Origin of the sequence: Klebsiella africana, from assembly GCF_020526085.1 — a bacterium.
GTDB classification, from domain to species: domain Bacteria; phylum Pseudomonadota; class Gammaproteobacteria; order Enterobacterales; family Enterobacteriaceae; genus Klebsiella; species Klebsiella africana.
Window position 1 is genome coordinate 791419 of sequence record NZ_CP084874.1, and the last position, 55978, is coordinate 847396.

At 58.0% G+C, this 55978-nt stretch carries 59 protein-coding genes and 1 tRNA gene (2 of these 60 running past the window's edge); 28 read left to right on the plus strand and 32 right to left on the minus strand.

Translation table 11 applies throughout. The features are described from left to right. From ubiH to LGL98_RS03930, 6 genes are all read left to right on the plus strand, one after another. Positions 1–530, plus strand: partial view of a 2-octaprenyl-6-methoxyphenyl hydroxylase gene (gene ubiH / locus LGL98_RS03905; protein WP_136029115.1) — the 3' portion only. It extends 649 nt beyond the left edge of the window; the window shows 530 of its 1179 coding nt (coding positions 650–1179); the start codon falls outside the window, past its left edge; the stop codon is at positions 528–530. 10 nt (positions 531–540) lie between these two features. Beyond that, complete coding sequence (gene ubiI / locus LGL98_RS03910; protein ID WP_136029117.1) at positions 541–1743, plus strand: FAD-dependent 2-octaprenylphenol hydroxylase; 1203 nt, start codon at positions 541–543, stop codon at positions 1741–1743. A 422-nt stretch (positions 1744–2165) separates the two neighbouring features. After that, positions 2166–3260 carry a glycine cleavage system aminomethyltransferase GcvT gene (gcvT, locus tag LGL98_RS03915; RefSeq protein WP_136029120.1) on the plus strand — a complete coding sequence of 365 codons (1095 nt, stop codon included), beginning with the start codon at positions 2166–2168 and terminating at the stop codon, positions 3258–3260. Positions 3261–3284: 24 nt separating this feature from the next. Next, positions 3285–3674 carry a glycine cleavage system protein GcvH gene (gene gcvH, locus LGL98_RS03920; RefSeq protein WP_002916479.1) on the plus strand — a complete coding sequence of 130 codons (390 nt, stop codon included), beginning with the start codon at positions 3285–3287 and terminating at the stop codon, positions 3672–3674. Between the two features lie 205 nt (positions 3675–3879). Continuing rightward, entirely contained in the window at positions 3880–6753 is a 2874-nt protein-coding gene (gcvP, locus tag LGL98_RS03925; RefSeq protein WP_136029122.1) for an aminomethyl-transferring glycine dehydrogenase, read from the plus strand. Positions 6754–6814: 61 nt separating this feature from the next. Then, on the plus strand, positions 6815–7558 hold the full coding sequence (locus LGL98_RS03930; protein WP_136029123.1) for an SDR family oxidoreductase: 744 nt from the start codon (positions 6815–6817) through the stop codon (positions 7556–7558). Positions 7559–7764: 206 nt separating this feature from the next. On the opposite strand, the gene LGL98_RS03935 is transcribed toward LGL98_RS03930, so the two are convergent. From LGL98_RS03935 to LGL98_RS03960, 6 genes are all read right to left on the minus strand, one after another. Next, positions 7765–8268 carry a protein disulfide oxidoreductase gene (locus LGL98_RS03935; protein WP_136029126.1) on the minus strand — a complete coding sequence of 168 codons (504 nt, stop codon included), beginning with the start codon at positions 8266–8268 and terminating at the stop codon, positions 7765–7767. After that, complete coding sequence (locus tag LGL98_RS03940; RefSeq protein ID WP_136029128.1) at positions 8258–8869, minus strand: DsbA family protein; 612 nt, start codon at positions 8867–8869, stop codon at positions 8258–8260. Before LGL98_RS03940 ends, LGL98_RS03935 begins: the two co-directional genes overlap by 11 nt. A 1-nt stretch (position 8870) precedes the next feature. Continuing rightward, positions 8871–10880, minus strand: a complete 2010-nt coding sequence (locus LGL98_RS03945; RefSeq protein ID WP_136029130.1) for a protein-disulfide reductase DsbD family protein — start codon at positions 10878–10880, stop codon at positions 8871–8873. Between the two features lie 49 nt (positions 10881–10929). Continuing rightward, entirely contained in the window at positions 10930–11289 is a 360-nt protein-coding gene (locus tag LGL98_RS03950; RefSeq protein WP_136029133.1) for a copper resistance protein, read from the minus strand. Between the two features lie 124 nt (positions 11290–11413). Further along, on the minus strand, positions 11414–12847 hold the full coding sequence (gene bglA / locus LGL98_RS03955; RefSeq protein ID WP_136029134.1) for a 6-phospho-beta-glucosidase BglA: 1434 nt from the start codon (positions 12845–12847) through the stop codon (positions 11414–11416). Positions 12848–12965: 118 nt separating this feature from the next. Then, a complete protein-coding gene (locus LGL98_RS03960; protein ID WP_136029428.1) occupies positions 12966–13694 on the minus strand; it encodes a MurR/RpiR family transcriptional regulator in 729 nt (242 codons plus the stop codon). 50 nt (positions 13695–13744) lie between these two features. Here LGL98_RS03960 and yqfB point away from each other — a divergent pair, with 50 nt between their 5' ends. Together yqfB and trhA are read left to right on the plus strand one after the other, a co-directional pair. Then, positions 13745–14056, plus strand: a complete 312-nt coding sequence (yqfB, locus tag LGL98_RS03965; RefSeq protein WP_136029136.1) for a N(4)-acetylcytidine aminohydrolase — start codon at positions 13745–13747, stop codon at positions 14054–14056. A 163-nt stretch (positions 14057–14219) separates the two neighbouring features. Further along, positions 14220–14879: a PAQR family membrane homeostasis protein TrhA gene (gene trhA, locus LGL98_RS03970; protein WP_061153356.1), complete on the plus strand. Its 660-nt coding sequence runs from the start codon at positions 14220–14222 to the stop codon at positions 14877–14879. 239 nt (positions 14880–15118) lie between these two features. On the opposite strand, the gene ygfZ is transcribed toward trhA, so the two are convergent. After that, positions 15119–16102: a tRNA-modifying protein YgfZ gene (gene ygfZ / locus LGL98_RS03975; protein WP_136029139.1), complete on the minus strand. Its 984-nt coding sequence runs from the start codon at positions 16100–16102 to the stop codon at positions 15119–15121. 245 nt (positions 16103–16347) lie between these two features. On the opposite strand from ygfZ, the gene sdhE reads away from it, so the two are divergent. Next, positions 16348–16614, plus strand: coding sequence for an FAD assembly factor SdhE (sdhE, locus tag LGL98_RS03980; protein ID WP_002916312.1), 267 nt, complete (start codon positions 16348–16350; stop codon positions 16612–16614). Further along, positions 16595–17005, plus strand: coding sequence for a protein YgfX (locus tag LGL98_RS03985; protein ID WP_002916310.1), 411 nt, complete (start codon positions 16595–16597; stop codon positions 17003–17005). The genes sdhE and LGL98_RS03985 overlap by 20 nt, the downstream gene beginning before the upstream one ends. Before the next feature lie 6 nt (positions 17006–17011). On the opposite strand, the gene fldB is transcribed toward LGL98_RS03985, so the two are convergent. Next, positions 17012–17533: a flavodoxin FldB gene (gene fldB, locus LGL98_RS03990; protein ID WP_004144730.1), complete on the minus strand. Its 522-nt coding sequence runs from the start codon at positions 17531–17533 to the stop codon at positions 17012–17014. Between the two features lie 100 nt (positions 17534–17633). Between fldB and xerD the strand changes: the two genes are divergently transcribed. The 5 genes from xerD (at position 17634) to lysS (ending at position 23716) form a co-directional block, all read left to right on the plus strand. After that, on the plus strand, positions 17634–18530 hold the full coding sequence (gene xerD / locus LGL98_RS03995; RefSeq protein ID WP_004144729.1) for a site-specific tyrosine recombinase XerD: 897 nt from the start codon (positions 17634–17636) through the stop codon (positions 18528–18530). Positions 18531–18552: 22 nt separating this feature from the next. Next, complete coding sequence (gene dsbC / locus LGL98_RS04000) at positions 18553–19266, plus strand: bifunctional protein-disulfide isomerase/oxidoreductase DsbC (RefSeq protein ID WP_136029141.1); 714 nt, start codon at positions 18553–18555, stop codon at positions 19264–19266. A 5-nt stretch (positions 19267–19271) separates the two neighbouring features. Then, positions 19272–21005, plus strand: a complete 1734-nt coding sequence (gene recJ, locus LGL98_RS04005) for a single-stranded-DNA-specific exonuclease RecJ (RefSeq protein ID WP_136029143.1) — start codon at positions 19272–19274, stop codon at positions 21003–21005. Between the two features lie 85 nt (positions 21006–21090). Beyond that, positions 21091–22189 (plus strand): peptide chain release factor 2 gene (prfB, locus tag LGL98_RS04010; RefSeq protein ID WP_095858446.1). Its coding sequence is split into 2 segments (ribosomal slippage): positions 21091–21165 and positions 21167–22189, totalling 1098 coding nucleotides; the frame shifts between segments, so codons are not numbered across the junction. Between the two features lie 9 nt (positions 22190–22198). Further along, positions 22199–23716, plus strand: coding sequence for a lysine--tRNA ligase (gene lysS, locus LGL98_RS04015; RefSeq protein WP_136029145.1), 1518 nt, complete (start codon positions 22199–22201; stop codon positions 23714–23716). 248 nt (positions 23717–23964) lie between these two features. Here lysS and idi read toward each other — a convergent pair whose 3' ends face one another. Next, positions 23965–24519 carry an isopentenyl-diphosphate Delta-isomerase gene (gene idi / locus LGL98_RS04020; RefSeq protein ID WP_136029147.1) on the minus strand — a complete coding sequence of 185 codons (555 nt, stop codon included), beginning with the start codon at positions 24517–24519 and terminating at the stop codon, positions 23965–23967. Between the two features lie 316 nt (positions 24520–24835). Here idi and actS point away from each other — a divergent pair, with 316 nt between their 5' ends. After that, on the plus strand, positions 24836–25549 hold the full coding sequence (actS, locus tag LGL98_RS04025; protein WP_136029149.1) for an amidase activator ActS: 714 nt from the start codon (positions 24836–24838) through the stop codon (positions 25547–25549). 80 nt (positions 25550–25629) lie between these two features. Further along, a tRNA-Gly gene (locus LGL98_RS04030) sits at positions 25630–25703 on the plus strand. 167 nt (positions 25704–25870) lie between these two features. On the opposite strand, the gene LGL98_RS04035 is transcribed toward LGL98_RS04030, so the two are convergent. Further along, complete coding sequence (locus LGL98_RS04035; RefSeq protein ID WP_136029430.1) at positions 25871–27259, minus strand: MFS transporter; 1389 nt, start codon at positions 27257–27259, stop codon at positions 25871–25873. 129 nt (positions 27260–27388) lie between these two features. Between LGL98_RS04035 and LGL98_RS04040 the strand changes: the two genes are divergently transcribed. Then, the gene (locus LGL98_RS04040) at positions 27389–28306 is read left to right on the plus strand and encodes a LysR family transcriptional regulator (RefSeq protein ID WP_136029151.1); all 918 of its coding nucleotides are present in this window, start codon (positions 27389–27391) and stop codon (positions 28304–28306) included. A 247-nt stretch (positions 28307–28553) separates the two neighbouring features. Here LGL98_RS04040 and LGL98_RS04045 read toward each other — a convergent pair whose 3' ends face one another. The 4 genes from LGL98_RS04045 to LGL98_RS04060 are packed head-to-tail and all read right to left on the minus strand — an operon-like array spanning position 28554 to position 31302. Beyond that, positions 28554–29357 (minus strand): carboxymuconolactone decarboxylase family protein, encoded by an 804-nt coding sequence (locus LGL98_RS04045; RefSeq protein ID WP_136029153.1) that lies wholly within the window; start codon positions 29355–29357, stop codon positions 28554–28556. Between the two features lie 32 nt (positions 29358–29389). After that, on the minus strand, positions 29390–30409 hold the full coding sequence (locus LGL98_RS04050) for an aldo/keto reductase (RefSeq protein WP_136029155.1): 1020 nt from the start codon (positions 30407–30409) through the stop codon (positions 29390–29392). A gap of 18 nt (positions 30410–30427) precedes the next feature. After that, positions 30428–30985, minus strand: a complete 558-nt coding sequence (locus LGL98_RS04055) for an NAD(P)H-dependent oxidoreductase (RefSeq protein ID WP_136029157.1) — start codon at positions 30983–30985, stop codon at positions 30428–30430. Positions 30986–30993: 8 nt separating this feature from the next. Next, positions 30994–31302 (minus strand): superoxide dismutase, encoded by a 309-nt coding sequence (locus LGL98_RS04060; protein ID WP_136029159.1) that lies wholly within the window; start codon positions 31300–31302, stop codon positions 30994–30996. A gap of 138 nt (positions 31303–31440) precedes the next feature. On the opposite strand from LGL98_RS04060, the gene LGL98_RS04065 reads away from it, so the two are divergent. Together LGL98_RS04065 and LGL98_RS04070 are read left to right on the plus strand one after the other, a co-directional pair. Then, positions 31441–32340: a LysR family transcriptional regulator gene (locus tag LGL98_RS04065; RefSeq protein WP_136029161.1), complete on the plus strand. Its 900-nt coding sequence runs from the start codon at positions 31441–31443 to the stop codon at positions 32338–32340. Between the two features lie 171 nt (positions 32341–32511). Then, on the plus strand, positions 32512–32787 hold the full coding sequence (locus LGL98_RS04070) for a hypothetical protein (RefSeq protein ID WP_136029163.1): 276 nt from the start codon (positions 32512–32514) through the stop codon (positions 32785–32787). Positions 32788–32790: 3 nt separating this feature from the next. Here the strand turns inward: LGL98_RS04070 and LGL98_RS04075 are convergent, their stop codons facing one another. Together LGL98_RS04075 and LGL98_RS04080 are read right to left on the minus strand one after the other, a co-directional pair. Beyond that, entirely contained in the window at positions 32791–33363 is a 573-nt protein-coding gene (locus LGL98_RS04075; RefSeq protein WP_136029165.1) for a DUF1349 domain-containing protein, read from the minus strand. An 18-nt stretch (positions 33364–33381) separates the two neighbouring features. Further along, the gene (locus tag LGL98_RS04080; protein ID WP_136029166.1) at positions 33382–33675 is read right to left on the minus strand and encodes a YciI family protein; all 294 of its coding nucleotides are present in this window, start codon (positions 33673–33675) and stop codon (positions 33382–33384) included. Between the two features lie 215 nt (positions 33676–33890). Between LGL98_RS04080 and LGL98_RS04085 the strand changes: the two genes are divergently transcribed. From LGL98_RS04085 to LGL98_RS04105, 5 genes are all read left to right on the plus strand, one after another. Beyond that, complete coding sequence (locus tag LGL98_RS04085) at positions 33891–34220, plus strand: metalloregulator ArsR/SmtB family transcription factor (protein WP_136029168.1); 330 nt, start codon at positions 33891–33893, stop codon at positions 34218–34220. Between the two features lie 52 nt (positions 34221–34272). Next, the gene (locus LGL98_RS04090; protein ID WP_136029432.1) at positions 34273–35559 is read left to right on the plus strand and encodes an arsenic transporter; all 1287 of its coding nucleotides are present in this window, start codon (positions 34273–34275) and stop codon (positions 35557–35559) included. 15 nt (positions 35560–35574) lie between these two features. Further along, positions 35575–35997 carry a glutaredoxin-dependent arsenate reductase gene (gene arsC, locus LGL98_RS04095; protein WP_136029169.1) on the plus strand — a complete coding sequence of 141 codons (423 nt, stop codon included), beginning with the start codon at positions 35575–35577 and terminating at the stop codon, positions 35995–35997. Positions 35998–36493: 496 nt separating this feature from the next. Continuing rightward, entirely contained in the window at positions 36494–38047 is a 1554-nt protein-coding gene (locus LGL98_RS04100) for a peptide MFS transporter (RefSeq protein ID WP_136029173.1), read from the plus strand. A 184-nt stretch (positions 38048–38231) separates the two neighbouring features. Next, a complete protein-coding gene (locus LGL98_RS04105) occupies positions 38232–38531 on the plus strand; it encodes a DUF1889 family protein (RefSeq protein WP_002916274.1) in 300 nt (99 codons plus the stop codon). A gap of 262 nt (positions 38532–38793) precedes the next feature. On the opposite strand, the gene LGL98_RS04110 is transcribed toward LGL98_RS04105, so the two are convergent. Genes LGL98_RS04110 through LGL98_RS04125 form a run of 4 tightly spaced genes read right to left on the minus strand, consistent with a single transcriptional unit; the run spans position 38794 to position 43493 of the window. Further along, on the minus strand, positions 38794–40242 hold the full coding sequence (locus LGL98_RS04110; RefSeq protein ID WP_023286854.1) for an MdtP family multidrug efflux transporter outer membrane subunit: 1449 nt from the start codon (positions 40240–40242) through the stop codon (positions 38794–38796). After that, positions 40239–42176: a multidrug efflux transporter permease subunit MdtO gene (mdtO, locus tag LGL98_RS04115; protein ID WP_136029175.1), complete on the minus strand. Its 1938-nt coding sequence runs from the start codon at positions 42174–42176 to the stop codon at positions 40239–40241. Before mdtO ends, LGL98_RS04110 begins: the two co-directional genes overlap by 4 nt. Before the next feature lie 12 nt (positions 42177–42188). Continuing rightward, positions 42189–43214 carry a multidrug transporter subunit MdtN gene (gene mdtN, locus LGL98_RS04120; RefSeq protein WP_136029177.1) on the minus strand — a complete coding sequence of 342 codons (1026 nt, stop codon included), beginning with the start codon at positions 43212–43214 and terminating at the stop codon, positions 42189–42191. Between the two features lie 6 nt (positions 43215–43220). After that, on the minus strand, positions 43221–43493 hold the full coding sequence (locus tag LGL98_RS04125; protein WP_002916204.1) for a YtcA family lipoprotein: 273 nt from the start codon (positions 43491–43493) through the stop codon (positions 43221–43223). A 205-nt stretch (positions 43494–43698) separates the two neighbouring features. Here LGL98_RS04125 and yjdI point away from each other — a divergent pair, with 205 nt between their 5' ends. Then, positions 43699–43929, plus strand: a complete 231-nt coding sequence (yjdI, locus tag LGL98_RS04130; protein ID WP_136029179.1) for a 4Fe-4S mono-cluster protein YjdI — start codon at positions 43699–43701, stop codon at positions 43927–43929. An 11-nt stretch (positions 43930–43940) separates the two neighbouring features. After that, complete coding sequence (locus tag LGL98_RS04135) at positions 43941–44213, plus strand: GNAT family N-acetyltransferase (protein ID WP_002916201.1); 273 nt, start codon at positions 43941–43943, stop codon at positions 44211–44213. Between the two features lie 42 nt (positions 44214–44255). On the opposite strand, the gene LGL98_RS04140 is transcribed toward LGL98_RS04135, so the two are convergent. The 12 genes from LGL98_RS04140 to LGL98_RS04190 form a co-directional block, all read right to left on the minus strand. Continuing rightward, a complete protein-coding gene (locus LGL98_RS04140) occupies positions 44256–45668 on the minus strand; it encodes an EAL domain-containing protein (RefSeq protein WP_136029182.1) in 1413 nt (470 codons plus the stop codon). After that, the gene (locus tag LGL98_RS04145; RefSeq protein ID WP_004151788.1) at positions 45665–46570 is read right to left on the minus strand and encodes a fimbrial protein; all 906 of its coding nucleotides are present in this window, start codon (positions 46568–46570) and stop codon (positions 45665–45667) included. Before LGL98_RS04145 ends, LGL98_RS04140 begins: the two co-directional genes overlap by 4 nt. Positions 46571–46587: 17 nt before the next feature. Next, positions 46588–47073, minus strand: coding sequence for a type 1 fimbrial minor subunit FimG (fimG, locus tag LGL98_RS04150; RefSeq protein WP_073901412.1), 486 nt, complete (start codon positions 47071–47073; stop codon positions 46588–46590). 27 nt (positions 47074–47100) lie between these two features. Beyond that, positions 47101–47628, minus strand: a complete 528-nt coding sequence (gene fimF / locus LGL98_RS04155; protein WP_073901323.1) for a type 1 fimbrial adaptor subunit FimF — start codon at positions 47626–47628, stop codon at positions 47101–47103. Between the two features lie 10 nt (positions 47629–47638). Next, complete coding sequence (locus LGL98_RS04160) at positions 47639–50251, minus strand: fimbrial biogenesis usher protein (protein ID WP_136029184.1); 2613 nt, start codon at positions 50249–50251, stop codon at positions 47639–47641. 81 nt (positions 50252–50332) lie between these two features. After that, a complete protein-coding gene (locus LGL98_RS04165) occupies positions 50333–51019 on the minus strand; it encodes a fimbria/pilus periplasmic chaperone (RefSeq protein ID WP_004144024.1) in 687 nt (228 codons plus the stop codon). A gap of 67 nt (positions 51020–51086) precedes the next feature. Further along, on the minus strand, positions 51087–51623 hold the full coding sequence (gene fimI / locus LGL98_RS04170) for a type 1 fimbrial minor subunit FimI (protein WP_032442498.1): 537 nt from the start codon (positions 51621–51623) through the stop codon (positions 51087–51089). Positions 51624–51693: 70 nt separating this feature from the next. Further along, positions 51694–52242, minus strand: a complete 549-nt coding sequence (fimA, locus tag LGL98_RS04175; protein ID WP_136029186.1) for a type 1 fimbrial major subunit FimA — start codon at positions 52240–52242, stop codon at positions 51694–51696. A 491-nt stretch (positions 52243–52733) separates the two neighbouring features. Next, positions 52734–53330, minus strand: a complete 597-nt coding sequence (fimE, locus tag LGL98_RS04180) for a type 1 fimbria switch DNA invertase FimE (RefSeq protein WP_029670432.1) — start codon at positions 53328–53330, stop codon at positions 52734–52736. A 465-nt stretch (positions 53331–53795) separates the two neighbouring features. Continuing rightward, the gene (gene fimB / locus LGL98_RS04185) at positions 53796–54401 is read right to left on the minus strand and encodes a type 1 fimbria switch DNA invertase FimB (RefSeq protein WP_004151951.1); all 606 of its coding nucleotides are present in this window, start codon (positions 54399–54401) and stop codon (positions 53796–53798) included. A gap of 150 nt (positions 54402–54551) precedes the next feature. Further along, on the minus strand, positions 54552–54800 hold the full coding sequence (locus tag LGL98_RS26245; protein ID WP_004144011.1) for a hypothetical protein: 249 nt from the start codon (positions 54798–54800) through the stop codon (positions 54552–54554). A gap of 402 nt (positions 54801–55202) precedes the next feature. Next, on the minus strand, positions 55203–55448 hold the full coding sequence (locus tag LGL98_RS04190) for a hypothetical protein (protein WP_136029188.1): 246 nt from the start codon (positions 55446–55448) through the stop codon (positions 55203–55205). Between the two features lie 390 nt (positions 55449–55838). Between LGL98_RS04190 and LGL98_RS04195 the strand changes: the two genes are divergently transcribed. Further along, positions 55839–55978, plus strand: partial view of a nickel/cobalt transporter gene (locus LGL98_RS04195; RefSeq protein WP_136029190.1) — the beginning only. 817 nt of this gene lie beyond the right edge of the window; 140 of the gene's 957 nt are visible here — the first part of the coding sequence; it begins with the start codon at positions 55839–55841; its stop codon lies beyond the right edge, outside the window.

The window sequence follows — 55978 nt, forward strand, 5'->3', positions numbered from 1 at the left end:
AAGGGCGTTGTTCGCTGGTGTGGTGTCACCCGCAGTCGCGGCGCGATGAGGTGCTGAGCTGGTCTGACGAACGTTTTTGTCAGGCGTTACAGCAGGCGTTCGGCTGGCGGCTGGGACGTATTACCTACGCCGGGAAGCGCAGTGTCTATCCGCTGGCCCTCACCACCGCCAGCCGCGCGGTGTCGCACCGCCTGGCGCTGGTCGGCAATGCGGCGCAGACGCTGCACCCGATCGCCGGGCAGGGCTTTAATCTCGGCCTGCGCGATGTGATGAGCCTGGCGGAGCTGCTCGCTGACGCCCATCTCAGCGGCGAAGATGTCGGCCATTATTCACTGCTGTGTCGCTATCAGGCGCGCAGGGCAGGGGATAAAGCCGCCACCATCGGCGTGACCGATGGGCTGGTGCATCTGTTTGCCAACCGTTGGGCGCCGCTGGTGGCGGGGCGCAACGTCGGTCTGATGGCGATGGAATTATTTACCCCGGCGCGCGATGCGCTGGCGCAGCGTACCCTCGGTTGGGTTCCCCGTTAAGGAGTAGAACGTGCAAAGTGTTGATGTTGCCATTGTTGGCGGTGGAATGGTGGGGCTGGCGGTAGCCTGCGGTCTACAGGGTAGCGGCCTGCGCGTCGCGGTGCTGGAGAAAGCAGAGCCGCAACCGCTGGCCGCCGATGCGCCGCCGGCGCTGCGCGTTTCGGCGATTAATGCCGCCAGCGAAAAGCTGCTGACGAAGCTGGACGTCTGGCGCGAGATCGTTGCCCAGCGCGCCAGCTGCTATCACGGTATGGAAGTGTGGGATAAAGACAGCTTTGGCCGCATTAGCTTCGATGACCAGAGCATGGGCTTTAGCCACCTTGGCTATATCATCGAAAATGCCGTAGTGCATTATGCATTGTGGCAGAAGGCGCAACGCTGCGCTGACGTCACCCTTCTGGCGCCGGCGGAACTTCAGCAGGTGGCGTGGGGCGAGAATGAAGCCTTTCTCAGCCTGCAGGACGGCAGCATGCTCACCGCCCGGCTGGTGATCGGCGCCGATGGCGCCAATTCGTGGCTGCGCAATAAAGCCGATATTCCATTGACCTTCTGGGATTACCATCATCATGCGCTGGTGGCGACCATCCGTACCGCTGAGCCGCACCAGGCGGTGGCCCGCCAGGCGTTCCATGGCGAGGGTATTCTGGCCTTCCTGCCGCTCAGCGATCCACATCTGTGCTCGATCGTCTGGTCGCTGTCGCCGGCGGAAGCGCAGCGGATGCAGCAGGCTGATGAAACCACCTTCAGCCAGGCGCTGAATATCGCCTTCGATAATCGCCTTGGTCTCTGCCAACTGGCAAGCGAACGTGAAGTCTTCCCGCTGACCGGCCGCTATGCCCGTCAGTTTGCCGCCCACCGGCTGGCGCTGGTCGGCGATGCCGCGCATACCATTCACCCGCTGGCCGGGCAGGGGGTCAACCTCGGTTTTATGGATGCCGCCGAGCTTATCGATGAGCTGAAGCGCCTGCACGCCCAGGGCAAAGATATCGGCCAGCACCTTTATCTGCGCCGCTACGAGCGCAGCCGCAAGCACAGTGCGGCGCTGATGCTGGCGGGTATGCAGGGCTTCCGCGAAATGTTCTCCGGTAGCCATCCGGCGAAGAAATTCCTCCGCGATATGGGGCTCAAACTGGCTGATACGCTGCCGGGCGTGAAACCGCAGCTGATTCGCCAGGCGATGGGCCTGAACGATCTCCCCGCCTGGTTACGTTAACCGCGTCACACTTCTTTCACCCGGCCTGCGCGCCGGGTTTTTCCCCTCATTTGAAATATTCTAATTTCACCTCTTTTTTCGCATTAGATTTATTAATGCGTCCTTTTTTTTGTTAAAGAAATTAGGACCATGAAATCGAATAAAACACCATCATAACCTAATTGCTGCGTCTTTAATGTTAATTTTATGTGGCATAAATCGCTTTTTTCCAGTCAATAACTCTGTAGGCTTTTTGGTGGATTTTAGTCATAAGCTAATGTGATGCCCTGAATGAGCTTATGGTTTAGTGCCGGGTTCGGTGGTAAGTTCAGGCAAAAGAGAACGTTTGCGTCGGCGTCCGTCAGCGATGCCGCCGCCGAATTTCGTGGCACAAAATTGCCGCCAATCTCGTGGCTGGTTCCGTTTTATTCGATGAGGAAAAGATGGCTCAACAGACTCCGTTGTATGAACAACACACGCTGTGCGGCGCTCGCATGGTGGATTTCCATGGCTGGATGATGCCGCTGCATTACGGGTCCCAGATTGATGAGCACCATGCGGTGCGCGGCGATGCAGGGATGTTCGATGTGTCGCATATGACCATCGTCGATTTCCACGGCAGCCGGATCCGCGAGTTCTTGCGCTATTTACTGGCCAACGATGTGGCGAAGCTGACCACCCCAGGCAAAGCGCTCTACACCGGCATGTTGACCGCCTCCGCTGGCGTCATCGATGACCTGATTGTTTATTTCCTCTCTGAAGATTATTTCCGCCTCGTTGTTAACTCTGCCACCCGTGAAAAAGACCTCGCCTGGATCCGTGAACAAGCCGAACCTTACGGCCTCGAAATTACCGTTCGCGACGATCTGTCGCTGATCGCGGTGCAGGGTCCGCAGGCGAAAGCGAAGGCGGCGACGCTGTTTACTGATGCGCAGCGCCAGGCCGTGGAAGGCATGAAGCCGTTCTTCGGTGTACAGGCCGGCGACCTGTTTATCGCCACCACCGGTTATACCGGCGAAGCGGGTTATGAAATCGCGATGCCGAACGAGCAGGCGGCGGATTTCTGGCGTGGTCTGCTGGACGCTGGCGTTAAGCCGTGTGGTCTTGGCGCGCGCGACACCCTGCGCCTGGAAGCCGGGATGAACCTGTACGGCCAGGAGATGGACGAAGGCGTTTCCCCGCTGGCGGCGAACATGGGCTGGACTATCGCCTGGGAGCCCGCCGATCGTAACTTCATCGGCCGCGAAGCGCTTGAGATGCAGCGCGAAAAAGGCACCGAGCAGCTGGTTGGCCTGGTGATGACCGAGAAAGGCGTCCTGCGCGGCGGCCTGCCGGTACGTTTTACCGATAGCGACGGTAATCAAAAAGAAGGCATTATCACCAGCGGCACCTTCTCGCCGACGCTGGGCTACAGCATCGCGCTGGCTCGCGTACCGGCCGGGATTGGCGAAACCGCGGTGGTGCAAATTCGTAACCGTGAAATGCCGGTAAAAGTGACTAAACCTGGTTTTGTACGCAATGGCAAAGCCATTGTGTGATTTCCCTTTTTTGGAGATGAATTGATGAGCAACGTACCAGCAGAACTGAAATACAGCAAAGAACACGAGTGGCTGCGTAAAGAAGCGGACGGCACCTATACCGTCGGGATCACCGAGCACGCGCAGGAGCTGCTTGGCGATATGGTTTTCGTTGACCTGCCGGAAGTAGGCGCCACCGTTGAAGCGGGCGCCGATTGCGCCGTTGCCGAATCCGTGAAAGCGGCTTCCGATATCTACGCGCCGATTAGCGGTGAAATCGTTGCCGTCAACGAAGAGCTGAACGACTCTCCGGAACTGGTCAACAGCGACCCGTATACCGACGGCTGGATCTTCAAAATCAAAGCCAGCGACGAAGCGCAGGTTGCCGCGCTGCTGGATGCCGCCGCATATGAAGCTCTGTTAGAAGACGAATAAATACGCTTCATCCTTCACGCTGCAGGGGCGTTGGCTTCCTGGCTCCCCCGGTCACTTACTTTTGTAAGCTCCCGGGGAGTCGCTGTGTCGCCGCCTTCCTGCAGCGCGAATGATTTTGCGTATTCTGGCCCGGTAAGCATCAGCGCTTGCCGGGCAAACCAGTCAGACAATCACGATTCACCGCACGTTTCAGGAACCATCGCTCATGACTCAGACTTTAAGTCAGCTTGAAAACCGCGACGCCTTTATTGAACGTCACATTGGCCCGGACGCTCAGCAGCAGCAAGAGATGCTGAAGACCGTCGGCGCGGATTCGCTTAACGCCCTGATCGGCCAGATTGTGCCGCAGGATATCCAGCTGGCGACCCCACCGCAGGTGGGCGACGCGACTACCGAATTCGCCGCTCTGGCGGAGCTAAAGGCGATTGCCGGTCGCAACAAGCGCTTCAAGTCTTACATCGGCATGGGCTATACCGCCGTGCAGCTGCCGCCGGTTATTCAGCGCAACATGCTGGAAAACCCGGGCTGGTACACTGCCTATACCCCTTACCAGCCGGAAGTATCCCAGGGCCGTCTGGAATCGCTGCTCAACTTCCAGCAGGTCACGCTGGATCTGACCGGGTTGGATATCGCTTCCGCTTCGCTGCTTGATGAAGCCACCGCCGCCGCCGAAGCGATGGCGATGGCCAAACGCGTCAGTAAACTGAAGAACGCCAACCGATTCTTCGTTGCCGCCGACGTCCATCCGCAAACCCTGGACGTGGTGCGCACCCGTGCGGAAACCTTCGGCTTCGACGTGATCGTCGATGACGCCGACAAAGTGCTCGATCACCAGGATGTCTTTGGCGTGCTGCTGCAGCAGGTGGGCACCACCGGTGAAATCCACGATTACAGCAAACTGATCGCTGAGCTGAAAGCGCGCAAAGTGATTGTCAGCGTCGCCGCTGACTTTATGGCGCTGGTGCTGCTGACGGCGCCGGGCAAGCAGGGCGCGGATATCGTCTTCGGTTCCGCCCAACGTTTCGGCGTGCCGATGGGCTACGGCGGCCCGCACGCGGCCTTCTTCGCGGCGAAAGATGAATTCAAACGCTCCATGCCGGGCCGGATTATCGGCGTATCGAAAGATGCGGCGGGTAATACCGCGCTGCGCATGGCGATGCAGACTCGCGAGCAGCACATCCGCCGTGAGAAAGCGAACTCCAACATTTGTACCTCGCAGGTCCTGCTGGCCAACATCGCCAGCCTGTACGCGGTATTCCACGGCCCGGCGGGCCTGAAACGTATCGCTGGCCGCATTCATCGCCTGACCGACATTCTGGCGGACGGCCTGCAGAAGAAAGGGCTGAAGCTGCGCCATGCGCACTACTTCGACACCCTGTGCGTGGAAGTGGCGGATAAAGCCGCGGTGCTGGCGCGTGCCGAAGCGCTGCAGATTAACCTGCGTAGCGATATTCACGGCGCGGTGGGCATTACGCTCGATGAAGCGACCACCCGCGAAGATGTGCTGAACCTGTTCCGCGCTATCGTCGGCGACGATCACGGTTTGGACATCGATACTCTGGATAAAGACGTGGCGCTGGATAGCCGTTCGATCCCGGCGGCGATGCTGCGCGATGATGCGATCCTCACCCATCCGGTGTTTAACCGCTACCATAGCGAAACCGAGATGATGCGCTACATGCACGCCCTGGAGCGTAAAGATCTGGCGCTGAACCAGGCGATGATCCCGCTGGGTTCCTGCACCATGAAGCTGAACGCCGCGGCGGAGATGATCCCGATCACCTGGCCGGAATTCGCCGAGCTGCACCCGTTCTGCCCGGTTGACCAGGCGGAAGGGTATCACCAGATGATCGCCCAGCTGTCTGACTGGCTGGTGAAACTGACCGGCTATGACGCCGTCTGTATGCAGCCGAACTCCGGCGCGCAGGGTGAATATGCTGGCCTGCTGGCGATTCGCCATTATCACGAGAGCCGCAACGAAGGCCATCGCGATATCTGCCTGATCCCTAGCTCCGCGCACGGCACCAACCCGGCTTCCGCGCAGATGGCGGGTATGCAGGTCGTGGTCGTTGCCTGCGACAAAAACGGCAACATCGATCTTGCCGACCTGCGTGAAAAAGCAGAGCAGGCAGGGGCGAATCTCTCCTGCATCATGGTCACCTATCCGTCGACCCACGGCGTGTATGAAGAGACCATTCGCGAAGTGTGCGAGATCGTGCACCAGTTCGGCGGCCAGGTTTATCTCGACGGCGCCAACATGAACGCCCAGGTCGGGATCACTTCCCCGGGCTTTATCGGGGCTGACGTTTCGCACCTTAACCTGCATAAAACGTTCTGCATTCCGCACGGCGGCGGCGGCCCGGGTATGGGCCCTATCGGCGTGAAAGCGCACCTGGCGCCGTTTGTACCGGGCCACAGCGTGGTACAGATTGAAGGGATGCTGACCCGTCAGGGCGCGGTCTCCGCCGCGCCGTTCGGCAGCGCGTCCATTTTGCCGATCAGCTGGATGTATATCCGCATGATGGGCGCGGAAGGGCTGAAGCAGGCGAGCCAGAACGCGATCCTTAACGCCAACTACATCGCTACCCGGCTGAAAGACGCCTACCCGGTACTGTACACCGGCCGCGATGGTCGCGTGGCGCACGAATGTATTCTCGATATTCGTCCGCTGAAAGAAGAGACCGGCATTAGCGAGCTGGATATCGCCAAGCGACTGATCGACTTTGGCTTCCATGCGCCGACCATGTCTTTCCCGGTAGCGGGAACGCTGATGGTTGAGCCGACGGAATCGGAAAGCAAGGTCGAGCTGGACCGCTTTATCGATGCGATGCTGGCGATCCGCGCGGAAATCGATCGCGTTAAAGCTGGTGAATGGCCGCTGGAAGACAACCCGCTGGTGAACGCGCCGCACACCCAGGGCGAGCTGGTGGGCGAGTGGAACCATCCGTACAGCCGCGAGCTGGCGGTATTCCCGGCTGGGTTGCACAACAAGTACTGGCCGACGGTGAAACGCCTGGATGACGTCTACGGCGACCGCAACCTGTTCTGCTCCTGCGTACCGATGAGCGAATACCAGTAAGTGGCGAATTAGCTAAACGTTTAAAGGCGCTGCGGCGCCTTTATTTTTTTGGAGAGAAGGTATGGCGATAGCTCTGATTAGCGGCGCGAGCCGCGGCATAGGCCGGGCGACGGGGCTGCTGTTGGCGCAGGAAGGGTATACCGTGGCGGTCAATTACCATCACAACATTAAAGCCGCCACCGAAGTGGTCAATACCATAGTTGAATCTGGCGGCAAAGCCACGGCGCTGCGGGCGGATATCAGCGATGAAGCGCAGGTGATGGCGATGTTTGAGGCGATTGACCGTATGGGCGAACCGCTGACGGCGTTGGTCAACAACGCCGGGATCCTGTTTACCCAATGTACGGTGGAGAGCCTGAGCGCCGAGCGTATTAACCGCGTGCTGGCCACCAACGTCACCGGTTATTTCCTTTGCTGCCGTGAGGCGGTAAAGCGCATGTCGCATCGGCATGGCGGCAAGGGCGGGGCGATAGTTAACGTGTCGTCGGCGGCGGCGCGCCTTGGCGCGCCGGGAGAGTACGTTGACTATGCCGCGTCGAAAGGGGCGGTAGATACCCTGACCACTGGGCTGGCGCTGGAGGTGGCGGCGCAGGGGATCCGGGTCAACGGTGTGCGTCCGGGGCTGATTTATACCGAAATGCACGCCTCCGGCGGTGAACCGGGGCGTGTGGATCGAGTGAAAGGCTCGCTACCGATGCAGCGCGGCGGCCAGCCGGAAGAGGTCGCTCAGGCCATTGCCTGGCTGCTGAGCGACAAAGCGTCGTATGTGACGGGCAGTTTCCTTGAACTGGCGGGCGGGAAATAACCCGTAGATGTCTCTTGCACGGCGGCGCTGCGCTTGCCGGGCCTACAGGGTAAACTTCCCGGATGGCGGCTACGCCTTATCCGGGCTACCCAAAGATGCGAACCCGTAGCCCGGCTGAGCGCAGCGCGAGCCGGGGAAACCTTCCCGGAAAGCGGCTACGCCTTATCCGGGCTACCCAACGATGCGTAGCTGGGTAACCCGACGGTCTACCAGGAGGCCAGCCACATCCTCAGGCGCATTCCCCAACTGCTGGTCCAGCCGGTGGTAACCGACTTCACCTCGCCTTGAGAAATGAACACCAGCGTTGGCGTCACCTGCACGTCCCACTGCCGCGCCAGCTGGCCGCTCGGATCATTTACCGTCGGCAGCGTCATTTTCTTTCTGGCAAGCCACGTCTCCAGCGTGGCGTTATCGCCGGAACGCAGGGCTACCGTCAGCACATTGCCGCCGTCGGCGGCAAGTGATGCCACCGACGGCGTGGTATAGCGACAGACTCCGCACCAGGTCGCCCAGACGTACAGCAGCAGCGGCTTTTGCTGGCTCATAGCGTTCAGATCCAGCGTTTTACCGTCGAGGGTTTGCAGCGATGTGGCGCTGACGTTTTGCGGTAGCGCGGGCTGGCGAAAATAATCCACCGCCAGGCTCACCGCCGCGCCAACCAGCAGCCACACCGCCAGCTCGCGCAGCCAGCGCCTGATTTTACTGGCCACGGGCTTTCGCCAGCTGCTCTTTCACCAGCCCCTCCAGCTCATCAGCAGGGATCGCGCCGGCGACCATCTGATCGCCGATGATGGTCGCCGGGGTGCCCTGAATATTCAGCACCTGCGACAAAATCAGGTTCATTTTCAGCGAATCCATGGTCTTGTCATCGATACTGACGCTATCGGTGGCGGTTTTCTTCTGCGCGGCGGCGATACTGGCGTCATCGTGATAGCCTTTTTTCGCCATCAGCCGCTGATGCAGCGCCCAGAATTTATCGGGCTGCTGACGCCAGGTGGAGAGCGCGGCTTTAGCGGCATTCACCGAACTCTGCCCTTTAAACGGCAGCAGCTTAACGATGAGCTGGATGTCCGGATTATCGTGGACGATTTTTTCCAGCAGCGGATCAAACTGTTTGCAGTAAGGGCAGTTGTAATCGGTAAACGAGACGATTGTGAGCTTCGGATCTTTCGCGCCGGTGCGCGGGCTATTCGGATCGTTAAACAGCAGCTGGGCTAACTGGTTATTACCGTTCGATTGCGGTTCTTCCGCCGGAGCGGCGAAGCTGAAGGCCGATACGCACAGCAGTAATAAGGCGGTGATAGCTCTCATGTTATTTTCCTTTCGCGGCGGACAGGGTGGCGAGAAGTTGTTCGCGATCTAACAGCGCAGGCAGAATCTGTCCCTGCGGCAATCCCGGTCCGTAAATCTGGTTAAACGGCACCGCGGCGCTGCCGCGTGCGGTTAAAAACTGACTAATGTCAGCGGAGGGGCGGCTCCAGTCGCCGCGTAAGGCGACTACGTCCGGCGCTAACAGCGCCTGCTGGACGTCATCGCGCAGCAGCACGTTGTATTTATTGGCTTTACAGGTCACGCACCAGTCGGCGGTGACATCAATAAATACCCGCTTATGCTTCGCCAGGGCGCTGGCGATAGCCTGCTCGCTGAGCGGCTGCCAGTTAACCCGGTCGCGGCGCGGGCCCTGGGCGTCCTGTTGTGCGACAAAGGCGACGGCGCCCGCCACCACGATGGCCAGAGCGCCCGCGCGCAGCGCCGTACGCCAGCGGTAGCGCCAGGCGGTGGTCAGGAGCAGGGCGATGGCCAGAATCACCAGCAGGGTAAGCACCGGCGTACGGCCGATGTGGATCGTCAGCAGGCTGACCAGCCATAGCGCTGAACCGAGCATCATCAACCCCAGTACCACGCGCAGATGATTCATCCAGCGGCCCGGGCGCGGTAGACGTTGCGCCAGCCCCGGCCAGGCGACGATCAGCAGCCACGGCAGGCTCATGCCGATCCCCATGGCGAAGAAAATGCCCCACAGCAGCGGCAGGGGCGCCACCAGCGCCACCGAAACGGCGGTACCGAGGAACGGCGCGGTACAGGGCGTCGCCAGCAGAGTGGCGAAGGCGCCTTGCCAGAAATGGCCCATTAAGCCGTTGCCGCCGCGGGTGGCGAGGAAAGTACTGGCGCTTGAGGAGAGGCGGATTTCGAACAGCCCCAATAAACTGGCGCTGAACAGCACCATCACCAGCGCCAGCGCGCCGATAAACCACGGGTTCTGGAACTGGATGCCCCAGCCGAGCGCCTGATTACCTAAGCGTAGCGCGGTCATCATCAAGGCCAGGGCCAGGAAGGAGACGACGATCCCGCATACCGAGGCGAGAAACTGCCGCCGCACCGCGCCGCGTTCGCGACGTTCGGTTTGCACCAGCGAGCCGAGCTTCATGGCCAGCACCGGCAGCACGCAGGGCATCACGTTCAGGATAAGCCCGCCGGCCAGGGCCATCAGCAGCACCCAGCCTAACGCCAGCCCCGGCGCGGCGCTGCCGGCGGCGACGGCGATTTGGCTTTCCTGCGCCTGACCGCTGTCGGCCAGCACCAGCGACAGCGTTTTGCCGCTCAGATCCGGCGCCGCTTCGCCCCAGCTATCGGTGACCGGTACAGTGGCGGTCAACGTATCGCCACGGGTGGTAAAACTCGGTTTGCCGAAATCGACATCCTCCATGCTGTCGATATACAGCGCTGGCTGCTGCCAGCCGGCCTCTCGGCGGGCGATTACCGTCAGCGTACCGCTGACGTAGCTGGCGCTAAGCGCCGAGGTGAGACCATCACGCAGGGGTAGCGTGCCCATCGCGCGGGTGAAATCGTAATTAAATCGCTCCGCCGCCGGAGTCGTCATATCCAGCGAAAAGGGATAGTCAGTCAGAATACAGACATTGCTGCAGGTAGAGAGCGTCAGGACGCCGCTGAGCGCCGGCGGTATCTTCCCGTGCAGCGTCATCGGGAAGCTGACCTCGCCGTGATAGCCCTGAGTGGAAATACCCGCGACGTCGAAGCGTTGCGGCGTCGGCCAGCGCCAGTTCACCTCCAGCGGCGTATGCCAGGCGATAGCCGGCGCGATGCCGCCTTCCCCTGGCGAACGCCAGTAGGTTTTCCTGCCCTTTTCCAGCGCTACGTCTAAAAGCAGGCGAGTGTCGCCATTGCTCTCGGTTTGCGCCCGCAGGCGCACGCTGGCGTGTTGATTGTCGGCGGCGCGCAGCCAGCCGCTATCGGCGGCCTGGCTGACGGGCAGCCATAGCCAAAGCAGGCAGACCAGCAGCCGCCTGAATACCATATACATAAGTTTGCTCCGTAAGTGATGAATTAACCTGAACTGTCAGGAGAATCAATCACTCACGGAAGACGCATAATCGCAGATGCACCCGCAATCGGGGTGAGGAGATAACGCGGGGAGGCCACTGGCGTTCGATACGCGGCGGGGTCGCCGCCAGCACCGCCAGCAGCAGAGTGATAGCCAACAGCGCCCCTTCAAACAGCATCGGCGGAACGGCCATCAGCGACTTGGCGCTGAGCTCGCACGGCGTGACCGGCGCCTCGGCCCTATCCTGGTTTTGCTGTAGCGACGGGCTGTCGGCGGTGAGGTTCATGACCAGCGCGTGCATCCCGGCCATCCGTTGAGCGGTGCAGGTCAGCACCACCAGACAGGCCAGGAGGACAAAAAGAATGGCTTTGCGTTGTCGCTTAATCATGATTGCCTCAAATATTCACGAGGCTTATCTTAACGGGCGAACCGGTTTTGGCAATGGTAAAGCTGTAAAGAAGTGTCTGGCGGATAAGCAATTTGCCCCCTCCCGGCCGGGAGAGGGCGGTCAATTACAGATTTTCGCCGTTGCTGGCGATGACCTCTTTGTACCAGTTAAAGCTCTTCTTGCGCGAGCGGGACATGTCGCCGGTGCCATCGTCGTGTTTGTTGACGTAGATGAAGCCGTAGCGTTTGCTGTACTGCCCGGTAGTGAAGGAGACGCAGTCGATGCAGCCCCATGGGGTATAGCCCATCAGCTCGACGCCGTCATAAGTGACCGCTTTGATCATCTCTTCGATGTGGGCGCGCAGGTAGTCGATGCGGTAGTCATCGTTGATGCTGCCGTCGGCTTCTACTTTGTCGTAGGCGCCAAAGCCGTTTTCCACGATAAACAGCGGCTTCTGATAACGCTCATACAGTTCACACAGAGAATAGCGCAGGCCGACCGGGTCAATCTGCCAGCCCCAGTCGGAGGCTTTGACGTGCGGGTTCGGCACGCTGCCTTCGAAACCGGAAATGGCGTCGCCAGTGCCGCCCTCGGCTTTCACCGCGTTGGTCATGTAGTAGCTAAAGCCGAGATAGGCGCAGGTACCTTCGCGCAGGATCTGTGCGTCGCCGTCTTCCATCTTGATGTTGAAGCCGCGGCGTTCCCATTCATTCAACACATAGCTCGGGTAGTACCCGCGCAGCTGGACATCGGTAAAGACGTAGCGCTCGCGCATCGACTCTTGGGCGAACATGACATCTTCCGGTTTGCAGGAGTAAGGGTAGAGGGCGACCATCGCCAGCATGCAGCCGACCTGCATGTCCGGGTTGATGCGCCGCGCCGCTTTCACCGCCAGCGCGCTGGCCACGAACTGGTGATGCAGCACCTGGTACATGGTTTCTTCCGGGTTTTCATGCTCGGTATAGACCACCCCGGAGCAGCAGTAGCCGAACAGCGGCGCGCGCCAGTTGCGCTGGTTGTTGATCTCGTTGAAGGTCATCCAGTATTTCACTTTGTGCTTATAGCGCTCGAAAACCACTTCGGCAAAGCGCACAAAGAAATCGACCACTTTACGATTGGTCCAGCCGCCGTACTGCTGCACCAGGTGCAGGGGCATCTCGAAGTGGGAGAGGGTGATCACCGGCTCGATGTTGTACTTCAGCAGCTCGTCGAACATGTCGTCGTAGAATTTCAGCCCCTCTTCATTCGGCTGGGTTTCGTCACCCTGCGGGAAGATGCGGGTCCAGGCGATGGAGGTGCGGAAGCATTTGAAGCCCATCTCGGCGAACAGTTTGATGTCTTCTTTGTAGCGGCCGTAGAAATCGACGGCTTCGTGGTTCGGGTAGTATTTTCCCGCTTCGACCTGCTGGGTGATTTCGCGCGGCACGCCGTGCGCCCCGCCGGTCAGCACATCACAGATGCTCGGGCCTTTGCCACCCTGATCCCAGCCGCCTTCAACCTGATGCGCGGCAACCGCGCCGCCCCATAAAAAATCTTTTGGAAGGGTTAATTTTTTCATCCTGGCTAATCTCTCTCATAACTATTGTTCTCGAGTCTAGCAAAGTGAAATTGAATGTCACGATATAACAAATTCCGCCAAAGGTAATATGTTACATCAAAAAAACAGGCTGTTATTTTTAGCCGATTTTACGCGCTAATTTACGCCCGAGGGATTCGAGAATATAGATCACCGGAATTTGCGTCGTAATATCGTAGACGCCGCCAATACGCGTCTGCGGCACGTGCCAGGAGAGATTGAAATCAGCCAGTTTGGCCAGCCGTGAATGCTCATGGCTGGTAATCGACATCACCTTGCAGTGATGCAGACTGAACTGGCTGGCGAAGCGCAGGATTTCTTCGGTTTCTCCGGAGACGGAAAGCACGATCGCCAGCGCGTTACGGGCCATATCATTGGTTACCGGAAAATAGGGATCGTCAATATGGTTGCTGAATTTCCCGACGTTGGAAAAGAAGCGTGCGCCATATTTCGCCAGCGCGCCGGAGGTGCCGGCGCCGACGAAAATAATACGTTCCGAAGCGAGAATAATATCGACGGCCTGGTCGAGTAATTCATCGAATTCTTCATTATTGACGCTTTTAAAAAAGCTCATTATTTCGCTGGCGCCGATATTTGCCTGTTGAGGCTCATTCTGCTCGAGATATAATTTAAAGCGCACGCGAAATTCAGAGTAGCCCTCGCACTGCAGTTTGCGGCAGAAGCGTAACACGGTGGTCGTGGAGACCCCGGCGGCTTCGGCCAGTTCGCGGATGGTCATGTACATCACTTTGTCACGATTTTTAATGACGTAGTGGTAGACCATCATCTCAAGATTATTGAGACTGGCGACAGCGGCGTGGGAGAACATACTCACAGTGGCGAACTCACAATTCATAATGACCAGGACGGAATTATATCATGCAGGCCAATGACATTACCTTTTTTCAGCGCTTTCAGGACGACATCCTCGCCGGGCGCAAAACCATCACTATTCGCGATGCAGCGGAGTCGCATTTTAAGCCCGGTGATGTGCTGCGCGTTGGGCGCTATGAAGATGACGGCTATTTTTGCACCATCGCCGTGACCGCCACCTCGACGGTGACTCTCGACACGCTAACCGAAGAGCATGCCCGGCAGGAGAATATGACTCTCGAACAGCTGCGGCAGGTCATCAGCGACATCTATCCTGGCGAGAGCCAGTTTTATGTCATTGAATTCAAAACGCTTTAAGATAATCAGGAACAGCTGTGAGTTGAAATAAAAATGTAACTTTATGATTTTAAAGTATTTACAAATATACATCGTTTTATTTTAGCTAACAGGTGTTCACTGGAATCATTCTCAGTTACCCTAAGTGGGCAATGAAAGCGTTCTTGTTTTCACGGAGTCCAGTATGGTTCGCAAACCATTAATCACTCAGGGATATTCTCTGGCAGAGGAAGTTGCCAACAGCATCAGCCACGGGATCGGGCTGGTGTTCGGTATCGTCGGCCTTGTGTTGCTGCTGGTGCAGGCGGTGGACACGAACGCCAGCGCGACGGCGATCACCAGCTACAGCCTGTACGGCGGCAGCATGATTATGCTGTTCCTCGCTTCCACGCTCTATCACGCTATCCCGCATCAGCGGGCGAAACAGTGGCTGAAGAAATTCGACCACTGCGCCATCTATTTGCTGATTGCCGGAACCTACACGCCGTTTTTGCTGGTGGGGCTCAATTCACCGCTGGCGAAGGGGCTGATGATCGTTATCTGGAGCCTGGCGCTGCTGGGGATCCTGTTTAAGCTGACGATTGCGCATCGCTTTAAAATTTTGTCGCTGGTGACCTATCTGACGATGGGCTGGCTGTCGCTTATCGTGGTCTATCAACTGGCGGTGAAGCTGGCGGTGGGTGGCGTAACGTTGCTGGCGGTCGGCGGGGTGGTGTACTCGTTGGGGGTCATCTTCTACGTCTGCAAACGCATTCCCTATAACCACGCTATCTGGCACGGTTTCGTGCTCGGCGGCAGCGTGTGTCACTTCCTGGCGATTTATCTTTACATCGGTCAACACTGACAAAAAGCCCCAACAGGGGCTTTTTGGTGACTCGTTCTGACTACTTCCACGGTGGCGCTACGCTTACCGTGGCTACGATACTCTGCGACCTGGAAATCCCACGGTGGCGCTGCGCTTACCGTGGCTACGATACTCTGCGGCCTGGAAATTCCACGGTGGCGCTGCGCTTACCGTGGCTACGATATTCTGCGGCCTGGTAGCCCGGCTAAGGCGTAAGCGCCGCAAGCCGGGAACTTTCCTTAATCTTCTTCCAGCGAATACGGCAATGGTTTGATGCTCAGGCTGCCGGCATCGTCGCGCACGCGGAACACGCTGTCCGGTTCCATGTCGTTATTCATCACTACCTGGACCATCAGGCTTCCGTCATCCAACTGTACGGCTGCCAGCACCGTACCGGTGCGGCGCCAGTTGTCGCCCATTTTCAGCTCCAGATCTTCCCCGGCGTCCGGCACCCGGCTGGCGGTCCCTGACAGCGTCCACAGCGCACGCTTATTGGCGCCGCGGAATTTCGCCCGCGCCACCATCTCCTGACCGGTGTAGCAGCCTTTCTTGAAGCTGATGCCGCCCAGCGCCTGCAGGTTGGTAGCCTGCGGAATAAACTGCCCGCTGTTGGCGCTGTCGATAACCGGCAGACCGGCTTCAATATTCAGCGCCAGCCACTGTTGGCTGTTGTTAAGCTGCGCTTCGCCGCGCAGCGCGTCGGTGACGCGGTTGGCGGTGTCGACATCGGTCACCAGCAGGAAGCGTTCACCCGGATGTTCAAACCACAGCAGGCTGGTGGTGCCTTCGCTGACCACCGGTGTAGAAGCGTCGGGTAGGGCAGCGAATAGCGGCGCCAGCGCAGCGCGCGCCTGGAAGCCGGCAACCCCCAGCAGAACCAGATCGTCGTTAGCGGCGATGGTGACTTTAGAGAAGACGGCATATTTTTTCAGCTCGGTCAGCTGCGCGTCGCGCAGGCTGCGGCGTTCAATCCACGCGAAGCCACCGTCACGACGAAATACGCGCAGGTTGCTCCACATCTTGCCTTTGGCGTCACAGTGGGCGGCAAGCAGATGCTGAGCATCAGTGAGATGACTCACATCGGCGGTAATCTGCCCCTGCAGATATTTTTCGCTGTCCGGCCCGCTAATTGTCGCCAGCGCCCAGTCATCCAGGGTCATCAGCGTTAACGGCAGACGAGCGGAAGAGGAAGGCTGACGCGGAGGAAAAGGTGTAAAAGCCATAGTCATATCCTGAATCGCTTAACGCAGTGTGTGTGACCAATGGTAAAAGAGCTATAGTGCATTGCAAGTGGTTTCAACAGGCCATTTGTGCGCTGGCGTGAGAAGGCCGCCTGACGCAGGCTATCAATAAGCCCATCATTATTTTATGGTTTTTATGGAAGCATGCTCGCATTCAGCGATATTCCTGTAAAGTTACGGCAGAAAACGGGTTAAACTAACCTATATTTTGCTGCTGGAAGGTCAACATGGACATTAACAATAAAGCACGTATCCACTGGGCATGCCGCCGCGGGATGCGCGAACTCGACATCTCCATCATGCCGTTCTTTGAGTATGAGTACGATACCCTCAGCGATGCTGACAAACAGCTGTTCATTCGCCTGCTGGAAAATGACGATCCGGATCTATTCAACTGGCTGATGAACCACGGCAAACCGGCCGATGCGGAGCTACAGCGGATGGTAACCTTAATTCAAACACGGAATCGGGAACGTGGTCCTGTGGCAATCTGATCTGCGTATCTCCTGGCGCGCGCAGTGGTTTTCCCTGCTGCTCCACGGCGTGGTGGCCGCGCTGGTGCTGTTGGTTCCCTGGCCGCTGAGCTACACTCCGATCTGGCTGCTGCTGTTGTCGCTGGTGGTGTTTGACTGCGTGCGCAGCCAGCGGCGGATCCATGCTCGTCGCGGGGAGATAAAACTGCTCACCGACTCCCGTCTTCGCTGGCAAAACGCCGAATGGGAGATCCTTGGGACCCCGTGGGTCATCAATAGCGGTATGCTGCTGCGTTTGCGCCATGTCGATACCCGGCGCGGACAGCATCTTTGGCTGGCGGCGGACAGCATGGACGCCGGAGAGTGGCGCGATCTGCGCCGGCTGGTGCTGCAAAAACCGGCGCAGGAGTAGGCCACGTCAGGAAAAGTGTTCGGCCATTTCCCCGAGGATCTGCTCGCACCAGCTCTGGATGCGCTCGTCGCTCAGGTCGTACTGATTGGTTTCATCCAGCGCCAGGCCAACGAACAGTTGGCCATCGGCGATAACCGGTTTCGGGCTGGTGAACTCATAGCCTTCGGTTGGCCAGTAGCCGACAAACTTCACGCCCTTGGTCGCCAGCTTGTCGTGCAGCATGCCCAGTGCGTCAAGGAACCATTCGCCGTAGCCCAGCTGATCGCCCATGCCGTACAGCGCGACGATTTTGCCCTCCAGGTTCAGGGTATCCAGCTGGTCCCAGACCGCTTCCCAGTCTTCCTGAATTTCGCCGAAATCCCAGGTCGGGATGCCGAGGATCAGTACGTCGTACTGGCTCATCAGCGCGGGGGAATCGTCTTTCAGATTGTGCAGCGTCACCAGCTCGGGGCCGATGATATCGCGGATTTTCTCCGCGGCCATCTCGGTGTAGCAGGTACTGGAGCCGTAAAACAGACCTATATTCATCGCGTAAACATCTCGATTCTTGCCGTGAATGGCGGGCAGTGTACCAGAAAGGCGTCCTCTTAAGGCATAATGAGAGCGTTTAACGAACAAAGAGGCCGATGTGAAACAGGATCTGGCACTAATCGAACAGTTTCTCGATGCCCTTTGGCTGGAGCGCAACCTGGCGGAGAATACGCTCAGCGCCTACCGTCGCGATTTGACGATGTTAGTTGAGTGGCTGCACCATCGCGGCCTGTCGCTGGCAAGCGTTGGCAGCGACGATCTGCAGGCGTTGCTGGCCGAGCGGCAGTCCGGCGGCTACAAAGCTACCAGCACCGCGCGCTTGCTGAGCGCCGTGCGCCGTTTCTTCCAGCATCTGTACCGGGAAAAAATTCGCCCGGACGATCCCAGCGCGCTGCTGGCCTCGCCGAAGCTACCGCAGCGGCTGCCAAAAGATCTCAGTGAGGCGCAGGTTGAGCGCCTGCTGCAGGCGCCGCTGGTGGAGCAGCCGCTGGAATTGCGCGATAAAGCGATGCTGGAGGTGCTGTATGCCACTGGCCTGCGCGTCTCGGAGCTGGTGGGGCTGACGATGAGCGACATTAGCCTGCGGCAGGGCGTGCTGCGGGTAGTGGGAAAAGGCAACAAAGAGCGGCTGGTGCCGCTGGGGGAAGAGGCGGTACTGTGGGTGGAAAATTACCTCGAGTATGGTCGCCCCTGGCTGCTGAACGGCGTGGCGTCGGATGTCTTATTTCCCAGCCAGCGCGCCCAACAGATGACGCGCCAGACCTTCTGGCACCGGATTAAACACTATGCCGTGCTGGCGGGTATCGACAGCGAAAAGCTTTCCCCGCACGTGTTACGTCATGCGTTCGCCACGCATTTGCTCAATCATGGCGCCGACCTGCGCGTGGTGCAGATGCTGTTAGGACACAGCGATCTCTCCACCACGCAGATATACACCCATGTGGCGACCGAGCGTCTGCGACAACTTCATCAACAGCACCACCCGCGGGCGTGAGTGCTGAACAAAAGGACTGAGTATGAAAAAAGGTTTATTGATGTTCACCCTGCTGGCGGCCTCCCTTTCAGGAGCGGCGTACGCCGATAGCGCGGCAATCAAACAGTCGCTGGCGAAGCTGGGTGTACAGAGCACTGATATTCAACCATCGCCGGTTTCCGGGATGAGCACGGTGCTGACCGACAGCGGCGTACTGTACGTCACCGACGACGGCAAGCACGTCATTCAGGGACCGATGTACGACGTAAGTGGCGCGCAGCCGGTCAACGTCACCAACCAACTGCTGCTGGGTAAGCTGAACGCGCTGAGCAACGAGATGATTGTCTATAAAGCGCCGAAGGAGCAGCACGTCATCACCGTCTTTACCGATATTACCTGCGGCTACTGTCATAAACTGCACGAGCAGATGAGCGACTACAACGCGCTGGGGATCACCGTGCGCTACCTGGCTTTCCCGCGCCAGGGTCTGCAAAGCCAGGCGGAGCAGGACATGAAGGCCATCTGGTGCGCGAAAGATCGCAACAAAGCGCTGGATGACGCCATGAACGGCAAGGGCGTGCAGCCGGCAAGCTGCAGCGTAGATATCGCCAAACATTACACCCTCGGCGTGCAGATGGGCGTCAACGGTACGCCGGCGATGGTCCTCAGCAACGGCATGGTGCTGCCGGGCTATCAGGGGCCGAAAGAGCTGAAGGCGTTCCTCGACGAGCACAAAAAACAGACAAGCGGTAACTGATTCGCGTGAAACAACAGATACAACTACGCCGCCGCGAGGCGGTTGACGGCGTCGAACTCCCCGCCGACCTGCCGCCTCTGCTGCAGCGGCTATATGCCAGCCGCGGGGTGCGCAGCGCGCAGGAGCTGGAGCGCAGCGTCAAAGGCATGCTCCCCTGGACACAGCTCACTGGCGTTGAAAAAGCGGTCGAGATGCTGCATGACGCGTTCCTGAAAGGATTGCACATCGTGGTAGTCGGCGATTTTGACGCCGACGGCGCCACCAGTACCGCGCTTAGCGTACTGGCGCTACGCGCACTGGGTTACGGCAATGTCTCCTATCTGGTGCCGAACCGGTTTGAAGACGGCTACGGCTTAAGTCCTGAAGTGGTCGATCAGGCCCATGCCCGCGGCGCGCAGATGATCATGACCGTCGACAACGGGATCTCGTCCCATGCCGGCGTCGATCATGCCCATGTGCTGGGGATCCCGGTGTTGGTGACCGATCACCATCTGCCGGGAGATACACTACCGGCGGCGGAGGCCATCGTTAACCCCAACCTGCGCGATTGCGACTTCCCGTCGAAATCACTGGCCGGGGTGGGGGTGGCGTTTTATCTGATGCTGGCGCTGCGCACTTTTCTGCGCGATAAAGGCTGGTTCGACGCTCGCGGCATCCCCGCGCCGAACCTTGCCGAGCTGCTGGATCTGGTGGCGCTTGGCACCGTCGCGGACGTCGTGCCGCTGGATGCTAACAACCGTATCCTCACCTGGCAGGGGTTAAGCCGTATTCGCGCCGGCAAATGTCGGCCCGGCATAAAGGCGCTGCTGGAAATTGCCAACCGCGATCCGCAAAAGCTGGCGGCCAGCGACCTCGGTTTTGCCCTCGGGCCGCGGCTGAACGCGGCGGGACGGCTGGACGACATGTCGGTCGGCGTCGCGCTGCTGCTGTGCGATAACATCGGCGAAGCGCGGGTGCTGGCCAACGAGCTCGATGCGCTTAATCAGACGCGTAAAGAAATTGAGCAGGGGATGCAGGCGGAAGCGCTAACGCTCTGTCAGCAGTTGGAACGCAGTAGTGACACCCTGCCCGGCGGGCTGGCAATGTACCATCCGCAATGGCATCAGGGGGTGGTCGGCATTCTGGCATCACGGATTAAGGAGCGCTTCCATCGCCCGGTTATCGCTTTTGCGCCCACCGGCGACGGCACGCTGAAAGGCTCCGGTCGTTCCATTCAGGGGTTGCATATGCGCGACGCGCTGGAACGCCTTGATACGCTTTATCCCGGGCTAATCCTGAAGTTCGGCGGCCACGCGATGGCGGCGGGCTTATCGCTGGAGGAGGCGCGTTTTGAAGAGTTTCAACAGCGCTTCGGCGAGCTGGTGACCGAGTGGCTGGATCCCGCGCTGTTGCAGGGCGAGGTGGTTTCCGATGGCCCGCTGGCGGCGGCGGAGATGAGCATGGAAGTGGCGCAGATGCTGCGCGATGCCGGGCCGTGGGGGCAGATGTTCCCGGAACCGCTGTTTGACGGTCGTTTTCGCCTGTTGCAACAGCGGCTGGTGGGCGAACGTCACCTGAAGGTGATGGTCGAACCGGTTGGCGGCGGGCCGCTGCTGGACGGTATCGCCTTCAACGTTGATACTTCCATCTGGCCGGATAACGGCGTGCGTGAAGTCCAGTTAGCCTACAAGCTCGACATCAACGAGTTCCGCAGCAACCGCAGCCTGCAGCTGATCATCGATCACCTCTGGCCAAATTGACAACAGTGTAGGAATAAGGGCGCGAATCCGGTAGAATTCCGCTCTTATCACCGCATTTTGACAAATCCATTAAAAGAAACCGACCATGTTTGAAATAAATCCGGTAAAAAACCGCATTCAGGACCTCACGGAGCGCTCCGACGTTCTTAGGGGGTATCTTTGACTACGATGCCAAGAAAGAGCGTCTCGAAGAAGTAAACGCCGAGCTGGAACAGCCGGACGTGTGGAACGAACCCGAACGCGCCCAGGCGCTGGGTAAAGAGCGTTCTTCCCTTGAAGCCATCGTAGATACCCTGGACCAGATGTCCCAGGGGCTGGAAGACGTTGCCGGTCTGCTGGATCTGGCCGTGGAAGCGGACGACGAAGAAACCTTCAACGAAGCTGTCGCCGAGCTGGATACGCTGGAAGAGAAGCTGGCGCAGCTTGAGTTCCGCCGCATGTTCTCCGGCGAATATGACAGCGCCGATTGCTACCTCGATATTCAGGCCGGTTCCGGCGGCACCGAAGCCCAGGACTGGGCCAGCATGCTGATGCGCATGTACCTGCGCTGGGCGGAAGCGCGCGGCTTTAAGACCGAAATCATCGAAGAATCCGAAGGTGAAGTCGCGGGGATTAAATCCGTGACCATTAAGATCATTGGCGATTACGCCTACGGCTGGCTGCGTACGGAAACCGGCGTTCATCGTCTGGTGCGTAAGAGCCCGTTCGATTCCGGTGGTCGTCGTCATACCTCCTTCAGCTCCGCGTTCGTTTATCCGGAAGTGGAAGACGATATCGATATTGAAATTAACCCGGCCGACCTGCGCATTGACGTATACCGCGCTTCCGGCGCCGGTGGTCAGCACGTTAACCGTACAGAATCCGCGGTGCGTATTACCCATATCCCGACCGGGTTGGTGACGCAGTGCCAGAACGACCGTTCACAGCACAAGAACAAAGACCAGGCCATGAAGCAGATGAAAGCGAAGCTTTATGAACTGGAGATGCAGAAGAAAAATGCCGAGAAGCAGGCGATGGAAGACAACAAGTCCGATATCGGCTGGGGCAGCCAGATCCGCTCTTACGTGCTGGATGACTCGCGTATTAAAGATCTGCGTACCGGGGTGGAAACCCGCAACACTCAGGCGGTGCTCGACGGCAGCCTGGACCAATTTATCGAAGCAAGTTTGAAAGCAGGGTTATGAGGAACCAACATGTCTGAACAACAAGCACAGGGCGCTGACGCGGCAATTGACCTTAATAATGAACTGAAAACCCGCCGTGAGAAGCTGGCAGCGCTGCGTGAGCAGGGCGTCGCTTTCCCGAACGATTTCCGTCGTGACCATACCTCTGACCAACTGCACGCTGACTTCGATGCGAAAGAAAACGAAGAGCTGGAAGCGCTGAACGTTGAAGTGGCCGTTGCTGGCCGCATGATGACCCGTCGTATTATGGGGAAAGCGTCCTTCGTGACCCTGCAGGACGTCGGCGGCCGCATCCAGCTGTACGTGGCGCGCGACGATCTGGCGGAAGGCGTTTATAACGACCAGTTCAAAAAGTGGGACCTCGGCGACATCATCGCCGCCCGTGGTAAGTTGTTCAAGACCAAAACTGGTGAGCTCTCTATCCACTGCACCGAGCTGCGTCTGCTGACCAAAGCTCTGCGCCCGCTGCCGGACAAATTCCATGGCCTGCAGGATCAGGAAGCGCGTTACCGTCAGCGTTACCTGGACCTGATCTCCAACGATGAATCCCGCAAGACCTTTAAAGTGCGTTCGCAGATCCTGGCGGGCATCCGTCAGTTCATGGTTGGCCGCGGCTTTATGGAAGTAGAAACCCCGATGATGCAGGTGATCCCGGGCGGCGCTTCCGCGCGTCCGTTCATCACCCATCATAACGCGCTGGATCTGGACATGTACCTGCGTATCGCGCCGGAACTGTACCTCAAGCGTCTGGTGGTTGGCGGCTTCGAACGCGTCTTCGAGATCAACCGTAACTTCCGTAACGAAGGGATCTCCGTTCGTCATAACCCAGAGTTCACCATGATGGAACTCTACATGGCTTATGCGGATTATAAAGATCTGATCGAGCTGACCGAATCCCTGTTCCGCACCCTGGCGCAGGACATCCTCGGCAATACCGAAGTGCCTTACGGCGACCAGGTGTTCGACTTCGGCAAGCCGTTTGAAAAACTGACTATGCGTGAAGCGATCAAGAAATACCGTCCGGAAACCGAGATGGCAGATCTGGATAACTTTGATTCCGCGAAAGCGATCGCTGAGTCTATCGGCATCAAAGTTGAGAAGAGCTGGGGTCTGGGCCGTATCGTGACCGAGATCTTCGAAGAAGTGGCGGAAGCGCACCTGATCCAGCCGACCTTCATCACCGAATACCCGGCGGAAGTTTCTCCGCTGGCGCGCCGTAACGACGTGAACCCGGAAATCACCGACCGCTTTGAATTCTTCATTGGCGGCCGTGAGATCGGTAACGGCTTTAGCGAGCTGAACGACGCCGAAGACCAGGCGCAGCGCTTCCAGGATCAGGTTGATGCGAAAGCCGCAGGCGACGACGAAGCTATGTTCTACGATGAAGACTATGTCACCGCGCTGGAACACGGTCTGCCGCCTACCGCTGGTCTGGGTATCGGTATCGACCGTATGGTCATGCTGTTCACCAACAGCCACACCATCCGCGACGTGATCCTGTTCCCGGCGATGCGTCCGCAGAAATAATCGCTTTTCGCGAAAAGCAAAAAACCCGGCTTGCCGGGTTTTTTTATGTCTGATGTGAGGGCCGAAGGCTGGCGTAGCCCGCCTCAGCGCAGCGCAAGCCGGGGGATCCCGGATGGCGGCATAAACGCCTTATCCGGGCTACGCAACGGCGCAGAACCGTAGGCCTGTGCAAGCGGAGCGCCGCCAGGCAATGATGACAGGTATGGAGCTGCTTTTTGTGCGGGGTGGCGGCTGCGAGAATATTCAGCTTACGCGCGCAGGCGCGCAACGAAATCGATCAGCGCCTGGCGGGCGTCCCGATTTTCCGCTTCCAGTACCATCCACGGGCTAAACGCCCACGGCGTGGCGGCCAGCGCGCTTAACATGGTTGGCAGGTCAACCCACTGATAGTCCATGACTTCATCGTCGTTAGGCTGCAGCTCGCTCATCACGCGCGCGGCATACACCGGGCATACTTCGTTCTCAACGATGCCGTTTGGAGCGACCGCCCGGTAGCGGAAGGCAGGGTGAACCGGCGCGATGTCGGCGATCTCCACGCCGAGCTCGAAGCGGCAGCGGCGCGTAACGGCCTGCTCGAAGGTTTCGCCCTGCTGGGGATGTCCGCAGACCGAGTTGGTCCACACCCCGGGCCAGGCTTTTTTGCCTAGTGAACGGCGGGTGACCAGAAACTGTCCCTGCTCATTGAACAGCCAGCAGGAAAACGCGAGATGCAAAGGGGTATTGAGCGTGTGGGCGGCATACTTCTCCAGCATACCGGCAGGCTGATCCTGCTCATCCAGCAAAATGACGTGTTCCCCGGCCATAACGACTCCTGAAAATAAAAAATGACCCGGCACAAACCCGCCGGGTCATGTACTCAGGCGACTAGGGTAGCCCATAAATGGGAGAAAGGCATTACCAAAACAAGCCCTGGAGGCAGCTCTGTGAACGGCAACGCGCAATGGAGAGGGGAGGCCGCCGCGCCGCGTGGCGTAAATATGAATTTCTGCCTGCCGCAGACCGCGCGCTACGGACGGGGGATAATGGTTTCGCCATCAGGGATGACGCCCTGCGCCGCGGACTGGTATGATATTCGCCCTGGTTGCGAGGTAAGTGGTTGTGTTAAGTGCAGGATGCCTGATGATGAAACGCGTTTATATATCACTGATGCTGGTGGCAAGCCTGGTGCTGGCCGGCTGCTCCAGTACGTCCGATTCTGGTGCCACTTATACCGTCAAACGCGGTGATACCCTGTATGGAATCTCCCGCACCACTGGCACCAGCGTTCGCGATCTGGCCCGCCTGAATAACATCTCCCCGCCTTACACCATCGAAGTGGGGCAGAAGCTGAAGCTTAATGGCAGCAGTTCGGCAAAGACGACAAAGAAAAAAACTTCCTCCACGCGTACCGCGGCGGTCACACCTTCATCCGCGGTACCTCAGTCCTCCTGGCCGCCGGTGGGACAGCGCTGTTGGCGCTGGCCGACCAGCGGCAAAGTGGTCCTGCCTTATTCCACTGCCGATGGCGGCAATAAGGGCATTGATATTGCCGGGACCCGCGGGCAACCGGTATATGCGGCCGGGGCGGGTAAGGTGGTGTACGTCGGCAACCAGCTGCGCGGCTATGGTAATCTGATCATGATTAAGCACAGCGAGGATTACATCACTGCCTACGCCCACAACGATAAGCTGATGGTGAATAATGGCCAGAGCGTAAAAGCCGGCCAGCAAATTGCCACCATGGGCAGTACGGATGCCGACTCAGTGCGGCTGCATTTCCAGATCCGCTATCGGGCGACGGCCATCGATCCGCTGCGCTACCTGCCGCCGCAGGGAAGTAAACCTAAGTGCTAAAAGATTATTTTATCGCCAGTCAGTATCCGGCGGGCTTGTCACAGGGTGCGTAAGGGCTATAATGCTTCTCGCACCTCTTCGCGGGCGTAGTTCAATGGTAGAACGAGAGCTTCCCAAGCTCTATACGAGGGTTCGATTCCCTTCGCCCGCTCCAAACTCCAGTCTCCTGAAGTCTACCAAACTCAATTTTCCCTTGATAAATCAGCAGTTATAGCATTCTGTTAGTCTATTGAACTCCGACGGAGGACTCCACTTTGGTTGCGGGATCGGCGTTTTGCGCTGCTGGCGCTGGAGTCGTAGCGTTTAGTGATATTTTCGCACTTATCCTGTTTCCGCAGGATGAGTGATTTTACGCAACCGGCTCGCGCTGACGACGACCGATACCGCAGAGGCCGCGGCGGCAACCCACAGCGCAACATGAATTGACCTTACATCTGCTGCCAGCAGAACGCCTACGGCGGCGGCTCCCAGGCACTGCCCGAAAGTGCGCATAATGGCTAAAACACCGGACGCATAACTCGCGTGCTCACGAATAACGTTTGAGAGCATTTCCCGGTTATTGGGACTCTGAAAGCAGCCAAACCCTATTCCGCATACCAGACTTCGCAGGCAGATATCCCACATTGAAGGGCTGGCGGGTAACGTCGCCAGCAGGATCAAACCGACGACAAATATCACCAGCCCCAGGGTGGATATCGCCGGGGCTGATATCGTGTCCGCCCAACGGCCTGCATGCGGCGCAATCAGCACGATCCCTAACGGCCACGGCGTAAACAGCAGGGCAGACACTACCGGACTGTAGCCGTATTCGCTCTGAAACAGGAAGGGCAGCGCAATAAAGGTGATCCCCTGGCTGACAAAAGCAATCATCGACGTGAAGGCCGCGAGGGTAAAACGTTCATTTTTAAACATGGTCGGCGGCAGTAAGGGATGATCCGTGCGGCGGATTCGCCAGATAAAAGCCATGCCGCTCAGCGCAGCGAGAGCCATCCAGCAAAGGCTGCCGAATTGAGAAGTAGCGTTCTGTAGGCTGTTCGCCGCCATGATCATCGAACCCAACAGCAGCGCTGACAATATGGCGCCCAGGGTGTCGAAGGGCGCCTGCATACGGATCGCATCCCGTGGCAGCGCTCTGACCGCCAGCAGTAAGGCGAGGGTGCCGGGAAGAACGTTTATCGCAAACAGCCATTGCCAGCTAAGGGTGTGAAGGATCGTTCCGCCCAATACCGGGCCGATCGCGGAGCTGGAGGCAATGAGCAGGGCATGGAACCCCAGAATGCGGCCAAGTAATCGTCCGGGAAATACGGACCTGAGTATTGCGGGGGCAATGCTCAGCGTCGCCGCGCCGCCGATCCCCTGAAGCACGCGCATACCGATAAGCACTTCGGGCTTATTCGCCAGCGCGCAGCCCAGTGATGCCAGGGTAAAGGTCGTCAGGCCCGCCAGAAATACGCGGCGATAACCCAGACGGGCTGCAAGCGCCGCGAATATCGCCAGCGTCATCGCAGCCGCCAGCAGATACCCGTTGGCGAACCAGACGGCAATACTGGCAGGTACCTGCATCTCCTGAGCCATGGAGGGTAGGGCAATGTTGATCATGGTGCCATCAAACACGCCCATTAAGGTGGTGGTCATTATTGCGGCCATCACCCGAGCGCGCGCCGGGCCAGGCAGTCCTTCGTCGCCGGGTTGACTGGAAAAGAGCGTCATCATTTGTCCTCTGAGAAGAGTGTATGGATGACAAAACTATAAAGATGGCTTTTACTGGGCGGAAGGCGCACTACTTTCACTTTATTGTTGCATCAAACGCCTTATCTTAATGTGCTGGGAGGAAGGGTAATGTCTGATCCCGATTTTAATTTGCTGGTAGCTCTCGACGTATTGCTGAGTGAAGCGAGTGTCGCAGGTGCGGCACGTCGTCTGAACCTCAGCACCTCGGCCATGAGCCGGACATTAAGCAGGTTACGCGATGTCACAGGAGACCCGATCCTGGTGCGCGCCGGGCGTAACATGGTACTGACCCCGTGGGCCGAAGCGACCCGGGATCGCGCCAGGCGTGCAGTGCACGAGGCCAGGGCGGTATTACAGCCCTCAACGGAAACGTTCAGCGTGCGAAGTCTGGCGCGTCTTTTTACCATCAGGGCGAACGATGGTTTTGTGGTGGCGTTTGGGCCTGCGCTCATAGCAGCGGTTGCCGACGCCGCGCCGGACGTCTGTATACGCTTCGCGCCTAAGCCGGAAAAAACGTCGCGCTATCTTCGGGAAGGGCTGGTTGATCTGGAGATTGGCGTTCAGAGTAATATGGGGCCAGAAATACGGCTGCAACGACTGTTTGAGGATCGGTTTGTTGGCGTCGTGCGTAAAGGGCACCCGCTGGCTAAGCAGGCAGAAATAGGCGTGGGTGATTATGTCGCCTGGGGCCATGTGGTAGCGTCACCCGAGGGCGCGTTGCACGGATCCGTTGACGATGCGCTGGCCGAACTGGGGACAAAACGTAAAATTGCGAGCGTCGTACCGGGATTTCCGACAGCACTGTCCGTGGCGCTGGAATCGGATCTTATCGCCATGATACCGGCACTCTATTTACTCAATCAGCAGGTAACGGACCAGGTACACGTTTTTGAGCTGCCGTTCAAAAGCCGTCGTATTACGGTCTCGCAGATGTGGCATCCAAGAATGGAACGCGACCCCGGTCACCGCTGGCTGAGAGAGCAAATTCTTGCGATAAGCGGTGTGGGGAGGTCAGTCATGACCTGACCAAATAGACATGTCCGCGCTAACGTCTCGCCACAGCGATCGCTGCTTGCAAAAGATGAGACTCAGGACGGCATACGGAACGGAAATTTTCTCAATGAGCGATGTGAACAGACTCACGATCGAAGTCTCTATACTTCAATAGACCGTTTATGCTCTTTCCGCGAGACCTAATCGAAAGCTCACGTGGCACCTTTAAATTAACAATTAACGACAAATAAAGGACAGCTTCCCTGTCCTTTATTCTTTTTTATTCAGTTTTGCTCTCGCGCGCTCGCAATACCTCACCGACCACCGGGGCGGCGGTAAACGCATTTGGCCATCCCGCGTAGAACGCCGCCTGGGCGACCACTTCTCCGGCCTCTTCAGCCGAAAGCCCATTATCCATAGCTCTGTTTAGGTGGTAGCCAATCTGCGCGCTCTGTCCGGCGGCGATTAACGCGCTGACCGTCACCAGACTTCTGTCGCGGGGCGTAAGCGCGGGCCGTTGCCAGAGGTCGAGAAACAGCGGGTCGGCGGTAAATTTAACCAGGCCAGGCGAAATGGGGCCGACATTTTTTTCCACGGTGTCTGCACGCTGTTTCTCTACCTGTTCATTGAGTGGCAGCAGCGTTGGCGAGGCGGCGGGCAGGGCCTCTGCCGTCACGCCCCTGGCTTCAAAGATGGCTTTCGCGACGCTGACGGCTGACATCGCATTGGGCCAGCCAGCGTAGAAGGCGAGGTGAGTAATGATCTCTGACACTTCCGCTGGCGTCACGCCGCTGTCGAGAGCGACTTCAATATAATGCTTAAGCTCGCCTGGCTGGTTGCGGGCAATCAGCATCGCCATGGTCACGATGCTGCGGTCGCGGGCGGACAGGGCGTCACGTTGCCAGAGGTCGTTGCTGATGGCCTCGCGACCGAAGCGCGCCAGCGCCGGGGAGACCGCTTGAATATCAGCGTCCGCAAGGGTGGAAGGGGTAATTTTCATCATAGCTTCATCTCTTTGTTCGTTGGCATAAGCAAAATCAGACAGCACAAGCGACAAGGCTGCCGCGGCAATCACGTTTTTCATATTTGCTCCTTTCCGATCAGCAGAGCGGAGCGTTACCGCGTCCAGACCTGCTTAACGTCCTTCGTTTGCGGCGTGTTTTGCGCCATGATCCCCGTCAGAACGTGCGGCTGGTAGGGTTCTTCAAGAAACTGGATTTCCTCCGGGCTCAGGTGAAGATTGACTGCGTTTACCGCGCCATCGACGTGATCTTTTTTTGTGGCCCCTACGACAGGTGACGTCACTTTTGTCAGCAGCCAGGCGAGAGATATTTCGGTCATGGAGACCTGATGCCGTTCGGCAAGTTCGGCGACGCGGGCAATAATGATCCGGTCCTGCTCTGCCGTGCTGTCGTATTTTCCCCGCGCATACTCATCTTCCACCGCTCGCCGCGTGTGGCCTTCTAAGCGGGAGAGACGGCCGCTGGCCAGCGCGCTATAGGGAGTCATGGCGATATCATCTTCCGCGCACAGCCCGAACAGCTCTCGTTCATCTTCACGCATGATCAGGTTGTAGTGGCTCTGCACGGAAACAAAGGGCGTCAGCCCTTCACTTTCGGCCAGGGCGTTCGCCTTCGCCAGCTGCCAGGCATAGCAATTGGAAATGCCAATTGCGCGCACCTTGCCGGCGGTCACGGCGGCATGAAGTGCTTCAAGCACCTCAATAACGGGCGTGTTGTAATCCCAGATGTGGTAGATGTAGAGATCGATGTAGTCCATCCCCAGATTCTGCAGGCTCTGGTCGAGCGAGCGGGCTATCGCCTGTTTTCCGCTGATCCCCTCGGCAATCTGGGCAGCGGTTCGTGGCAGAAACTTGGTGGCCAGCACCACCTCCTCGCGTTTTGCCATCTCCCGCAGCGCACGGCCAACGTACCGTTCGCTGGAGCCGTTCTGATAGGCGATGGCGGTATCGTAAAAATTGATGCCCTGTTCCAGACCGTGGCGGATGATGTCCCGGCTGGCTGTTTCGTCCAGCGTCCAGCGATGCTGACCCGTTGACGGATCGCCAAACCCCATACATCCCATGCAGATGCGGGAGACCAATAAGTCACTTTTACCGAGCTGGATATACTGCATCGTTATTCTTCCTCTTGATTATTCACCAATGGCGTTAAGCAGAGCGATAAGCCTTGAAGCGTGTTCCTGGGCACGCGTTTTTTGCTGTGCGATTTTGTCGGCATCCCGGTCGGCATAGCTAATGCCGCAGGTATAAACCGGCGCCAGCAGCTCAAGATTGCACAGCCTGGCCGTGGTCTCGAAGGGAAGGAGATACTCCTCAATAGCATGGCCAAAGAAACCATCAGCGGTATAGAGCGCCTGTGGCGCTCCCGTGGTGAAGGAGAGGATCAACTTTTTACCACCCAGTTTCGCCGTTGAGCCATGCGCGAAGCCGTGGACAAAGACCTCGTCCAGCCATTGTTTCATTAACCCGGGCAGCCCATACCAGGAAAAAGGGAACTGCCAGACAATCACATCCGCCTTCAGCAGGCTTTCCTGCTCTGCGGTGATGTTGAATTTGCCGTCCGGATAGAGCCAGTCCAGACGACGGATTTCCGCGTCAGGCAGGGCGGTCGCTACTTCGTCGAGGATGGTCGCGTTGGCGATGGAATGGTTGAGATCCGGATGCCCGGAAACAATAAGTATATTAGGCATTCCCATCGTTACTCCTGATGTTTAAATTCAGCAGAGAAGAGATTTTCCCAGTTAATAAACGAGCCGAGTGGAATACACTCGAAGGTTAATAAACCCGCTTTTGCCAGCGGAAATTCGGCCATGACATTATTCGCCTCTTCCACGGTGTCGCACTCGAGGAAAATAGCAACGCCGGGTCGGTCCTGACGAAAATAGATGTCGCGGATAAAGCCAGACTTATACAGTCCCCAGGCATGCAGGGCTTCCGCGGTAAGGTGCGGCGCATAGTGTTCCAGCGTCGCGCCGGGGGCAGGGATATCCAGACATAAAATGCGCATAGTTGTCTCCGGAAAGTCGTTATCAGCGGGAAGAGACAAAAGTATACGAGCCACAGGGGGGGAAGATTAGGCGGCCATTGACTTAAGAATATTTAGCCTGTACTTAATAATCAGGCGAGGCTGTCTTAAGGAGATGCTATGAATAACGCGCTTTATAATCAGATACGCATCTTTCAGAGCATTGCGCGCGAAGGCACTATCTCGGCCGCCGCGCGGAAGCTCGAAATCACGCCGCCGTCGGTCAGCAATGCTCTCAAGCTGCTGGAGGAACATATTGGCCACCCTCTTTTTGTGCGTACTACCCGGCGTATCGAGCTGACGGAAACCGGGCATCAACTGCTGGAGCAGACCGCCGCGGCGGTGGAGACACTGGAAAAGTCGCTGGAAATCATCCGCGACCAGAATCAGGAACCCTCCGGGGCAGTGAGAATAACCCTCTCGCGCTTTGCCTACCTGCTTATTCTCAAACCGGCAATGGCGGCATTTTGTCAGCAATATCCGGGGATCCAGCTGGAAATATCGGTCTATGACGGTACCGTCAATATTATTGAAGAACGTTTCGACCTTGGGATCCGCTTTGGCGATATTCTCGAAGGCGGCGTGGTCGCCCGCCCGTTAATGAAACCGTTTCGTGAAGGGTTATACGCCTCCACAGCCTATCTTGCCGAATATGGCGTGCCAGCGGTGCCCGCCGATCTCAGCCATCACCAGCTGATTGGCTATCGCTTTATTACCAACAACCGCATCCTGCCGCTACTCCTCAATGACCACGGTGAGCAGCTCACCGTCGAGATGCCGGGGCAGTTAATCAGCAATGATATTGACGTGATGGCAGACGGTATCCGCCATGGACTGGGGATTGGCCGCTTGTTTGAACCCATCTGGCGGCTACAACCCGATCGTGAGCAGTTTATTCCTGTGATGGAAGACTACTGGAAAACCTATCCGCCGGTTTATCTCTATTACCCAAAAAACGCGGGCAGAACGAAAAGGGTGAAAGCCCTGATTGATTTCCTGATAATGCATGCCGCGGAATAAAGGCTATTTTGCGTGCGAAATATCTGAAGGCACAGGTCCTGTCTTTCCCTCAGTATTAACCCTATACTCCTTGCGGATAAAGCGCTTTTTATCGCGATGATTTTTGCCGCTCAACGGCTTAGCCCATCACCAACGTCATAGGCTGGGAATATCAATAAGGGAGAGGTATCAATGGGCAGACGCGTCATAGTCTGTATATTCGCGCTGGTGGCGTTTTCGGCCAGTGCTGCGCATGGTGTTCACGGTGGCCATAACGGGCAGTCGGTGAGCGCTGGCGCCGACGGCGGCAACGGTTCGAACGGCGGCGATAGCGATAACTCATCGGGTCGGGCAGGGTGCCCTGGCGGTACCGATCCCGATAAGCACGGTCATTTTTATCTCCCTGGCACCGGCGAACCCTGCAATCCTGGGCCCCAGGATGCAGAGAAAGTCAGGTCTTCCCGCTAGCGTTCAGCTCAGATCGTGCAGCGCTTTGTCCAGCGGCGGGGAAAGCTGAATATCCTGAAACGCAACCGCCAGTCCCCCGCGCTCCGGTGAGCAGCACATCACGCCCACTTTCACCGGGCCTGGCGGAAAGTAGCCCAGTCGCAGCAGCGGCCAGCGCTCGCCGTCGGTCGAATACTGCAGCCTTAACGCATCGCCCTTGCGGGTCAGCCGCAGCCAGAAGGTGCGCGGGTCGCCGGGGAAAAGCCCGGTAGCCCAGTCGGAGTGGGTTAGCGTCAGTACGCTGCCGATGGCCGGGGCATCGTCATTGAATTCAATTCCCGCCTTCAGCCAGGTTTGCTCGTCGGCCATCATCATCAGCCCGGCCTGGTCGTAAAGCGTGGTGAAATCCGCACAGATTTTTGCCTGCAGGGTAAAATCGCTCGCTACCTCTGTGGCATAAAGGTGGCCAGAGAAGCGCTCAAAGCCATACCAGGTATGGCGCCAGAAGTCGGTATGCTTATCGGTGACCACCGTCAGGCCGTCGGTATTGCGGCGCCACTCGGCAGGTTCATTGATCCAGTGAAAGGACGGTTGCATTTCTCCTCCGGAATACGCTTATAACAGCGTCTGTAGCGCTGGCGATGTCATGCTGGCCTCAAAGGGAATAATCTCTGCACGAGCGAGACCCAACTGCTGGAAAGGATCCTCGCTCAGACGCGCTTGCAGTATTTCACGGCTGTCGCATTTCGCCAGAATCACCCCGCCGGTGCGGGGAAGACGGCGGCCGGAGGCGAGAAAGAGGCCCTCGGCATAGCCTTTTTTGAGCCATTCGACGTGGGTGGGGATCGCACGGTCAACCTCTTCGAGCGGTTTTATATACGTTAAAACAACCACATAAATCGTACTCATCCTGAAAACCCTGGCAATCCAATGGGATCTCCAGCCTGACATATTTCTATGGTGGATTAAAGAAAACGCGGCATTTTTTCCGAGCTCTTCAGCAGAGATGACGGGGCTAGGGTTACAAAGGTCATCCGCCTATAAAAAACACATATGTTTTTTCGCATGTTTATTGATCTTATTTACGGGTCCCGTATGCTATTCGCCACGCCTGAGGAGAAATTATGTCTTTATTGCCCCTGCAACTGTTCAAAAACCTCGCCGATGAAACTCGTCTCGGTATTGTTTTACTGCTCAGAGAGCGAGGGGAGCTGTGCGTGTGCGATCTCTGCACAGCGCTCGCGCAGTCCCAGCCTAAGATCTCCCGCCATCTGGCGATGCTGCGGGAGAGCGGGCTGCTGTTGGATCGTAAACAGGGGAAGTGGGTCCATTACCGCCTCTCTCCGCAGATGCCGGCCTGGGCGGCGCAGGTGATTGAGCAGGCCTGGCGCAGTCAGCAGGACGATGTGCGGGTGAAGGTCCGCAGGCTGGCTGACGGGCCGGGTTGTCAGTAAAAAATTTATCTTAATATATATGATTTTTCGAATGTGATTGCCGGGAGGAATGATGTTGCTGGCAGGTGCAATTTTTATCCTGACCCTGGTGCTGGTGATCTGGCAGCCGCGGGGGTTAGGGATAGGCTGGAGCGCGGCCTTTGGCGCGGCGCTGGCGCTGGCCACCGGTGGCGTACAGTTAGCTGATATCCCGGTGGTATGGCATATCGTCTGGAATGCGACCGCCACCTTTATCGCCGTTATCATTATTAGCCTGCTGCTTGATGAGTCTGGCTTTTTCGAATGGGCCGCGCTGCACGTTTCTCGCTGGGGGAGAGGCCGGGGTCGTCTACTGTTTACCTGGATTATCCTGCTCGGCGCGGCGGTGGCGGCGCTGTTTGCCAACGACGGGGCGGCGCTGATCCTCACGCCAATCGTGATAGCCATGCTGCGCGCGCTGGGATTCAGCAAGGGAACGATGCTGGCCTTTGTCATGGCTGCTGGATTTATTGCCGATACCGCCAGCCTGCCGCTGGTGGTATCGAATCTGGTAAATATTGTCTCGGCAGATTTCTTTGCCATCGGCTTCAGGGAGTACGCTTCGGTGATGGTGCCGGTCGATCTCGCGGCGATCCTCACCACCCTGGCGATGCTGCACCTGTTCTTTCGGCGGGATATCCCGCCGGCCTGGGATATGGCGTTGCTGAAAGCGCCGGCTACGGCGATAAAAGATCCCGCGACGTTCCGCACCGGCTGGGGCGTGCTGCTGCTGTTGCTGGCTGGTTTTTTCGTTCTTGACCCGCTGGGGATCCCGGTCAGCGCCATCGCGGCGCCGGGAGCGGGGATCCTGTTTGCTGTCGCGAAGCGCGGGCGGGTAATTAACACCGGCAAGGTGCTGCGCGGTGCCCCGTGGCAGATAGTGATCTTCTCGCTGGGAATGTATCTGGTGGTGTATGGCCTGCGAAACGCCGGGTTAACGGATTATCTGACCACGGTGCTGAACATGCTGGCGGAGCGCGGGCTCTGGGCCGCGACGCTGGGCACTGGTATTCTGTCGGCCTTCCTCTCTTCGATCATGAATAATATGCCCAGCGTACTGGTTGGCGCCCTGTCGATTGATGGCAGTGCGGCAACAGGGACGATCAAAGAGGCCATGATATATGCCAACGTCATCGGCTGCGATCTGGGGCCAAAGATTACGCCAATTGGTAGCCTGGCCACGCTGCTCTGGCTGCATGTGCTGGCGCAAAAGCACATCACCATCGGTTGGGGTTATTATTTTCGCTGCGGCATTATCATGACCCTGCCGGTACTGCTAGTGACGCTGGCCGCGCTGGCGCTGCGTCTCTCCTTCAACTAGCCATGAGAACGTGCTATGAGCATAACCATTTACCATAACCCTGACTGCGGCACCTCGCGTAATACGCTGGCGCTGATCCGCAACAGCGGCGCCGAGCCCACCATTATCTATTATCTGGAGTCGCCGCCGTCGCGTGATGAGCTGCGCCAGCTGATCGCCGCGATGGCGATCCCGGTGCGCGCGCTGCTGCGGCAAAACGTCGAACCCTACGACGCGCTGGGGCTGGCGGAAGACCGGTTTACTGACGACCAGTTAATCGACTTTATGCTTCAGCATCCGATCCTGATTAACCGTCCGATCGTGACAACGCCGCGGGGCACCCGACTCTGCCGCCCGTCAGAGGTGGTGCTGGAGATCCTGGCCGCGCCGCAAAAAGGCGCGTTCGTGAAGGAAGACGGTGAGCCAGTCATTGATGCCGCAGGGCGGCGAGTGAAATAGCGTCGGTTTTAGCCGCTACCTCCAACATCTTCTGTACGTCGTTTTGTCCCGGCCTGGCGGAATATTCCCCGGGCAAAGTCAGGGCCTCTCCCGAGGGGGAGGTCAGCATTGCTGAGCAATATTGTCGCTTAACGTTATTTCCTCGTCATTAGGTCCATTTTCCTTACTTTTCCTGCCGTTATCTTCCGCGTCTGTATCGGCCGTCTTTGTCCTTTGCTGATTATCTAAGGTATTGTTTTTAATTGATGATTTAACGTTTTTGACCCGGAAATATAAAGTCAACGTTGTTTGTGTTTTTGCGAACATTAAATCTATAAAACTAGATGTTTGTCGACTTTTCATCTAAAAAGGGAAGGTAAGGGGCTGGACAAAACCATTGTGTGGTTATCAAATGGTTAAAAATGCTCGCGTTTGATGTTAATGCAAACAAATTATAAATCGTCAGCCTGCTTTATACGGTTAACTTGCGCTGCGGCGCACCTTACCTGGAGAATTTATGCATTCCTCTGTTAATAAAAACGAAAGCCGTACCTTTTTCGGCCATCCTTATCCGCTGGGCTCCCTGTTCTTTACTGAAATGTGGGAGCGTTTCTCGTTTTACGGCATCCGTCCTTTATTGATCCTGTTTATGGCGGCGACGGTATACGACGGCGGCATGGGCCTGGCGCGGGAGAACGCCTCGGCGATCGTCGGGATTTTTGCCGGCAGTATGTATCTGGCCGCGCTGCCGGGCGGCTGGCTGGCGGATAACTGGCTTGGCCAGCAACGCGCCGTCTGGTACGGCTCTATCCTGATTGCCCTGGGCCACCTGTCGATCGCTCTGTCGGCATGGCTGGGCAATGACCTGTTCTTTATCGGTCTGATGTTTATCGTCCTGGGTTCCGGGTTGTTTAAAACCTGTATCTCGGTGATGGTAGGCACCCTGTATAAAAAGGGCGACGCGCGCCGCGACGGTGGTTTTTCGCTGTTCTACATGGGGATCAATATCGGCTCGTTTATTGCGCCATTGATCTCTGGCTGGCTTATCAAATCGCATGGCTGGCACTGGGGCTTCGGCATCGGGGGGATCGGGATGCTGGTGGCGCTGATCATTTTCCGTCTCTTTGCCGTACCGTCGATGAAGCGCTATGACGCGGAGGTCGGCCTCGATTCCACCTGGAACAGCCCGGTGGCGAAAAAGAATGGCGTTGGGGCGTGGCTGCTGGCGCTGGCCCTGGGGGTGGCAGTGCTGGTCACGCTCATTAGCCTGGGCACGATCGTGATTAACCCGGTGGCGGTGGCCAGCGTGCTGGTCTATGTGATTGCCGCCTCCGTAGCGCTCTATTTCATCTGGCTGTTCGTCTTCGCCGGACTCAACCGTAAAGAGCGGGCGCGCCTGCTGGTGTGCTTTATTTTGCTGGTCTCGGCGGCCTTTTTCTGGTCCGCGTTTGAACAGAAACCGACCTCCTTCAACCTGTTTGCTAACGACTACACCAACCGGATGATCGGTGATTTTGAGATCCCCGCGGTCTGGTTCCAGTCGATTAACGCCTTATTTATCATTCTCCTCGCGCCGGTATTCAGCTGGGCGTGGCCCGCGCTGGCACGTAAAAATGTTCGTCCGGGCAGTATGACCAAATTCGTGATTGGCATCCTGTGCGCAGCGGCGGGCTTTGGCCTGATGATGCTGGCGGCGCAGAACGTCCTGAGCAACGGCGGGGCCGGTGTGTCACCGCTGTGGCTGGTGGGCAGCATCCTGATGCTGACGCTCGGTGAGCTGTGCCTGAGCCCGATTGGGCTGGCGACCATGACTCTGCTGGCGCCGGAGAGAATGCGCGGCCAGATGATGGGGCTGTGGTTCTGCGCCAGCGCGCTGGGTAACCTGGCGGCGGGCCTGATTGGCGGTCATGTGAAGGCCGATCAGCTGTCGCTGCTGCCGGACCTCTTCGCCCGCTGCTCCATTGCGCTACTGATCTGCGCCGCCGTGCTGGCCGTGCTGATTGTCCCGGTCCGCCGGATGCTGGAGAACAGTCAGTCCAGCGCCGCGCAAAAATCCGTCAGCAACGCCTGACGCAAGCCTCAGGCCGGCCCGGTGGGGCCGGCTTGTTTTTTGTCCAATCCCCGCCCCAGCAGAACCAAATCCCCTTTTCTCAATGCGCGATGTCCCATAACGTGAGCGTGTTCTTTGAAATCACGTCGCTTTCCGGTCCATAGTGTAGTCAGGTTTATTATGTGGTTAATATAAGGACACACCTATGCCAGCAGTCATTGATAAAGCATTGGATTTCATCGGTGGTATGAATACGTCTGAGCCAGTACCACAGTCTATGGATGAAAGTACCGCGAAGGGAATTCTCAAATATTTAAAAGAACTGGGCGTACCTGCCACCCCAGCCGACGTCGCTGCGCGTGGCCAACAGCAGGGCTGGAGCGCCGGGTTTACCGACAAAGTGGCGGAGTGGGCTGAACGGGTCGCCGCCGGCGAACGGCTGGTGATTAAGCATCCGGAATTCTTTTCCACCTATATGCGGGAAGAGCTGCGCGCCCTGGTGTAATCGCCGCGCATCCACCCCGCCTCTTCAGCTTAATGCCTTCCCATCGGGGAAAGCATTCTGGTGGATGACAAACCCGTTTCGTTATTGTACTCGCCTTTCTGCCGGGTGGCGGCTTTCGCCTTACCCGGCCTACAAAAAAATGCAATATCAGACAGTTATGCAGTTAGTTGTAGACCGCGCAAGCGCAGTGCCGCCGGGCAATCTCTGAAGATTGCACATTGTCTGCAGTCTGAATGCCTTCCCCTCGGGGAAGGCATTTTTGTTACTGGCCGCGGTAGCCGCCGCCCAGGGCTTTGATCAGGGTAATGTCGGTGCTCAGCCGCTGGGCCTCAATGTCCAGCAGCAACAGCTGCTGGGCGAGGACCACCCGGCGGGCTTCTTCGGCGGCGTAGCGGCTGAGCAGGCCGCGCTGATAATGGGCGCGAGCGCTATCGGTGGTGGTCTGCGCCGCGGTGACTTTCAGCTGCTGCAGCGCGCGCTGCTGATTCAGGTCGTTAAGCTGGCTGGAGCTGATGGCGACATCGCGAACCGCGTCCAGCACCGCCTGGTTGTACTGTTTGATCAGGATGTTGCTGGCGGTGCGTACCGACTGCAGATTAGCGTTCAGACGACCGCCGTCGAAGATCGGCAGATACAGCCCGGGCAGCAGGTTGATCTGCTGGAAAGAGGACTTAAACAGATCCCCGACGCTTAGGGCGTTATAGCCCCAGAACGCTTTGATATCAAAATGGGGATAGAAGGCCGCTTTCGCCGCATCGACCTGGCTCAGGGAGGCGGTGACGTAGCCCCGCAGCGCCTGCAAATCCGGACGACGGGCCAGCAGCTCGAAAGAGAGCGACGGCGGCAGCGTCTCCTGGAGTGCCGGTAGCGCCACCGGATGGATGGCCGGCATGCTCTGCGCATCGGCGCCGATCAGCGCCCGCAGGGTTTCACGATACTGGGTCAGCATCCCCTCGGCGCTAATGATCTGCTGGCGAGCGGCGAGCTGTTCGGCCTGGGCGTTGGCCACATCCACACTGTCTTCCAGGCCGCGCCGGGTCCGGTGCTCATGGGCTTCCACCGAGAAGCGGGCAATGCCCTCCAGCTCCTGCAGCAGCGCGATTTTCTGGAACGTCGCCTGCATGGCGAAATAGAGCTGTGCCACGCTGCTGGCGATGTCGAGCTCAATGCCGGCGGTCTCCGCCAGCCGGGCGTTTTTCTCGCCAATTGCCGCGGCGACCCGGGCGCGATCGGCCCCCCAGAGATCGATATTCAGCTGCGCCCCGACGCCAACGGTATTCAGCGTATACCAGGGGCCGTTTTTATCCACCGGCAGGGAGTAGGAGTAGGGCCAGCTAAAGGATTTGTCGGTGATCCGCAGGCGGTTTTGCGCCGCGACGGCGGTGGCCTGCAGGCCCATCGCCGACCGGGCGAGCTCCACCGTGGACTGCGACTGGGAGATGCGCAGCCGAGCGGCCTGCATGGTCGGCGAGTTCTGCAGCGCCCGGTTGATCAGCATATTGAGCTGAGGATCATCATAGGCCTCCCACCAGCGGGCTGCCGGCCAGTCGCTGTTCGCCAGGTGGATCACCTGCGCCAGCTGGGCCTGCTGCGGATTGACGATGGCGACCTGGGCAGGCTCATCCTGGATCAACGCGCAGCCGCTGAGCAGCGTCAGCGTCAGGGTAAAAAGAGTGCCGCGCAGCCGCGCGGAGAAAGGAAGGATCATCATGACGTTTTAGCCTGTTGCTCAGTCGCGATCGGTGTCTGGCCCCAGTCGGGCAGGGCGGCCAGCGCGGCGGCCAGCGCCGGGCCAAAGGGATTGCGGAGGTCGACGGACAGCTGTTCGCCAGGCGCCGTCGCCTCCTGTTCGATACGTTCAGCGTAGCGCCGCAGCTGTTCGGCGCAGCGGGCCAGGGTCGGGTCTCCCGGCGCGGCGTTGAGTCGGTACCCTTCGCTGAGGCGGGCGATCTCCTCGGCCTGGGCGAGGGTGGCGCGCATCGGCCAGCCTTTCGCCTGGGGCCAGGGGTGAGCATATGTGCCCAGCGGTTCGGCGCGAACCCGGTGGATCAGCGCTTCGCTGTCAGTGAAGGCGACAAACAGAGGAGCCAGCGGAACCGCCTCCTTCGGGGCGGCGAGGCAGTCCGCCAGCCGGCGATAAAGTGCCGCAAGGCGGGTTTTCAGCTGCGGCGCTTCGCTGTCCGGCCAGAGATACAAATGAACAATGGAGGAGACCATCACCCCGAGCAGGATGCCCAGCACCCGATCCCGCAGCTCGGTAAGGTTCGTCAGCGGACCAAACCAGCTGAGGAAGGCCAGTGCAAAGGTGAAACCAATCTGGATCCCGGCGTAGGCGATACGCTCCGAGCCGGCGGCAATCCACGCCGCCAGCGCCAGCACCGGCAGGGACATCGCCAGCAGTCCCGACAGCGAATCGGTATAGGGCTGAACAAAGACAATTAACAGCAGCGCCAGCAGGGTGGCGAGCAGCGCCCCGCCGATGCGCAGCCACGTCTTCTGCATCGTGGCGCCCAGACCCGGCTGGGCGACGATGACGCAGCTCAGCATAATGGTGTGCAGCCCCTGCCAGTCGGCAGCGGTATAGAAGACATAGCAGATTAGCGTCGCCAGCAGGGTCTTGAGCGCAAAATGGAGATAGGCCGGGTTGCGCCAGGCGTCCGGCGCCAGCAGAGGCGCCTTCTCCACTTCCCCCTGCGGCAGGGCAACGGATTCACCCTGCGCCAGCTGCTGCAGAAGGGAAGCCATCTCCTGCAGAACCGCGCGATTAATGCCACGACCGCTGAGCGCCAGGGGAGGAATAGCGCCGTCAAACGGCCCCTCGCTAAGGGCGTTCTTCAGCTGCAGTACCGCCAGCGACAACTGCTGGCGATCGTCGCTATCGGCCTCGTCTGCTTGCAGCAGGGCCGCCAGCTGGTAGCAGCGCAGAGTGGCGGCCAGCCGCGATCGCCAGGCCTGGGGATCGGCGGCGATCTCCGGTGTCGCCCGGCTGGCCTGGGCCAACAGCGACTGCAGCTGGTTGAACTGCGCGGCGGTCTCGCCGACGGTCGGTGACGTTTTTGCGTCCGGGGCCGCCAGCCGGCTGGCGACCTCCTGCAGCATCTCCGCCAGGCGCGCCTTAAACTGGTTGCCGGGAAAGGCCTGCTGAAAACAGGCGTTGACCAGCAAAGTGACGAGGATCGCGGTGTTAATCGCCACCCACAGCCAAAGCAGCAGCCGCACCAGGATCTCGCTCTGGCTGGTCATCGACGGGAAGGTCTGAGCGTAAATCACCGCCAGCGCCACCACGAAAAAGGCCAGTCCCAGCTTGCCCAGCACCCGCATCAGATAGAGGGCGCAGAAAAAGAGCGCCACGGAGGCCGCCAGGCGGATCAGCGGGTAGTCATAGGTCCACTTGATGATCAGCAGCACGCCGCCGAGCGCCACGGTGACGGTGACAAAAAAGACCACGCTGACCAGCTTAATCATCAACACGTTAGGCTGGCTGACGTAGAACACGACGATCAGCGCAACGGCCAGGAAAGGGATCTGCAGGGTCATAAACAGGGTGATGAGCACCGCGCAGCTTAGCGTCAGGCGCAGCGTGTAGCTGGCGCGTCCCGGCGCGTCGCGCAGTTCCTGGCGTAAAAAATGGGCGAGAGGAAACATAGCGTCGCCCGGCTACGGCTGCAGTACGGCGCTGGCCGAGGCGCCCATGCGGAACAGTTCCGGGTCGGGATCGCTGACGGCGATTTTCACCGGGAAGCGCTGCGAGACGTGGACCCAGTTAATGCTTTTCTGGATCAACGGTAGCCCTTCGATGACGCTCCCACCTTCGGGCAGGACCCCGGAGCCGACCGAATCCACCACCCCGCTAAAGGTCCGGTTGTGGTTGGTCATCACGGTGATCCGCGCCGCCACGCCGGGGCGCACGTTATTCAGGTCGGTTTCGCGGAAGTTCGCGATCACATACCAGCGGTCGTCATCCAGCAGGGTGAAGACCGGCTTCAGCGCCGAGGCGTACTGGCCGACGGTGGTTTTCAGCGCCACCACCACGCCGTTGAACGGCGCGCGCACTTCGGTAAATTCCAGATGCAGTTCAGCGAGGGCGATTTGCGCCAGGATCCCGGCGCGTTGCGCCACCATGGCATCCACGCCGGTCACGGCCGCCGAGGCCTGCCTGGCCTGCAGCAGCGTGGCCTCCAGCTCCGCCCGCGCCGCTTTCTCAGCGGTGCGCGCCTGATCGAGATCTTCCTGGGAAGCGAACCCCTGCGGCACCAGCGGCTCAAGGCGGATACGCGTGGAGGTGGTCTGCTTAACCAGCGCTCTGGCGCGCTCGACGGCGGCCGCCACCGACTGGGCGTTATACTCCTGCGCTTTGATGGTGCGCTGGGTCAGCATGATCTGCGCGTCGAGGGTCGTCAGCCGGGCTTTCGCGTCATCGAGCATTGCCTGATAGGGGCGGGGGTCGATGCGGAACAACAGATCGCCTTTTTTCACCCGCTGGTTATCGCGAATGGGCATCTCCACGATGCGTCCGCTGACCTCGGGCACTACATCGATGGTATCGGCATAGACATAGGCGTCATTGGTCTCCGGCGAGGTTTGCAACTGCCAGATAACGAGGATCAGCGCCAGGATGGCGGCGAGGACCAGCGCCAGCAGAGGCCACTTTTTGCGTAACAGGGGAGTGCGGGAAGTTGTCATAAGCGATCAGTGAACAAAAAACAGAAACCACAGCAACGTGGCGAACAGGAACATCAGCGCGACGTAGCTGAAGACCAGGGGAGAAAAGCGCGGCTGCCAGCCTTTACGGGTAATCAGGATATGGCAGGGGATCAGTAAAAACGCACCGCCCAGTAAGCAGAAAAACCAGCCGGGAAAAGCGGCGCCCAATACCGGGATCTCTGGCGAAAGTGAGCAGCCGGAAAGCGGCAAGACGAGCAGTAACCGCGCCGGGCGGGCGATGGTGGCAATATGATTCAATGGAACATCCCTGAGTGATCATACCAGTGTGTCATGAGTGTAATCGCCTCGTTGCGGGAATGAAAGTCAACCGATCGTTGACTGCGGGATCCTTGCGCGATGGGAGAGCATGATGTGAGGCGTCAATTCCCGCGCTTGCGCATAGTCAGCCGCCACGGCGAGGGCTATGCTTAGCCTGAAAGATAAAAACGACCGAGGCAATGTTATGGATAAGGAATTACTGGAAGCCGGCTACCGGGCCTACACCGGGGAGAAAATCGACGTCTACTTTAATACGGCGATCTGTCAGCATTCGGGGAACTGCGTGCGCGGCAGCGCCAGGCTCTTCAATCTGAAGCGTAAGCCGTGGATTATCCCGGATGAAGTGGATGTCGCGACGGTGGTTAAAGTGATTGATACCTGCCCGAGTGGCGCTCTGCAATATCGTCATAAATAAGCGAGGAGAAGATGGAAATACTGGAAGGGCATAACAAATTTTATGTTAACGACGCGCAGGGAAACCAGGTGGCGGAGATTGTTTTTGTTCCCACCGGCGAACACCTCAGCATTATCGAACATACCGATGTTGATCCCAGCCTGAAAGGCCAGGGCGTGGGGAAACAGCTGGTGGCGAAGGTAGTGGAAAAAATGCGCCAGGAGCAGCGGAAGATTATCCCTCTCTGCCCGTTTGCCAAACATGAATTCGATAACACCCGCGAATACGACGATATTCGCGCATGACGTACCGGCACCGGTGCTAACCGGTGCGCTTTTCTCGCACCCTCAACGATCCGCCGGATCGCGCTGGTGGGAAAAGCGGCGGATCAGATCCGGGAGATGTTCGCGCCGCATCGGTGGTGAAAACAGATAGCCCTGGAAGCGATCAATCCCCAGCGATTTTAACTGCGTAAATTTCGCCAGTGAATCCACCCCTTCCGCCACACAGCGGCTGTCGCTTAACTGGCAGTAGTAGGCCAGGCTTTTTATTAGCGCAAGCGCCTTTGGATCGTGCTGGGCGTCGTTGACGATGCTCATATCCAGTTTATACGCATTGAAGTGCAGTCGACGCGCCGGAAAGATAACGCTCCCCTGAGAAAAGCAGTCGTCCAGCATCACGCGCACGCCAGCACGTTGCAGCTGCGCCACGTGGGCGGCGGAGCGGCTCTGATGGCGAAAATCGATAGTTTCAGCATATTCCAGCACCAGCCTTGCCACTCCCTCTGGCTGCCGAAGCTGCTGGCGAGCGGCTTCCACCATCCGCAGCAGGCTGTCACTGGCGGCGAGCGAGGAGGGTATGTTGACCGAAAAATAGAAGGTGCCTGGATACTCATTAATATTCTGCACGGCCTCCTGCAGAACAAAGGCCGTAAGCAGCAGCCAGACGTAGTCGGCGCGGAACCGCGGCAGAAAGGTCTGGGGATGAAGAACCTGGCCGCGGTGGCGCCAGCGGACCAGGATCTCCACCCCCTGTAGCTGTGAGCGACTATCGACGATAGGTTGAAAAACCGGAAAGACCTGGCGATCGTGAATCGCTTGTACCCATTCCTGTTCAAACGCCGTCAGTGCGTTTGCGGGTGAGCGCGGCAGCAGCGTGCGCGGAAAGCGGGGGGCCAGATGCGGATGACATTCCACCAGCTTTTTCACCCCGGCCAACCGCTGGGTGTAGAGCGTTTTCTGGCTCAATCCGAGACGTTGGGCCTGCTCGCCTATCGTCTGCCCTTGCAGCAGGGCGAGGATCACCTTGAGCTCGGCGTGGGTCAACCCGACGACCCGTTTTCCCTGGAGCAGGGCGGCTTCGCTGGCAAGCCGCTCAAGCCGCGGTGCATTCTCCAGCTGATGGGCCAGCTCCGCGCAGGACAGATCGGCGGGGGCAGTATGGACGTTGCGCAGACGATCCGGATGACTCACCTGATAGAGCAGCGTTTGCCACAGCCAGATGGCCGGGCTGCGGCTCAGAATCAACATCGGTAACGGCGGCAAGGCCTGGTCGAGTAGCCTGGCCGCCTGGCGCAGCGTGGTGAGCATCCACAGGGGATCGTCAGGCAGATACACCACGATCCGCTTCACGGCGGCCAGCTCGCGCAGGGACACGCCCTCGACCGGCAGCTCAGCGGGCCGCTTCGCGGCCTTCAGCATCAGCTGGCTCAACCCGCAGGCGGCCAGCGAGCAGGGCGAGAGGATATAATCGGTCATCATTGATAGACAAAGGTAATGCCGATGATCGACTGCACGTTGCCGGCGGTAACCTGGCCTGTGGTCCGGGCATAGGTGGCCGTCAGGCCGAGGTTGACCGGCGAGGTACCGACGGTGCCCAGCGAGACCGTGCTGTTCGCCGGGACGGCGCTGCCGTTGCGCGTCAGCTGAACGCCTATCCCCTGCGCCGGCGAGGCGGAGGCGGTATTGGTGAAGATCGCGTTGGCGCTGTCCGCGGTGGTGCCGGAGAGGTAATACCCCAGTTGCTGGCTTTGCGCGCAGTGGACGGTGAGCGGCACGGCCATCGAGCCCGGGTAGTCGGGGAGGGTGACGGTGACATCGCGGGCGGAGACGTCGCAGCCGCCGGTGGGGACCACCACGTCGTTATTAGCGTAGATGTTCCAGATGAACTGGAAGGAGTCGCTATTGTAGTTGTTGGTCTGATGCAGGATCAGCACCGCGATTAACGATCCTGCGGTGATGGCCACCCCGCCGGCAGTGCTCACCGGCGTCAGATACAGGACGGCCGGCCAGGGTTTATCGGTCCGTGAATCATAAATCACCCGCGCGGTTTCTGTGGTGGTCGGGAACGGGTAAGAGGTGCCGTTATATTTCACGGTGCCTGAAAAACTCGACAGCACACCGCCATAGGCGGATCCGCGCTGCAGGGTCACGTAGTCGGTGATCGTTTCCGGATAGTCGTTATGGCAAAAAATCTGCGTGGAGAGGTCGACTACCAGGTTTTGCCCGACGTTCACCGCCGGGGTCAGGTTAACGTAGACGTTGGCTGACCCGCCGCCGATGGGGATCGTCGCCCCGGTGGCCGTTTTGCAGGCAAAGGACCAGGCGTTCATCGACCAGCCCAGCAGCAGCAGGGTGGTGAACAGGGGGATTATTTTTTTCATCATGATGCTCTCCTGGCTCAGGCGTAGGTATAGGTGACGTTAATCACCGCCTGAATGGTGCCTTGCGTGGCGCCGCCGTTGACGGACAGCGCCCTGACCTGCAGCGGGAAGCGAGCGGACTGGCTGGTCTCATCCACCTGTACCGACTGGCTGCTGCCATTGTTCAGCGTGGTGCCGTCCTCGTTCTGCAGTTCGAGCTGAATATTGCCCGCCGTTCCCTGGTTTTTGTAATAGCCGGTGCTGTCCGCCGTTCCGCTGAAGGTGGCTTTCACCCGTGAAGTACCCACGGGGCAGTTGCTCAGATCCAGCGCCACGCTGTGCCAGGCCGATGCCGAGCCCGCACCGATCAGGCTAAAGGTATAGAGATCGCCCAGCTCGACGGTGGCATTGACGGTGGAAACCGTGCAGGGTCTGGCCACCACCTTGCCGTTGACGGTGAGAGTGACGTCGGCCGCCCGCAGGGAAGCGCTCGCGGTTAACAGGCCGGCCAGCAGCCAGCCCACATGAGTCCATTTCATTTCAGCCTCCGCTTACTGAAATTCCAGGGTGAATGTCGCTGTCGCATTGACATGCCCGGCGGTGACGGGCACCTGAGTGGCCATCAGCCGGGCGTAAAAGTTGAGAATGTTGGTCTGGCCCGGCGTCAGCGTGGTCCAGGACATGGCTGACGACGGCGCATTGACCGGCAGCCGGGACTGCTGCTGATCGAGAATTTCCACCCCCATTCCTGCCGCCGCCGAGGCCCCGGCATCGAGTTTTAACAGGCTGGTGTTGACGCTGTCCGCCACGCCGGTGAAACCGACCTTCACCGCGGTGACGGAAGTGCCGCAGGGCGACAGCACGATGCGGAACGGCACCGGCGGCGTCGTCGCCCCAACGGCATAAAACTGCTTCGCGGCGTTATCCTGTAAATCGACAGTAAAATCCTTCGATTCGCCGGCTACCGCGCAGGCGTTATCGCGGACATAGCCGCTGATGGTGATCGTGCTATCGGCGGCAAGCGCAGCCGGTGCGCCCAGGGTGAACAGGACGCCCAGAAGATACTGCAGTGTTCTCATCATGATCTCCTTAGCGACACGCGGCCGACAGCTGGCTGAGCGCCTGCTGCTGACTCTCCGGCGGCAGACGGTAATCGGCCACGCACTGAGCGTCCGGGCCATCGCCCCATTTCACCCGCACTTTGCCCGCCAGCGGCATCCCGCTCAGGTAGACCTGGCCGTTGTCCGCGACGATGCTGCCGCTCTGGTTGCTGTCGCCGGTGGCGAGGGCGCCAAACGGCACCGGTTTGCCGCGATGGGTCAGCGTCATCAGGATCTTCATCCCCACCTGCGCGTTAAAGTTGGCGCGAACAATCGCCCCATGGGTGGGCACCACGCTGACCACCGCATCGTCAAGGTCGACATTGTCCGCCAGGGTGTTGGTATCCAGCGCGATCCGGTTTTCGCGATACTCAGTGGCATAAGGCAGGACGGCATACCCGCGCCAGTCGGTGCGTACCCCGGTCTGGTTTTCCACTTTCACGCCGCCGGCGCCGGGGGCTTTCACCAGCACCACGGTATCGTTTAACGGTTGGCTCAGGGTGATGCCGTTGGCGTGCGCCAGCACGCCGCCGCTGACCCCGTAGTAGAGCTGTTTAAAGCCGTCGCTGCGGCTGTAGCCGACGTTGGCGTTGCCGTAGCCGCCGCGGTAGTTGAGGGCGGTGTAGCCTGTACTCCCGCTGTCGCCGTTGCCGCCGCTGGCATAGCCGGTCTGCACGCTATAGCTGAGGTTGTTGTCTTCGAGCAGGGTGCCGTACAGGCCCGCCAGATTGGTCATGCGGCCATTGAGATCGTGCGACAGGCTGTAGCTGGCGCTGGCGTGCCGCCAGACTGAGCGGCTGTCGGAACGCAGCCAGTGGCTGAAGGGGATATTGACATTGATCGCCAGCATCTGATCGCGCCCCTGCTGCCAGGCGTTTTTTGTCAGGCTGTAGCTTAGCGACCAGTTGATATCGTCCACGGCTGCGTTGAGGCCGGCCTGCAGCTGCTCATCGGCATCGTCGGTGCCCCAGTAGGTCTGGTGGCTACCGCTGAGATAGAGGGTGGCGGTACGCCCCAACTGCTGGGTCACGCTCAGCTGCACCTTGCCGCGCTTGCTGTAAGCCAGATTGTAGTAGTCGGTAAATTTGGGTTTTACCTGGATAACGCCGTCCTGGGTTTCCACGCTGTAGCCGCTCATCCGGCGGTAAGTGGTATCGGCAAAGTTATAATAGCCGCGGGTGGAGTAGCGATAGCCCACCAGCTGCAGGTTGGTTCCAGTCTCATCCAGGGATTTGTTATAGAGAAAACGCACCGACTGCCCCTGATGTTCGCTGTCGTCCGCCAGGGTGGCGTTGGCCTGAGTGATATCCAGCGACAGGGCGCCGAAATAGCCCATGTTTTTCCCCACCCCAAGGTTAAAGGCGCGATAGCGGTCTGCCAGCTGGGTGCCGCCGTAGAGCGTCCAGCCTGCAGGCAGGCCATGCATGGCCGTGCCCTGGAAAAAATCGGGCGTTTCCTGCTGACTGTTGCCGCTGCGGTACTCCCCGGCGGTGAGGGCGAAGCGGGTATGGCCTTCACGCTGGAGAACCGGCACCGTTGACCAGGGCACGCTGAAGACCTGGCGGGAGCCATCCGCTTCTTTGATCGTGACCTGCAGATCGCCGCCATTGCCCGCGGCGTAGAGATCGTCAATGGTAAACGGTCCCGGTGGCACCGTGCTCTGGTAGATTTCGTAGCCGTTTTGCCTGATTGACACCTGCGCCGTGCCGCGGGCGATCCCGTGGATCACCGGCGCAAAGCCTTTCTGGCTGTCCGGTAGCATATTGTCGTCGGAGGCCAGCTGGGCGCCGCGGAAGTTGATCCCGTCGAAGACATCGCCGTTGGTGTAGCTGTCCCCTAGGGTGAGTCGCGAACGCAGAGGCGTGATGTCCCGCTCAAGCCAGCTGTTAACGTGCTGCCAGCGATTCTCATTGGATGAGGAGCTACCGCCGCTGCTGTAGCTCCAGGTGCTATTATCGCGCAGACGCCAGGCGCCAATGTTCAGGCCGCTCTGTAGATTCAGATAGGCGTAACGGCTGCTGCCACCTGTGGTGTTATGGGCGTTATTGCCCGTGAAGTTATAGTTAATCAGCCCGGCGGTGATACCGTTATCCCACAGCTCCGGCGGAATATAGCCGCGCGCATGGTTACCCATAAATGCCTGGGGTACGGTGAGGTACAGGCGCTGCTGCCCGACGTCGAATCGCGTGGTAGCTTCGCTGATAAGCGTGGTCAGCGGCACGCAGGCCGTGCTGTCCAGCGTCGCCATGCCCGGCACCCGACCGGTATCCACCCCCATGCTCGCCAGCTGGCCGCGCGTCAGGCAGGGTGACAGACCGTGACCCTGGGCATCGGCCTGGAAAGTGACGTCCCGGGTGGTCATAAAACCATTGTTGAGATAAATATCGACGCGATAGGTGCCTGGCGGAACCTCCTGGCCTTTTTCAAATCCCGACAGGTCAGCCACCGCCGCCGGATCGTCAGCTAAAAAGCGGGGGTTAAAATAGAGGTCCGCCCGCGCGGCAAACGGCTGTGAGCAGAGCCACAGCGCCAGCGCCGGAGATACCAGGCGCCGGGCAGTTCGGCAACCTAAATGATCCAGTCCATATTTCCGATGTGACATTATCCCTCCGGTCCGACGTTGCCCGGCTGTCATTGCTTCTGGTCATGCGCAGCGTGTCCCGCGCGGCGGGGCGCTTCTGGGTTAGCGCAGCACGCCATTCATTTTCGGCGTCAGTGCGCCGTAATCATTAATCGTGCGATAGGTGATGGTGTTCCCGGCATCCGCGGGTAGCTTGACGCTGGTTTTGCCCATCGGTGGTACGAGGGCGTTCTCCAGAATGCGTGTCCCGGCGTTCAGTTCGGTCACCGTCAGGTAATAGGGGGTGGGGTTCGTCAGCGTCAGCGACGATCCGCTACGGCTAAAGGTCAGCTTTTCCGCCGCTTGATCCGGAGGCAGGGCCAGTTTCCCCGGACGGTAGTAGAGCTTGATGCGGCTGATAATCGCCAGCTGCAGGGTATTGTCGCTGAGCTTTGATTTATCCATCGAAGGGATCGCCTTCACGTTCATCCAGAACAAACTTTCCCGATCCTGTGGCAACTGGTTATTGGTGGCGTCGATAATGCGCAGGGTGTTCTCTTTTTTACCCTGCATGGCAAACAGCGGAGGAGTGATGACAAACCGGCCGTCTCGCTGACCATCGGCATTTTCCACCCATGACTGAATAAGCCAGGTACTGTTGTCATCATTATTGGTCACCGCGAGCTGGACCTGCTTCTGTCCCGCCGGGTAGATAACCCGGGTCGCGCCAAGCGCAACGCCCGCCTGCGCGCTGGCGCTAAAGATACTGGCGGCGAAAAGCACACATCCTGCCAGTAAGCCATGCGCCATCGTTGCCGTTTTTCTCACATTATCTCCTTGTCTGCTCACCGTGTTGTCCTGTTTGTCTGCGGATTAATTACTGATAGGTCAATGAGAACCAGGCCTGGGCATTGGCTGCACCGCCGGTGACCTGGCGTCCGGTCGCCCGATATTTGGCGACGAAATTTAGCGTCGTCGGTCCGCGGTAGAGTGATACCCAGCGATCCGCTGGACGATTGAGCGGGAGCTGCTGGCCCTGGCTGTCGAATAGCGCAATACCGATCCCGCTGGCGATCCCCGGACCTTCACCCACCGACAGCACGTCGGGGTTTTTTCCATCAGCCACGCCGTGAAAGGTCACTCCCACATGCTGGCTGACCGCCGTACTGCAATCCTGTAAATGAATCGCGAAAGGGATTGGGTTGCTGTCTTCGCCGACAGCATGAAATCGATTACTGCTGATCTGCCCCAGATTGACCGTCATCTGCCGATCGCCGGCTTCGACGCGGCAGGAGCTCGCCATTATCAGGCCCTGAAAACGCATGCTGCCCCCCGGCAGCGTGACGTTCCAATGATTACCGGCCAGCGCCAGCGGAGGCAGTAGCAGCAGCAGACCAGATTTCATTCCCTGCATCGTTTCACTCCGGTTGAAAATAGAGAGCGGGCCCTCCTGGCCCGAATAGCTTCCCTGCCTGACTCGGGTCTTACTCGTACTGCACTTTGAACGTGGCATCCGCGTTCGCGATACCAGCCGTCGCTGCGCCGGTCGCGTAGTAACGCGCCTGGAACGGAATGATGTTGGGGCCGTCATTCAGCGTGGTCGCGGCACTGAAGGTGGCGCCGTCCAGTGCCAGTGGCGTACCGGTATTGTCGAGGATCTGCACGCCGACGTTGGTCGCGCTGCCGGCGGCAGAGTTTTGCAGGGCCAGAACGGTGGTATTGGTGCTATCGATAGCGGTCCCGGAGAAGGCGACGGAAGCCTTGGTGGCTACCGTCGTGTCGCAATCATCCAGCTGGATGTTAAAACCAACGGCCGAACTGGTGCTCCCTGCCGTGGCCAGTTTCGCGGAACGCACCTGGCCTAACTGAACGATTTGATCGATAGAGCCGGCATCCACCGCACAGGCCGCATTAACGACTTCTCCTTTAAAATGCACGGTCCCGCCGTTGACCGTGGTGGTATCGGCCAGAGCTGCCGTGGAGCTCAGTGACAGGGCTGACACAACAATCATTGCCAGTGTTTTGATTTTCATACTGTTTTCCTTTGAACGATGTCGAAATAACGAACCGGATTGGCAGCCGTTGTGCCTTCCAGGCATTTCAGATTTCAGCCGAGTCGTCAGGCTGCCGGCTCTGCACAGTTTTCGCCCAATCGATGAGACAATTGGGGCCATTTTGACTCGTTGGGATAAATGATCTGTATTTTGTGTTAACTTGGTATTGTGTGGTTTTAAATTCTGCTAAATTTGATTTTTATGGTAATATAATCTGGTGTGGTGGGAGGGAGTGCAAAAGGAATCGCGATGGCGTTGGCGACGGATCGCCGATGCAGCAGAGATATAGTTAGAGAAAAGTGAGTAATTTCAGGTTTAAAAATAGATAATAATCAATGAGATATAATTTTTTTTGCGGAAATATGGCGCAGTGAGTTGCAAAATATGTCAAAACATTTTTATGATATAAACAGTTTGGCCCCAATTGACCTGTTCGTTATTTTTTTAATTCTTTAAAATCAATCTTTTAATTAATTTTTCGTCTTCTGGTCTTTTTCCTCTAAAAGATTATTTCTTTCCCAGATGCCAGCGAAACGTGCCGCATTACTGGCGGTGTAACGTACTGTGTGACGAATATTACGATGTCCTAGATAATCCTGTATCAAACGCGTATCTGTCCCTCTTTCCGCCAGTTCATAACCGCAGGCGTGACGCAGCATATGGGGGTGAGTGTGCGTGACGGTACCCGCATTTTCCCCGGCGGAGCGAATAATACGATACGCCTGCTGGCGGGAGAGCGCTGTACCGCGGCGGGAGATAAACAGTGCGTCCGTTTTGTCCGCCGCTTTCCAGCCGGCGCGGACCAGGCTCCAGCGCTCAATCGCCTCGCGCTCATCAAAACGCAGTGGATGAATCGTCGAAAAACCATTCTTTAATCGCCGCACATTAACCCGCCCTTCATGGAGATCCAGATCGTGATAATGCAGATCCAGCAGTTCGCTGATGCGCATGCCATGGCGAAAGGCCAGCAGAATGAGGCAGTAGTCCCGTTCGCCGGTAGGGCCCTGACGAGCAGCCTGCATCATGGCCTGAACTTCTTTGGCGGTTAGAAAACGACGTCGGTTCACAATAGTTGCTCCTGAAAATAGGTATGAATGACCGTCACAGCGAAACCATACGCCATGACGAAAAAGGTTCTGTAATGCTAAAACGGTACAGGGCGAAGATGATTAATCACGAATTGATAACATATTACATTGCCAGACACTAAAAATATCGTCGGGTGATAATTCTTAATTTTAAAGATTTTAATCATCGGCTCAATAGTATCTGCACGGGTTGCCGCCAGGTATATAAAATGAAAGGATATTTTTCATTACCAGCCGCTATTAAAAACACAGCCGCGGGAATTTTTTCCCACCAATAAATACCCAGTATTATTCCTGAGTAAACGCAGGGTTATATTAACTCTCATTCATAAGGATTAAATAAGAACTTGTGGGAACAGTAATCCTAATTAACGCAGGGTTAATAATCATGAATATTTTAATTTGTCGACCGCTCGCGATACAACGCCATCCGTGGCGTCAAGGCTATTGGATCAGCGACGATCGCTGTTTGTCACGGGGATTGTCCCAGATGCCATAGAAACGCCCCGCATTGCTGGCGGTATACCAGACGGTGTGGCGGATATTGCGATGCCCGAGATAATCCTGAATCAAGCGGGTATCGATCCCCATATTCGCCAACGCAAAGCCACAGGAGTGCCGCAGCATGTGCGGGTGGATCTCCAGTGGCAGCCCCGCCAGTCCCCCTGAGGACGCGATAATCTGATAAAACTGTTGGCGGGAAAGGGGATTACCTTTGCGGGAGAGAAACAGCCATTCGCTGGCGGCCTGCGGCCAGCTGCTGCGAATGGCCAGCCAGCGCTTTAGGGCATAAATCTCTTTATCCAGCAATGGGTGGGTAGTCGAAAACCCTTTTTTAAGCCGATGGATGTAAACACATCGGGCAGCAAGGTCGATATCCGATATTCGTAGACGACAGATCTCGCTGGCGCGCAGACCATGGATGAAGCACAGTAACGTCAGGCAATAATTACGTGCAGCATAAGGACCGGTATCGGCCGCTTTAAGTAAAGACTCAATTTCATTCTGAGTCAGGAAGTTCCTTTTTTTTATGTCGGCGTTATTCGTCATGGTTTTCCCTTTTATTGCAGGCATATTTTTGGCTTTCCGAGCCTGCGTCAGGTCATTGTTAAATTTGACTGCCTTTTTATTTTGAAACAGCGTGGTGATAACGTTTTAATTTGCTACGAGCGCGAGCGGTATCATGGGCTATCTCCATTGCTAACGATAAGAGGCCGCGATCTGAAGGGTAAAGAAAGGGTGAGCTGGCTGCACTGATGAATCTTTCCTGGGGGTTTCCACGTCCTGTACATCCCTGATCCTCTTGATGATACCCGCATGATGATGAAGGCTTGGGCTTCCGGCCACGGCAAGGCGGCTATCAATGCCGTCATGATTGATTGCCTGTCTACTGGGCAATGTCACCCCAGTAAACCAGCCTCCCTCGCCGACAACCTTCGGGAATGGCATGAGAAATTTCTCAGACAAAATACAACCTTAAGTCGTCTGGATAGCATTCACTGCAAAACTACAACAGTGATTAAACCATACTGCAAAAAGCCTGGTGATAATAGCATTGTCTGTAATAGAGCACATTACGCCGTATTTCAACGGGTAAGCTTAATCTGGTACATGCGGTTGAATGAGATGAAAACTCGTCACGGTCAACGTATACAGGACGACGTCAATGGAGGCAGTAGGGGGACTGGTAAGTATTGCGACACGGTCTGTTGGCGGGTTGGAATACTCGCTTCCCTGTTAAGAATAAGCTGCATAGTAGAAACGTCAGGTTGGCGATTACAGTATCAGGAGAGAATTAACGGCTTCGGCGCGGGAAGGACTCACATCCAGGATACGCCGAAGCCTGCCGGTTCACCACTTTTCGTCACGTGCCTCCTGGCGACCTTCACGGCGGTTTTCCCGTTTATCATGACGGCAACTGGCGTTGCTTTGATTGTTATTGCGGACGCATTCCTGCTTGGTATCTCGACCTTGTTCGCGACTATCCTGACGGATATCTCGGGCGTCCTGGCGCTTGTCGCTGCGCCAGGTAGCCTGGACAGAAAGCGATGGCAGCAGTAGCGCCATACAGACCAGGGTAAGTAAGCCTCTTTTCATGGGAGTGATCCTGCTGAAGAGTACAATAAATAAATAGCAGTTAAAGAATATTCTTGCCGGAAGCGCAGCATAATAAATGACAAAAAATGCTCGCAAAGAAATAACTTATTTATTTTTATCTGTAATTTTTCGAGTAATTATTCCTATCAAAAGGTATTGGTAACCAATAACGCATAAAAAGATATAACTATGGTATGCTCAAGATATTGAGGCATTCTGCGCTAATACGGTGTCGAGAAGATAGCGATCGGTAGATAATGCGGAGCCTGGTGACTACGAACAATCCCGTGGCCAGTTTCGACAAATTCCTCACCCTTCAGCGCTGACACCTTCGCTCGCCTGTCGTAAAGTTGCTGTCAGGCGGTTTACGTTTACTACAATGGCATAACGATGACGACTCCGATTGCGCTCCGCGACTGGCGCCTGCTGGCGGCCGGGTGCGGCGGCCTTCTCCTGCTGGCCGCAGGTATCACCTTGCATAGCCACTGGGGTGACTTTCTCCAGTGGTGTCTCGCCACCCAAATTACCCT

Coding starts and splice junctions, on each gene's coding strand:
- LGL98_RS04040 (WP_136029151.1), top strand. CDS start 27,389: ATGTCTGATCCCGATTTTAATTTGCTGGTAGCTCTCGACGTATTGCTG.
- LGL98_RS04110 (WP_023286854.1), bottom strand. CDS start 40,242: ATGATGATCCTTCCTTTCTCCGCGCGGCTGCGCGGCACTCTTTTTACC.
- bglA (WP_136029134.1), bottom strand. CDS start 12,847: ATGAAAAAATTAACCCTTCCAAAAGATTTTTTATGGGGCGGCGCGGTT.
- LGL98_RS04055 (WP_136029157.1), bottom strand. CDS start 30,985: ATGCCTAATATACTTATTGTTTCCGGGCATCCGGATCTCAACCATTCC.
- LGL98_RS04045 (WP_136029153.1), bottom strand. CDS start 29,357: ATGAAAAACGTGATTGCCGCGGCAGCCTTGTCGCTTGTGCTGTCTGAT.
- idi (WP_136029147.1), bottom strand. CDS start 24,519: ATGGCCGGGGAACACGTCATTTTGCTGGATGAGCAGGATCAGCCTGCC.
- fimF (WP_073901323.1), bottom strand. CDS start 47,628: ATGAGAACACTGCAGTATCTTCTGGGCGTCCTGTTCACCCTGGGCGCA.
- fldB (WP_004144730.1), bottom strand. CDS start 17,533: ATGAATATAGGTCTGTTTTACGGCTCCAGTACCTGCTACACCGAGATG.
- LGL98_RS03960 (WP_136029428.1), bottom strand. CDS start 13,694: ATGTTCTCCCACGCCGCTGTCGCCAGTCTCAATAATCTTGAGATGATG.
- lysS (WP_136029145.1), top strand. CDS start 22,199: ATGTCTGAACAACAAGCACAGGGCGCTGACGCGGCAATTGACCTTAAT.
- fimA (WP_136029186.1), bottom strand. CDS start 52,242: ATGAAAATCAAAACACTGGCAATGATTGTTGTGTCAGCCCTGTCACTG.
- LGL98_RS04135 (WP_002916201.1), top strand. CDS start 43,941: ATGGAAATACTGGAAGGGCATAACAAATTTTATGTTAACGACGCGCAG.
- LGL98_RS04070 (WP_136029163.1), top strand. CDS start 32,512: ATGGGCAGACGCGTCATAGTCTGTATATTCGCGCTGGTGGCGTTTTCG.
- dsbC (WP_136029141.1), top strand. CDS start 18,553: ATGAAAAAAGGTTTATTGATGTTCACCCTGCTGGCGGCCTCCCTTTCA.
- gcvT (WP_136029120.1), top strand. CDS start 2,166: ATGGCTCAACAGACTCCGTTGTATGAACAACACACGCTGTGCGGCGCT.
- mdtO (WP_136029175.1), bottom strand. CDS start 42,176: ATGTTTCCTCTCGCCCATTTTTTACGCCAGGAACTGCGCGACGCGCCG.
- LGL98_RS04165 (WP_004144024.1), bottom strand. CDS start 51,019: ATGGCGCATGGCTTACTGGCAGGATGTGTGCTTTTCGCCGCCAGTATC.
- LGL98_RS03940 (WP_136029128.1), bottom strand. CDS start 8,869: ATGAGAGCTATCACCGCCTTATTACTGCTGTGCGTATCGGCCTTCAGC.
- mdtN (WP_136029177.1), bottom strand. CDS start 43,214: ATGACAACTTCCCGCACTCCCCTGTTACGCAAAAAGTGGCCTCTGCTG.
- actS (WP_136029149.1), top strand. CDS start 24,836: ATGATGAAACGCGTTTATATATCACTGATGCTGGTGGCAAGCCTGGTG.
- gcvH (WP_002916479.1), top strand. CDS start 3,285: ATGAGCAACGTACCAGCAGAACTGAAATACAGCAAAGAACACGAGTGG.
- LGL98_RS04140 (WP_136029182.1), bottom strand. CDS start 45,668: ATGATGACCGATTATATCCTCTCGCCCTGCTCGCTGGCCGCCTGCGGG.
- LGL98_RS03945 (WP_136029130.1), bottom strand. CDS start 10,880: ATGTATATGGTATTCAGGCGGCTGCTGGTCTGCCTGCTTTGGCTATGG.
- LGL98_RS04100 (WP_136029173.1), top strand. CDS start 36,494: ATGCATTCCTCTGTTAATAAAAACGAAAGCCGTACCTTTTTCGGCCAT.
- LGL98_RS04085 (WP_136029168.1), top strand. CDS start 33,891: ATGTCTTTATTGCCCCTGCAACTGTTCAAAAACCTCGCCGATGAAACT.
- fimI (WP_032442498.1), bottom strand. CDS start 51,623: ATGCAGGGAATGAAATCTGGTCTGCTGCTGCTACTGCCTCCGCTGGCG.
- LGL98_RS03930 (WP_136029123.1), top strand. CDS start 6,815: ATGGCGATAGCTCTGATTAGCGGCGCGAGCCGCGGCATAGGCCGGGCG.
- LGL98_RS04050 (WP_136029155.1), bottom strand. CDS start 30,409: ATGCAGTATATCCAGCTCGGTAAAAGTGACTTATTGGTCTCCCGCATC.
- LGL98_RS04060 (WP_136029159.1), bottom strand. CDS start 31,302: ATGCGCATTTTATGTCTGGATATCCCTGCCCCCGGCGCGACGCTGGAA.
- arsC (WP_136029169.1), top strand. CDS start 35,575: ATGAGCATAACCATTTACCATAACCCTGACTGCGGCACCTCGCGTAAT.
- sdhE (WP_002916312.1), top strand. CDS start 16,348: ATGGACATTAACAATAAAGCACGTATCCACTGGGCATGCCGCCGCGGG.
- LGL98_RS04145 (WP_004151788.1), bottom strand. CDS start 46,570: ATGAAAAAAATAATCCCCCTGTTCACCACCCTGCTGCTGCTGGGCTGG.
- LGL98_RS04035 (WP_136029430.1), bottom strand. CDS start 27,259: ATGACGCTCTTTTCCAGTCAACCCGGCGACGAAGGACTGCCTGGCCCG.
- yjdI (WP_136029179.1), top strand. CDS start 43,699: ATGGATAAGGAATTACTGGAAGCCGGCTACCGGGCCTACACCGGGGAG.
- LGL98_RS04065 (WP_136029161.1), top strand. CDS start 31,441: ATGAATAACGCGCTTTATAATCAGATACGCATCTTTCAGAGCATTGCG.
- LGL98_RS26245 (WP_004144011.1), bottom strand. CDS start 54,800: ATGCCATTCCCGAAGGTTGTCGGCGAGGGAGGCTGGTTTACTGGGGTG.
- LGL98_RS04105 (WP_002916274.1), top strand. CDS start 38,232: ATGCCAGCAGTCATTGATAAAGCATTGGATTTCATCGGTGGTATGAAT.
- LGL98_RS04160 (WP_136029184.1), bottom strand. CDS start 50,251: ATGTCACATCGGAAATATGGACTGGATCATTTAGGTTGCCGAACTGCC.
- LGL98_RS04075 (WP_136029165.1), bottom strand. CDS start 33,363: ATGCAACCGTCCTTTCACTGGATCAATGAACCTGCCGAGTGGCGCCGC.
- LGL98_RS03950 (WP_136029133.1), bottom strand. CDS start 11,289: ATGATTAAGCGACAACGCAAAGCCATTCTTTTTGTCCTCCTGGCCTGT.
- trhA (WP_061153356.1), top strand. CDS start 14,220: ATGGTTCGCAAACCATTAATCACTCAGGGATATTCTCTGGCAGAGGAA.
- LGL98_RS04080 (WP_136029166.1), bottom strand. CDS start 33,675: ATGAGTACGATTTATGTGGTTGTTTTAACGTATATAAAACCGCTCGAA.
- yqfB (WP_136029136.1), top strand. CDS start 13,745: ATGCAGGCCAATGACATTACCTTTTTTCAGCGCTTTCAGGACGACATC.
- LGL98_RS04190 (WP_136029188.1), bottom strand. CDS start 55,448: ATGAAAAGAGGCTTACTTACCCTGGTCTGTATGGCGCTACTGCTGCCA.
- gcvP (WP_136029122.1), top strand. CDS start 3,880: ATGACTCAGACTTTAAGTCAGCTTGAAAACCGCGACGCCTTTATTGAA.
- fimB (WP_004151951.1), bottom strand. CDS start 54,401: ATGACGAATAACGCCGACATAAAAAAAAGGAACTTCCTGACTCAGAAT.
- LGL98_RS04090 (WP_136029432.1), top strand. CDS start 34,273: ATGTTGCTGGCAGGTGCAATTTTTATCCTGACCCTGGTGCTGGTGATC.
- ygfZ (WP_136029139.1), bottom strand. CDS start 16,102: ATGGCTTTTACACCTTTTCCTCCGCGTCAGCCTTCCTCTTCCGCTCGT.